Origin of the sequence: Siphonobacter sp. BAB-5385, assembly GCF_002261125.1 — a bacterium.
Taxonomy (GTDB): domain Bacteria; phylum Bacteroidota; class Bacteroidia; order Cytophagales; family Spirosomataceae; genus Siphonobacter.
The window spans coordinates 1-57,671 of record NZ_NMPS01000031.1 but is presented as its reverse complement, the minus strand read 5'-3'; the positions used below and the strand labels follow the sequence as shown (position 1 = coordinate 57,671).

The 57,671-nt window shown below is 49.9% G+C and carries 41 protein-coding genes (1 of these 41 running past the window's edge); 29 read left to right on the top strand and 12 right to left on the bottom strand.

What is annotated here, in order from left to right:
* The 11 genes from BWI93_RS02165 to BWI93_RS02120 all read left to right on the top strand — a co-directional run.
* Positions 1-4,039: the 3' portion of a two-component regulator propeller domain-containing protein gene (locus BWI93_RS02165; protein WP_094808526.1), read on the top strand. The gene continues 155 nt to the left of window position 1, outside the view; only the last 4,039 of its 4,194 coding nucleotides appear in the window; its start codon lies off the left edge, out of view; its stop codon occupies positions 4,037-4,039.
* A gap of 809 nt (positions 4,040-4,848) precedes the next feature.
* The gene (locus BWI93_RS02160) at positions 4,849-5,589 is read left to right on the top strand and encodes an SDR family oxidoreductase (protein WP_094808525.1); all 741 of its coding nucleotides are present in this window, start codon (positions 4,849-4,851) and stop codon (positions 5,587-5,589) included.
* A 47-nt stretch (positions 5,590-5,636) separates the two neighbouring features.
* Positions 5,637-6,191 (top strand): AraC family ligand binding domain-containing protein, encoded by a 555-nt coding sequence (locus tag BWI93_RS28435; RefSeq protein ID WP_255157682.1) that lies wholly within the window; start codon positions 5,637-5,639, stop codon positions 6,189-6,191.
* Between the two features lie 35 nt (positions 6,192-6,226).
* Positions 6,227-6,541, top strand: a complete 315-nt coding sequence (locus BWI93_RS28430) for an AraC family transcriptional regulator (protein WP_255157681.1) — start codon at positions 6,227-6,229, stop codon at positions 6,539-6,541.
* Between the two features lie 330 nt (positions 6,542-6,871).
* Positions 6,872-8,410 (top strand): glycoside hydrolase family 43 protein, encoded by a 1,539-nt coding sequence (locus BWI93_RS02150; protein WP_094808524.1) that lies wholly within the window; start codon positions 6,872-6,874, stop codon positions 8,408-8,410.
* 214 nt (positions 8,411-8,624) lie between these two features.
* Complete coding sequence (locus BWI93_RS02145) at positions 8,625-9,266, top strand: RNA polymerase sigma-70 factor (RefSeq protein WP_255157680.1); 642 nt, start codon at positions 8,625-8,627, stop codon at positions 9,264-9,266.
* 42 nt (positions 9,267-9,308) lie between these two features.
* A complete protein-coding gene (locus BWI93_RS02140; RefSeq protein ID WP_094808523.1) occupies positions 9,309-10,307 on the top strand; it encodes a FecR family protein in 999 nt (332 codons plus the stop codon).
* A 27-nt stretch (positions 10,308-10,334) separates the two neighbouring features.
* A complete protein-coding gene (locus tag BWI93_RS02135) occupies positions 10,335-13,754 on the top strand; it encodes a TonB-dependent receptor (RefSeq protein WP_094808522.1) in 3,420 nt (1,139 codons plus the stop codon).
* An 11-nt stretch (positions 13,755-13,765) separates the two neighbouring features.
* A complete protein-coding gene (locus BWI93_RS02130; RefSeq protein WP_094808521.1) occupies positions 13,766-15,613 on the top strand; it encodes a RagB/SusD family nutrient uptake outer membrane protein in 1,848 nt (615 codons plus the stop codon).
* A 232-nt stretch (positions 15,614-15,845) separates the two neighbouring features.
* Positions 15,846-17,216: a chloride channel protein gene (locus tag BWI93_RS02125; protein ID WP_158242809.1), complete on the top strand. Its 1,371-nt coding sequence runs from the start codon at positions 15,846-15,848 to the stop codon at positions 17,214-17,216.
* Between the two features lie 119 nt (positions 17,217-17,335).
* Positions 17,336-18,997: an ATP-binding protein gene (locus tag BWI93_RS02120; protein ID WP_094808519.1), complete on the top strand. Its 1,662-nt coding sequence runs from the start codon at positions 17,336-17,338 to the stop codon at positions 18,995-18,997.
* A 227-nt stretch (positions 18,998-19,224) separates the two neighbouring features.
* Here BWI93_RS02120 and BWI93_RS02115 read toward each other — a convergent pair whose 3' ends face one another.
* Positions 19,225-20,451, bottom strand: a complete 1,227-nt coding sequence (locus BWI93_RS02115; RefSeq protein WP_094808518.1) for a lipase family protein — start codon at positions 20,449-20,451, stop codon at positions 19,225-19,227.
* A 451-nt stretch (positions 20,452-20,902) separates the two neighbouring features.
* Here BWI93_RS02115 and BWI93_RS02110 point away from each other — a divergent pair, with 451 nt between their 5' ends.
* Positions 20,903-21,163, top strand: coding sequence for a hypothetical protein (locus tag BWI93_RS02110; RefSeq protein ID WP_094808517.1), 261 nt, complete (start codon positions 20,903-20,905; stop codon positions 21,161-21,163).
* Positions 21,164-21,464: 301 nt separating this feature from the next.
* On the top strand, positions 21,465-22,601 hold the full coding sequence (locus BWI93_RS02105; protein WP_094808516.1) for a hypothetical protein: 1,137 nt from the start codon (positions 21,465-21,467) through the stop codon (positions 22,599-22,601).
* A 107-nt stretch (positions 22,602-22,708) separates the two neighbouring features.
* On the opposite strand, the gene BWI93_RS02100 is transcribed toward BWI93_RS02105, so the two are convergent.
* Complete coding sequence (locus tag BWI93_RS02100; RefSeq protein ID WP_094808515.1) at positions 22,709-23,062, bottom strand: WD40 repeat domain-containing protein; 354 nt, start codon at positions 23,060-23,062, stop codon at positions 22,709-22,711.
* Positions 23,063-23,382: 320 nt separating this feature from the next.
* Between BWI93_RS02100 and BWI93_RS02095 the strand changes: the two genes are divergently transcribed.
* From BWI93_RS02095 to BWI93_RS27370, 3 genes are all read left to right on the top strand, one after another.
* Positions 23,383-24,762, top strand: coding sequence for a PAS domain-containing protein (locus BWI93_RS02095; RefSeq protein ID WP_094808514.1), 1,380 nt, complete (start codon positions 23,383-23,385; stop codon positions 24,760-24,762).
* Positions 24,759-26,531, top strand: coding sequence for an ATP-binding protein (locus BWI93_RS02090; RefSeq protein WP_094808513.1), 1,773 nt, complete (start codon positions 24,759-24,761; stop codon positions 26,529-26,531). The genes BWI93_RS02095 and BWI93_RS02090 overlap by 4 nt, the downstream gene beginning before the upstream one ends.
* 610 nt (positions 26,532-27,141) lie before the next feature.
* A complete protein-coding gene (locus BWI93_RS27370) occupies positions 27,142-27,456 on the top strand; it encodes a GH32 C-terminal domain-containing protein (protein WP_141217322.1) in 315 nt (104 codons plus the stop codon).
* Positions 27,457-27,621: 165 nt separating this feature from the next.
* On the opposite strand, the gene BWI93_RS27605 is transcribed toward BWI93_RS27370, so the two are convergent.
* Positions 27,622-27,759 carry a hypothetical protein gene (locus tag BWI93_RS27605; protein WP_158242810.1) on the bottom strand — a complete coding sequence of 46 codons (138 nt, stop codon included), beginning with the start codon at positions 27,757-27,759 and terminating at the stop codon, positions 27,622-27,624.
* Between the two features lie 387 nt (positions 27,760-28,146).
* On the opposite strand from BWI93_RS27605, the gene BWI93_RS02085 reads away from it, so the two are divergent.
* Complete coding sequence (locus BWI93_RS02085) at positions 28,147-28,542, top strand: barstar family protein (RefSeq protein ID WP_094808627.1); 396 nt, start codon at positions 28,147-28,149, stop codon at positions 28,540-28,542.
* A gap of 200 nt (positions 28,543-28,742) precedes the next feature.
* On the opposite strand, the gene BWI93_RS02080 is transcribed toward BWI93_RS02085, so the two are convergent.
* The gene (locus tag BWI93_RS02080) at positions 28,743-32,183 is read right to left on the bottom strand and encodes a ThuA domain-containing protein (RefSeq protein WP_094808512.1); all 3,441 of its coding nucleotides are present in this window, start codon (positions 32,181-32,183) and stop codon (positions 28,743-28,745) included.
* 309 nt (positions 32,184-32,492) lie between these two features.
* Here BWI93_RS02080 and BWI93_RS02075 point away from each other — a divergent pair, with 309 nt between their 5' ends.
* The 3 genes from BWI93_RS02075 (at position 32,493) to BWI93_RS02065 (ending at position 37,022) form a co-directional block, all read left to right on the top strand.
* Positions 32,493-33,212 carry an NUDIX domain-containing protein gene (locus BWI93_RS02075; protein WP_094808511.1) on the top strand — a complete coding sequence of 240 codons (720 nt, stop codon included), beginning with the start codon at positions 32,493-32,495 and terminating at the stop codon, positions 33,210-33,212.
* A gap of 225 nt (positions 33,213-33,437) precedes the next feature.
* The gene (locus BWI93_RS02070) at positions 33,438-34,232 is read left to right on the top strand and encodes an SDR family NAD(P)-dependent oxidoreductase (protein ID WP_094808510.1); all 795 of its coding nucleotides are present in this window, start codon (positions 33,438-33,440) and stop codon (positions 34,230-34,232) included.
* Between the two features lie 261 nt (positions 34,233-34,493).
* Positions 34,494-37,022 carry a PAS domain-containing protein gene (locus BWI93_RS02065; RefSeq protein ID WP_094808509.1) on the top strand — a complete coding sequence of 843 codons (2,529 nt, stop codon included), beginning with the start codon at positions 34,494-34,496 and terminating at the stop codon, positions 37,020-37,022.
* 60 nt (positions 37,023-37,082) lie between these two features.
* Here BWI93_RS02065 and BWI93_RS02060 read toward each other — a convergent pair whose 3' ends face one another.
* From BWI93_RS02060 to BWI93_RS02030, 7 genes are all read right to left on the bottom strand, one after another.
* Complete coding sequence (locus BWI93_RS02060; protein WP_094808508.1) at positions 37,083-37,457, bottom strand: hypothetical protein; 375 nt, start codon at positions 37,455-37,457, stop codon at positions 37,083-37,085.
* A 128-nt stretch (positions 37,458-37,585) separates the two neighbouring features.
* Entirely contained in the window at positions 37,586-37,858 is a 273-nt protein-coding gene (locus BWI93_RS02055) for a hypothetical protein (RefSeq protein ID WP_094808507.1), read from the bottom strand.
* A 35-nt stretch (positions 37,859-37,893) separates the two neighbouring features.
* The gene (locus BWI93_RS02050) at positions 37,894-39,222 is read right to left on the bottom strand and encodes a hemolysin family protein (RefSeq protein WP_094808506.1); all 1,329 of its coding nucleotides are present in this window, start codon (positions 39,220-39,222) and stop codon (positions 37,894-37,896) included.
* A 190-nt stretch (positions 39,223-39,412) separates the two neighbouring features.
* Positions 39,413-40,870: a TolC family protein gene (locus BWI93_RS02045; protein WP_094808505.1), complete on the bottom strand. Its 1,458-nt coding sequence runs from the start codon at positions 40,868-40,870 to the stop codon at positions 39,413-39,415.
* Positions 40,860-44,030 (bottom strand): efflux RND transporter permease subunit, encoded by a 3,171-nt coding sequence (locus BWI93_RS02040; protein ID WP_094808504.1) that lies wholly within the window; start codon positions 44,028-44,030, stop codon positions 40,860-40,862. The genes BWI93_RS02045 and BWI93_RS02040 overlap by 11 nt, the downstream gene beginning before the upstream one ends.
* 209 nt (positions 44,031-44,239) lie before the next feature.
* Positions 44,240-45,388 carry an efflux RND transporter periplasmic adaptor subunit gene (locus BWI93_RS02035; RefSeq protein WP_094808503.1) on the bottom strand — a complete coding sequence of 383 codons (1,149 nt, stop codon included), beginning with the start codon at positions 45,386-45,388 and terminating at the stop codon, positions 44,240-44,242.
* Between the two features lie 150 nt (positions 45,389-45,538).
* A complete protein-coding gene (locus BWI93_RS02030) occupies positions 45,539-45,943 on the bottom strand; it encodes a hypothetical protein (protein ID WP_133163380.1) in 405 nt (134 codons plus the stop codon).
* 277 nt (positions 45,944-46,220) lie between these two features.
* Between BWI93_RS02030 and BWI93_RS02025 the strand changes: the two genes are divergently transcribed.
* Together BWI93_RS02025 and BWI93_RS02020 are read left to right on the top strand one after the other, a co-directional pair.
* Positions 46,221-46,727, top strand: a complete 507-nt coding sequence (locus tag BWI93_RS02025; RefSeq protein ID WP_094808501.1) for a DUF4269 domain-containing protein — start codon at positions 46,221-46,223, stop codon at positions 46,725-46,727.
* A gap of 99 nt (positions 46,728-46,826) precedes the next feature.
* Positions 46,827-47,252: a response regulator gene (locus BWI93_RS02020; RefSeq protein ID WP_094808500.1), complete on the top strand. Its 426-nt coding sequence runs from the start codon at positions 46,827-46,829 to the stop codon at positions 47,250-47,252.
* 280 nt (positions 47,253-47,532) lie between these two features.
* On the opposite strand, the gene BWI93_RS02015 is transcribed toward BWI93_RS02020, so the two are convergent.
* Positions 47,533-48,810, bottom strand: coding sequence for a sensor histidine kinase (locus tag BWI93_RS02015; protein WP_094808499.1), 1,278 nt, complete (start codon positions 48,808-48,810; stop codon positions 47,533-47,535).
* A gap of 419 nt (positions 48,811-49,229) precedes the next feature.
* Here BWI93_RS02015 and BWI93_RS28080 point away from each other — a divergent pair, with 419 nt between their 5' ends.
* From BWI93_RS28080 to BWI93_RS01990, 7 genes are all read left to right on the top strand, one after another.
* On the top strand, positions 49,230-49,721 hold the full coding sequence (locus BWI93_RS28080; RefSeq protein ID WP_217902215.1) for an ATP-binding cassette domain-containing protein: 492 nt from the start codon (positions 49,230-49,232) through the stop codon (positions 49,719-49,721).
* On the top strand, positions 49,679-50,374 hold the full coding sequence (locus BWI93_RS28075; protein WP_217902214.1) for a hypothetical protein: 696 nt from the start codon (positions 49,679-49,681) through the stop codon (positions 50,372-50,374). Before BWI93_RS28080 ends, BWI93_RS28075 begins: the two co-directional genes overlap by 43 nt.
* On the top strand, positions 50,287-50,820 hold the full coding sequence (locus tag BWI93_RS28070; RefSeq protein WP_217902213.1) for an ATP-binding cassette domain-containing protein: 534 nt from the start codon (positions 50,287-50,289) through the stop codon (positions 50,818-50,820). The genes BWI93_RS28075 and BWI93_RS28070 overlap by 88 nt, the downstream gene beginning before the upstream one ends.
* A 516-nt stretch (positions 50,821-51,336) precedes the next feature.
* Positions 51,337-51,750, top strand: coding sequence for a hypothetical protein (locus BWI93_RS02005; protein ID WP_094808498.1), 414 nt, complete (start codon positions 51,337-51,339; stop codon positions 51,748-51,750).
* 157 nt (positions 51,751-51,907) lie between these two features.
* The gene (locus BWI93_RS02000; protein ID WP_094808497.1) at positions 51,908-52,990 is read left to right on the top strand and encodes an efflux RND transporter periplasmic adaptor subunit; all 1,083 of its coding nucleotides are present in this window, start codon (positions 51,908-51,910) and stop codon (positions 52,988-52,990) included.
* 25 nt (positions 52,991-53,015) lie between these two features.
* Positions 53,016-56,183 (top strand): efflux RND transporter permease subunit, encoded by a 3,168-nt coding sequence (locus BWI93_RS01995; RefSeq protein ID WP_094808496.1) that lies wholly within the window; start codon positions 53,016-53,018, stop codon positions 56,181-56,183.
* Positions 56,176-57,612 carry a TolC family protein gene (locus BWI93_RS01990; protein ID WP_094808495.1) on the top strand — a complete coding sequence of 479 codons (1,437 nt, stop codon included), beginning with the start codon at positions 56,176-56,178 and terminating at the stop codon, positions 57,610-57,612. Before BWI93_RS01995 ends, BWI93_RS01990 begins: the two co-directional genes overlap by 8 nt.
* Positions 57,613-57,671: the final 59 nt, after the last annotated feature.

Below are 57,671 nucleotides of genomic sequence, written 5' to 3'. Positions count from 1 at the left end.
TACCTGGGTTGGAACCAATAAGGGGCTGGATCGGTACGACGGGCATACCCTGAAGACGTACGACTTGCCCCTGAATGACCGCCTGGGGACGACGGCCAACCGCGTCCGAACGCTGCATGTGGACCCCAGCGGACGCTTGTGGGTGGGTGTGGAACGAGCCGGATTATATCTGTACGACGCTTCAAAAGACCGCTTTTCCAGTATTCAGGAATGTGCAGGAGCCGCTGCTTTTCAGGCTCTGGCTCAACAATTATCCGAAGTAAACATCAATGCCATTACCTCCGACGCCCCGCATCGCCTCTGGATTGCCACCCACCAGGCCGGATTGTTTGTCGTAGAGCTGGCTCCTTCGGGAAGCATTCAAAAGATTGCCCAGATTCCGATCTTCGGTCAGCCCAGCATTTCCCGACTTGCGGTAGATCGTACCGGACAGGTCTGGGTGGGAACGCTTAATCATGGGCTATGGGTCATCAAGCCCCATTCCCGCACGGCTTTACAGGTACAGGCTCTGGGACAGACACCGATTCGGGCTCTTCACCGGGATTACCGGGGTGATTTGTGGATTGGTACGGGAAATCAGGTATTCTGGGCTCCAAACGCTACACTCGCTCAGGCGGGACAGTTACAGCCCCAAGCCCTACCCTTGCAGTTTGCAACGATTGAAAGCCTGTTTCTCGATTCATTTCAACGACTATGGATTGGTACCAGCTATGGCCTGATGCTCATGCGGCCTGCCCAGCGTAACGGACTGCCGCTGGATGTGACCGACGTACAAACCTTCCTGCCCCAGGATACGGATTTACGCAGCATCAATTCCGTACGGGTGCACGATATTCTGGAAGATCGGTTTAATAACCTCTGGCTGGCAACTTCGGCCGGGGGCCTCAACTTGCTGAAACTCCGCTCGAAACCATTCGGGCTCATCCGGCGGCAGATGCTGGGCTCCACGACTCCGGCTCACAACTACATCAATACCATTTTTAAAGACGAAAAAGCCCAGCAGATCTGGATGGGTACCCGTAACGGATTTGCCAGCTACGACCTCCGCCAAAAAACCTTCAAAAATTACCTCAGCAGTACGGTATTTGGCCGGGATAATGGCATGGACGTATCGGCTATCTATCAGGATACCCAGGGTACTTTATGGATCGGTACGCGTTACAAAGGCCTCTTGCGGATGGCTCCCGGCGGAAGCTCACCACCCCGCCTGCAAGCTCCCGTCCCGAACGGACCGGACTGGCGAAACATCTGCATCGAACACATCACGCAGGACCGCCACGGTATGCTGTGGGTTGCCACCAGCAGTGCCGGTATTCTTGCGTACGATGAGCAGGGAAAATACCGGGGTACCTACTCGCCCGATCAGCGTAATTTGCCCACGCGACAGATTACCTCGCTTCTGTACGACGCCAGTCAGGATTGTTTATGGGCCAGTACACGGGATCAGGGCGTACTTAAGCTCCAGATCCGGCAGGGTAAATTGTCTTTGCTGAAAGCCTTTACGCACCAACCGGGTAATCCGAATAGTCTGCAAACGAATTACGCCTGGCCACTGGCCAAAGATTCCGCCGGAAACCTCTGGATCGGTACCATCGGGGGTGGTCTGCACCGACTCACACCCGGTACGGAACGCATCGAACGCTACCGCCGCTGGGTACCCGAAAACGATATTGAAAGTTTACAGTTTGACGAATCGGGAAATCTCTGGATTGGCGGAACGGGTCTGTATCAGTTCACCCCCCGTACTCGTCAGCTCTGGCATTATGATGTAACGGACGGCCTCCAGAGTAATTCCTTTAAAGTCGGAGCCTCCTACCGCTCCAGCGACGGGACGCTTTACTTCGGCGGTATCAACGGTATTACGTCTTTCAAACCCGCCGCAATCCGTCCGAACCCGTATCCGCCGCTGGTACAGATCACCGAATTTCGCGTACACAATCAACCCGTAGCTACGGGTGATACGTTAAATGGTCGGGTACTGCTGGAAAAGCCGTTTTCGGCAAATCCGGATGTTCGGCTGGAGGCCTCTGAAAACGATTTTTCGCTGGCTTTTGTCGCCCTGAACTATGCCAACCCGAAGAAGCAACGGTACGCGTATCGTCTGGCAGGATACAATACGAATTGGGTGGAATTGCCCAGCGGACAACGGATGGCCAGTTTTTCAAACCTGGCTGCCGGTACATATACGTTTCTGGTGAAAGCAACCAACGGCGACGGCATCTGGTCGAGCCAGTCCGCTCAGATGCAGGTAACGATTTTACCGCCCTGGTGGAAAAGCTGGTGGGCCTACGTGCTTTATGGCTGTATCCTGACGGGGGCTCTGCTGTTGTACCGCCGCATCGCTACGGCCCAGCAGGCTCTGAAAAATACGCTGGCTTTTGAAAAATTCCAGCATGAAAAAGAAAAGGAACTGACCGATTTGAAGCTGAGCTTTTTCACGAATGTCTCCCACGAACTCCGAACGCCCCTTACGCTAATTCTGGGACCGATGGAAGAACTGGTATCTTCCAAATACCAGCAAAGTGGCTTGCGGGAAAAAGTATTACTCATGCACAGCCAGACGCGTAAGCTACTTGATCTGGTGAATCAGTTACTCGATTTTCGCAAGGTGGAGTCGGGTCACTTGTCCCTGAAGGCCAGTCGGGAAAACATTAGCAGTTTTGTGGAGGAGCTGTATCTCATTTATCAGCTCAAAGCCGAAGAAATGCAACTGGATTACCGGCTGGAAAAACCGGCAGAGCCCATCTACCTGTATTTTGACCGGAACAAACTGGAAATCATTCTGACTAATCTCTTGTCAAATGCCTTCAAGTACACCCGCCCGCAGGACCGGATTCGCTTGTCCCTACAGGTCGTGGGAGATGCCGGGCAGTCGGCGGAGTACCAGAATGGCCGGCTTCTACAGCATTACCTGGAAATTCAGGTACGGGATTGGGGTGTAGGGATGCCCACCGAAGAACTCGAGCACATTTTCGATCCCTATTTCCAGGCTTCTCATACCCAAACGCTGAAGATTGTAGGTTCGGGCATTGGCCTTTCGTTGGTGAAACAGTGGGTGGAACGGCACCGGGGCGAAGTTTCGGTGACCAGTGCACCGGATCAGGGGACTACCTTTACGGTCCGCCTGCCTTTCGGAAATCGCCATTTGCAAGCCTCCGAAATTCACGTTCCCGAAACCTCCGTTCCCGCTACGCTGGAGCTACCCGAGGCCGATGCGGAACTCCTGGCGGCCACCAGTCAGTTACCGGTTTCGCTTCGCGTATTGGTGGTAGAAGACAACGAAGAAGTGCGGAAGTATCTGCACCAGCTATTGGTCGGTGAATTTGAAGTACTAACGGCCGTTGATGGGCTGGATGGCTGGAATCAGGCCCTGGCGAGTCTGCCCGATCTGATCATTAGTGACATCATGATGCCCCGAAGCGACGGTCTGGAACTCTGCCGAAAAATCAAGCAGCATCCCAAAACCAATCATATTCCCGTGTTACTGCTCACGGCCCGGGCCGCGGCGGTGTACGAACTGGAAGGTCTGGAACACGGAGCCGATGATTATATCGCCAAGCCCTTCCATCCTAAAATCCTGTACGCCAAGATCACGAGTATATTACTAAACCGGGTCAAACTACGGGAGTACTACCAGCGAAAAATCTTGCTGGAGCCCTCCGAAGTCGTCATCCCGGATGCCGATAAGTTCTTTCTGGAAAAGGCCATGCAGATTGTCGAAAGCCAGTTACAGGAACCTGAATTCAACGTTCAGATCCTGGTTCAGGAAATGGGCATGAGTCAGTCGGTATTCTATCGGCGGCTGAAAAGTATTACCGGGCAAACCGTTGTTGAATTCATTCGCGATGTACGCATGAAGCGGGCCGCCCAGCTTCTGGCCAGTACCCCGATGCGGGTATCGGATATTGCGTATCAGGTGGGGATTGAAGACGTGAAGTATTTCCGGAAAATGTTCCAGAAGCTGTACAACGTACCGCCCTCGGAATACGCCCGACAATTCCGAACGACGACTACGCCGCTGGAAGAAGACTACAGTTAAAACGTGTAAATCACAAACAGGGTTAATCCAATAATCACTACCATTAACGCATAGATGAGCCATGCAGGATAGTGACTTTTTCTGGGGTTGGAAGGCGATGCGTTCATAGCGTGTTTTCGGTAGGCAATACTAAGCCATCCGCTCGCCCGAACGGGGGTACAAATTCGGTAGTTAAGGGGGAAGAATTGGGCGACACTTCGATTCAGTCGTGTATTTCGCCTGATCGCGAGCCGATGGTCCTTGTTTGCCAGTTATCCAACAGAAACTATAAGGCATTCCTTACGTTCCCCAAGCAATAATAAAGGCTCTCTCCAATAATCGGAGAAAGCCTTTACCAGGATACATAGAGGTGGGTGGATATAAAATGCTACATGGACTCTTAGAAATCTTCCTTATACAGGAACTCCGTCAGTCATTTTGATAATCCCCATAAATCAGCCTGACTAACGGAGTAGGTTCCAACCAGAGAACCCGGCCCTGCAACAAGGAGCAGAGATCTTGTTTCAATCCCTCTGCATGAACGAGACGATACAAAAGTAACGGTTCATACTATACGAAAAAACGGCTTGATTTTACCATAAAGATGCCCTTACTATTAGGGTTGAGCGAATCCATCAGTTAATCCCATTTATTGATTCCGGATAGGATGTAGGGACCTTGGGCTGAATCTTAGCGGAGACATGCCGGGCTACCACTGTTTATACACCATTCATCCCTACCCCAACATTTTGGCTAAGTCTTCTGCATTTTAGGCTACGTTTAGCAAATGGGTGATTGTGAACTTTGTCGAAACATTCCACAGCACACGTATGTCAAGCACAAATCAGGGAAAAGTTATCGTCATCACGGGAGCCAGCAGTGGCATTGGCCAGGCTACCGCTCGCCTGTTAGCTCAGCAAGGGGCGATTGTGGTTCTGGGAGCCCGGCGGGAAGATCGTCTGATCGAACTCGTACATCAAATTAAAGAAGAGGGCGGACAGGCTACTTACGTTCTAACCGATGTTAGCCAGCAGGCAGATCTGACGCGTCTGGTTGCGTTGGCCCGTCAGCAGTACGGCAAGGTAGATGCTATCATCAACAATGCGGGCGTGAGTGAGCTTTCGCGAATGGATGAGTTACAAATTGAGGATTGGGAAAAGATGATCGATATTAACCTGAAAGGTGTTCTGTACGGTATCGCTGCGGGGCTGGCCGTATTCAAACAACAGGGTTTCGGGCACATCATTACCATTATTTCTACCTCGGGGATTAAAATTACGCCCAATCAGGGCGTCTACGCGGGAACCAAAAATGCCGTTCGCACCATTCATGAAGCCTTACGGCAGGAATCCAGAGGAAAGTATCGGGTCACGGGCATTTCACCGGGCATGGTAAAAACCGATTTTGTAGCTCAGTTGAAAAATGAAGCCTTAAAAGCAGCCATCACGGATCAAATGGACACGTTCGGCCTGCCGCCCGAAGCCGTGGCCCGAACGGTGGCCTTTGCTCTGGAACAACCGGATGACGTAGAAATTGGTGATATTGTCATTCGTCCGACCGCCCAGGACTAGTAGAGGGCATTCAGCCCTCAGCCCTTACGCTTATACAGATTGATCGCATGAAAGCACCGCAAACGCACGTTTTTAAAACGATTACCGAGCTGCTAGAGCACCTGAAGCAGCCGAAGCCCTTGCATCCGCTGATCGCTCTGGTTTCGTATCAGGCAACCGCTCCCGATTTAGAGCAGGCCGGAGCCGTTTTCATGCTTGATTTTTATAAAATCTCTTTTAAAACCCGCTTCAACGGTCACGTTCGGTACGGACCGGGCTACTATGATTTCCAGGAGGGTGGACTGGCTTTTCTAGCTCCGCATCAGTTGGTGACCATGACTGCTTCAACGGACAGTTATGAAGGGTTCGCTCTATACTTCCATCCGGATCTGATTCGACCCTATCCGCTCGGCAAGTCGATCCGGCAGTATCATTTTTTTCCTACGATGTCTCGGAAGCCCTGTTTTTATCGGCGAGTGAAAAGGAGGTCATTACCTCGCTATTTGATTCCATTCAGCGGGAGCTTCACACCAACATCGATGCCTTTAGTCAGGACGTACTGGTTTCGCAGATTGAACTGCTGCTGCATCACAGTAATCGCTATTACAACCGGCAATTTCTGACGCGTAAAGCAGTTCATCATGATTTGATAAACACCATGGATGCCTACCTGATCAGCCGATTTTCACAACCGCTGAACGGCATTCCCACGGTACAGGAAGTGGCGGATCACGTGAAAGTATCGCCCCGCTATTTAACGGATTTACTCAAAACGCTACACGGGGTCAGTACGCAGCAGTACATTCACAATCAGTTGATTGAAACGGCGAAAACCTACCTGAGTACGAGCGGCTTAACTGTGGCCGAAATTGCTTACCAGCTGGGTTTTGAGCATCCGCAATCGTTCAGCAAGCTGTTCAAAGCCAAAACCAGACTTTCTCCGGTGGCCTTTCGGCAATCCTTCAGGGATTAGATTTCAGCTGAGAACGTATAGATCAGAATGTCTCTTTCGATACCAATGTTCTGCAAATTGATAGGCTTAGACAGGAGGACTTTTAGGAAATAGGTTCTCCTGTATAGTTTATAAAAGCAGAATCGGTCTTGCCTGGCAATCGATTCTACTTTAGGCAACCAATAAGTTTTGCCCCACTCATTCGGTTAGTCTTTTCTGCCGCTTCCCGTCAGGCAAAGTCGATTCATACGTAAAAAACGGTCGATTTTACATTTCTTTGTGCTGGCAAGGCTGACTATACGTACACGCTTACGACAGCCGATTGCCGCATGTATTACCTCGACAAACCGTATGAAACTCCTTTTCTTCCTGCTTTTTACCCTTCCCTTTTTGACTTTCTCAAAGCCTGAAAGCATTTCCTCTGTCTCTGCCTTGGCTTTAGTCGATAGTAGCCAACGGCGGGAAAATCCGGTCATTCCCGGGGATTTCGCGGACCCTTCGATCATTCGCGTGGGTCAAACGTACTACGCGACCGGAACTTCTTCGGAATGGGCACCCCATTTTCCGTTGCTGCAGTCTACCGATTTATTGCACTGGCAACCTATTGGGTACGTGTTTCCCAAAACGCCCGCCTGGGCGGCGGCTTCATTCTGGGCTCCGGAGCTGTATTACCGAAAGGGCACCTACTTTGTGTATTACGTAGCCCGCAAAAAAAGCGATGGCATTTCCTGTATCGGTGTAGCGACCTCCAGTAACCCGGCGAAAGGATTTACCGATCGGGGCATTTTGCTGGAGTTTGGCAAAGAAGCCATTGATCCCTTTGTGATCGAAGATAAGGGGCAATTATACATCACCTGGAAAGCGTATGGTCTGGATCAGCGGCCCATTGAAATTTTGGGGAGCCAACTTTCTAATGACGGACTAAAGGTACAGGGGGAACCCTTTATGCTCCTGCGGGATGATAAAAAGGAAGGGCTGGAAGGGCAGGCCCTCATCAAGCGAGACAATGCATACTATCTGTTTTATTCCCCCGGCAATTGCTGCGGCAGGGATTGTAATTACAAAGTAGAAGTAGCCCGGTCGGCATCCCTGCAAGGCCCCTATACCCGCTTTGAAGGCAACCCCCTACTGGCCGAAACCGACGAGTGGAAATGCACAGGCCACGGCACGCTGGTTACTTCGCCAGCCGGAAAAACCTATTACCTGTACCATGCTTATAATAAGAAGGATCTGGTGTACACGGGCCGCCAAGGTATGCTGGGTGAAGTAGTATGGGATGCGGAATGGCCCCGAATCAAACCGCTGGGCAACGAGGCGGAACGCGTCAAGAATTTCCGGGATGATTTTTCCGCAACCACGGTATCCGGCCACTGGCAGTGGGATTTTCGTCATGCCACACCGGAAGTTAAAGTCAGTAAGGGTAATCTTTTCTTAACGGGGCAATCCCTTGCAAACAACCTTTCCGGTACGGCGTTGACGATTCGACCGCTGCTGGGTGATTATACCATGACCACCGAAGTCGTCAATCAAAACGCGGCCTTGAAAGGCTTGGTGCTCTACGGGGATGCCGGACAAGCCGTAGGCATCGGCATTCAGGGCAATCAGGTGCAGGTTTGGGAAGTGAAAAAAGATCAGCGGCAAGTTCTCCGGCAGGAGTCGATTGCTGCAGCAAAAGCAGTTCAACTTAAAATGGACGTGAAAGACGGCTCCCATATAAAGTTTTACTGGAGTCCGGACGGTAAAAAATGGAACGAACTCACCACTACCTCCGGCGTATATGATGGAAGCTTTCTGCCACCCTGGGACCGCAGTCCACGACCCGGCTTACTGCATCAGGGTACGACAACCGAACCTGCCGTATTTAGTTTCTTTGCCCTTTCCTACCAATAATTTAGATACAGATGAAACCCGTCTACCCCCCCCAAAGGAATGCCTGACTCCTTTGGGGGTTGCTTTTGATAGGTACCTAACTGATTTCCACGTAAATCACCTATACCAAATCAATTATATTACTTCACGAAGTTTTTATTAAAATATTTCGAGTTGAGTACTAAGGGTATGGGGGGTATTCTTTGTCACCCTAGTAAAGACTCATCTGTAGCTAATGGGATTGGTAGAAAAGCTTTCTAGTTCAGAAACTTCTTTGCGGGAAGAGCGTCTGCAACCGGAACCGTCCAAAGTGATTGATAACGAACATTTTATTCGAGCCGCCTTTACCGAGTCTACCGGGAAAGGTTTTGAAGCTCTGTTTCGTCTGTATTATCAGCCTTTGTTCAGCCATGCCTTACGCTTTGTGTATACTAGAGAAAAGGCGGAGGATATTGTATGTGATGTATTTCATGATTTCTGGAAGAGCAATACCTACGACTCCATGCAGGGTACGTTTCGTTCGTATTTGTACGCGGCGGTGCGAAATCGGGCGTATACCTACGTTCGTTATGAACTGAAAGAAGAGAAAAATACGACTTCCCCGGAATCTTCCGAACACCTCTCGGAGGCGAACAATCCCGAATCCCTGATCGAGTATGATGAGTTGTATCAGCGAATAGATCAGGCCATTTTGCAGCTTCCCGCCCAATGTCAGCGGGTCTTCATGTTGAGCCGGTTTGAGGGAAAGAAAAACAAGGAAATCGCTACCGAATTGAACCTGTCCCTGAAAACCGTAGAAGCTCACATGGCCAAAGCACTGAGTCAGCTTCGCAAGGCTATACTAACAATCACTATTCTGCTACAGTGGTTTAGCTAATCTCTTTCATCCCAACCACCTATTGAAAGCCAACCGATTACCATGGAAGACCAGGTCATTAAAAACACGGTGCACGATTATTTCGCGGGTCGGGCTACACCCCTTCAAAAGAAAGTCATTGAAGACTGGCTGAAGGATGCTGGCAACCACGAACAGTACTACCAGTGGCTGCACGAATGGGAGCTAAACCACCTACAGGGCCGAGCTTCGTGGGAGGATGCTTTTCAGCGTACGCAGCAAATGCTTCATCAGGAACCCGAGCCGGAATCGATCCTTCAAACCGATGATACGCCCACCCGCTGGTGGAACCGGACTTCGATTCGGCTGATTGCGGCCGTGCTGGTCGTTGCCTTCCTCGGCGTATCTTTTCCGGCCATTCGGAACCTGATTTATTACCAGACGAGTGAAACGGGATACGGTGAAACCCGGAAAATTTCCTTTGAAGACGGTTCAAGCGTTACCCTGAATGCCAACTCTTCCCTGCGTTATCCGCGATTTGGCTTCGGCGAAGGTACGCGTCGGGTCGAACTGCGGGGCGAAGCTGATTTTCAGATTGAACATACGCCGCAGCATCAGCCTTTCATCGTTTCCATTCCCAGTGGTCTGGAAGTGAACGTCTTAGGTACCCAGTTTACCGTTTTTGCCCGCAGCCGTCGCTCGCAGGTTACCCTCCGATCCGGAAAAGTGGCCTTACAGATGAAGCAGGCTCCGCAGGCTTCTCCGCTCGTGATGAAGCCCGGCGATCTGGTCGTCATGAATCCGTCGGGAAAACTCAGTCGCTCGCACACCGCCCATCCGGAGCAATACGCCTCCTGGAAAGACCATCACCTCACGCTCAACCGAACCTCCCTCCGGGAACTGGCGTCCATTCTCGAAGAAACCTATGGCTTCGAAGTGGAAATCAATGATCCGGAACTTGCCAGTCGAACGGCTACGGGCCTCTTACCCGCCGAAAACCCCGAAGCCACCCTGGAGCTTATCGCCGAACTATTCGCCATCAATTTCACCCGTCACGACAACCGGATTGTTTTCAAAGACTAGACGCTAACCCTAAACCTATTTTTGTGTATGAGACTGCTTTCCCGGCGAGCTCGAAGATCGCTATTGGTCTGTGTTTCCCTATCCGTCTGTTCGCAGGTGTCGGCCCACTCACAGACGGGGCCCGGATTTTCCTTTGTTACGAATCAGATGACCCGCCAACCCAACGCGACCCTGCGGGATGTGTTGATGCAGCTAAAGAGTACCTACCGGGTCAACATCATTTTTGAAGATCGACTGGTGCAGTTGCCCGTTGATCCGGCAATAGTGGATCGCAAACGTTCGCTCGAAGAAAACCTGACGCGACTGCTGCAACCCAATGCCCTCGGCTTCAAAAAAGTAAGCGACGGGGTATACATGATTGTACGCAGCCGCAAGCCGCAGGAACAGACCTCAACTTTCCCCGAAAAAACGACAGTTCCCATCAATACGCCCACACTCGCTACCGTAGCCGAGGTAGTAGAGTCACCCAAGGCTCCTCAGGATCGCCAGATTCAGGGAACGGTGAAGGACGAAAAAGGCGAAGCATTGCCGGGCGTCAGCATCATCGTGAAGGGCACGACGCGGGGTACCAACTCCGATGTACAGGGGGAGTTCAAGCTGAGTATTCCCGACGGCGAAGTCACGCTGATTCTATCTTTTGTGGGGTACAAAAGCCAGGAGTTGCTGGTGGGGAATCAAACCGCACTGAATGTTTCCCTGCAACCCGAACCTAGTGCTCTGGACGAAGTAGTGGTCATCGGTTACGGTACCACTCGCCGAAAAGACCTCACCGGTTCCGTTTCCAGCGTGAAAGCCGCCGACATCACCCTAAGTCCGGTAACGAATCCCGTCGAAGCCCTACAGGGCCGCGTGGCGGGTCTGGATATTGAACGGGGTAGCGGTCGGGCTGGCACTACGCCCAACATTCTCTTACGCGGGAACCGCTCCATTTCCGGGGGACAAACGCCGCTGTACCTGATCGACGGCGTACCGGGAAATATCAATGCCCTGAATCCCAATGATATTGAAAACATTGATGTCCTGAAAGACGCGGCGGCAACGTCCATTTACGGCGTGGCCGGAGCCAACGGGGTCATCATTGTTACTACCAAAAAGGCCAAAGCCGGAAAATTACAGATTGACGTTGATAGCTATTACGGCATCAACGGTTTCGCCCGTTTTCCCAAACCACTCACTGGCAACCGCTGGATTCAGTACCAGAAAGACCGCTATTTTACCGAACGGGGCACCTACACCGATAACCTCGTCGATCTGGTTTCGTCCGTGGAAGTGCGTAATCTGGTCGAACAGGGCCGCTGGGTAAACTGGGTGGATGAAACGCTTAAAACCGGGGTTCAGCAAAACCACTTCGTTTCCCTGCGGGGCGGCACGGATAAAGTACAGGCCTATTTGTCCATGGGTTACATCGGGGAAAAGGGGATTTACCAATTCGACGAAGCCAAGATTCTCAATCTGCGTACCGGCATGGATGTGAAGTTCAGCAAGCTGTTTAAAGCCGGGATTCAGACCGTACTGACGGCCCGTAATACCGATGCCACCGCCAGCCGGGTGAACAAAGCGTATAGTGTGGCTCCCGTAGGTGAAGCGTACAATGAAGACGGCACCGTTCGACTCCGGCCCCTGGGTGAAAGCAATTCTACCATCAGCCCCATTGCCAATTACGCTCCCGGCGTGTACGTAGACAATTCCAAAAGCCTGAATGTCAATATTTATCCCTACGTCGAATTAACGCCGCTCGATAACCTGACCATCCGGTCCAACCTGGGTCTGACGGCATCGGGTTCGCGGGATGGCTTTTTCCAGAGCGAACGAGCCTATAATCCAGCATCGGAAGGACGGGTAAACAAGGAAGCGAGTTACTCCAACGGTATTGGCTATTCGTACATCTGGGAAACCTACGCAACCTACAACCTGAATCTGCCCAAAGACCATCAGTTAACCGCCACGGCGATCACTTCGATGGCGAAGACGCAGACGGAAACGTCCAACATTTCAGTCAATGGTCTGGATTTTGATTACTACCAGTTTTACAACACCGGAGCCGCCAATACCGTCAGCAACCGTTCGACGGGGTATTCGGAAACCAGCCGGATGTCGTACGCCGGACGTTTGCACTATAGCTATCGGAGCAAGTATTTGCTGACTTTATCCAATCGCTGGGACGGGGCTTCGCAGTTGTACCGCAACTGGGCGTCTTTCCCTTCGGTATCGGTGGCCTGGCGGGCCAGTGATGAAAAATTCATGGAAGGTGTCAAGACCTGGATTGATGATTTGAAGGTTCGGTTCAGCTACGGGGTTACAGGGAATAACAACATTTCGCCGTACCAGAGCATTTCGGAAATGGTATCCAAAACGGCGGGGTCTAACCTGTCGCTGGGCGGTTCGAGTATTCTGCCCATCTACGTGCTGAAACAGGCTTTGGGCAACCCAGATCTTACCTGGGAAAAGTCGTATACTACCAACTTCGGCGTCGATTTCTCCCTATTCAACGGCAGAATTGACCTGACGGCCGACCTCTACCGGACGCGGACAGATGGGGTGTTGTACAAACGCAATCTGCCTTCGACGGCCGGTGGTTTCGACGCGAAAAACCTGTACACGAAAGTGCTGAACATTGCCAAAACACAGAACGAAGGGTTAGAACTGACCGCCTCTTTCCGCACCATGGCAAAGAAGGATTTTCAGTGGAACACCACCGTAACCTTTACGGCCGCCCGTGAAAAACTGGTTAGTATTGATTTGGGAAACGCTCAGAGTGCCACTTCGCTCATCTCGGAAAACCTCTTCGTTGGCTCGCCGCTTCGCACCTTTTACGATTACAAGAAAACGGGCATCTGGCAAACGGCAGACAGTGCTCAGGCTCGCCTGTACGGAGCTAAACCCGGCGATATTCGGCTGCAAACCGTCCCGCGAGTCAATGCCAATGGCGAATCCGACAACGGGGTACATGCCTATTCAGCAGCCGATCGGATGATTGTGGGCAGTGCGAACCCCCGGTGGCTCATGGGGATTCAGAATTCGTTTGCTTATAAAAACTTTGATCTGACCGTGTTCGTCAATATGCGTTTCGGCCATACGATCAATGCGACCGGACTGGGTTACTGGAATACGATTTCCCAGCCCGAAACCTACAACTACTGGACGCCTACGAATCCGACGAATGATTTCCCGCAACCGGGTTCGGCTTTTAGTAACACTTTCGTTTCGGCCCTCAATTACGTGGATGGCTCGTACGTAAAAGTCAAGAATATTACCCTGGGCTATACCCTGCCCAAGCCCCTGCAGAATACCCTGGGCTTATCACGGATGCGGTTCTACGGCACGATCTATAATCCACTGATTTTCACGAGAAGTCCTTTGTTGAAAGGGTTTGATCCGGAATCAGGCGGCTCGGATTCCTTTCCGCTCTTCAAACAAATCATTCTGGGGGTGAACCTCTCCTTTTAAAAACCATTCGTATGCGAGTATATACACTGATTTTCGTAGCCATCTGGACGCTCGCCTCCTGCCAGAAACTGGGCGAATACAACCCCGCCGGCTTACCCGTGGAAGGGGTACTGACGGACAAAGCGGGCCTGGAGGGGGCCATCAACGGCTGTTACACCGACCTGTACTTTTTTCACGGAAAAGTGGATCTGATCGGCCCCACCGAGGCGGGTACGGATAGCTGGGTGAACGTCGGTAACAATGACATCGGGCTTTTGCTGTATAACAACACCCTCAACACGACGACGGGTACCGTTCGGGTGATCTGGAACGGCCTGTATTCGCTGGTAAACTACTGTAACACAGCCATTAATTACTCGAAAAATGTAAAAGGCTACGCATCGCAGGCGGAGCTGGACGCCAAAATTGCCGAGGCGTACTTCATTCGGGCGTATGCCAATTTTAACCTCGTCGAGCAGTTTGGTAACGTAACCCTGTCAAAGACATCGGCGGCGGAAGGTAGCGTGGAGCTAAGTCCGGTGCGGAATCCCGAAGCGGAATTTTACGATTCCATCATTGCTGATTTGAAATTTGCCTGTGAGCATTTGCCCTACACGCAGTCCCTTCGCGGTCGGGTCAGCAAGAAAGCGGCCTACGGGTTACTGGCGAAAGTGTACCTGCAACGCACCCGTCTGGGCGAAAAAGAAGCCTACGCCCGTCTGGCCCTGGAAACGGCCGAACAACTCATCAACAATGCGGCAACCTTTCGCTGTGCCCTGTATCTGAGCGACGCCAGCCGTTCGGGTTTCAGCAAATTGTGGGACGGAGCCAATAACAAAACTAACACCGAGTCGCTGTTCCTCCAGGCCATTGATCCATCCTCAGGCCTGAATCCCGAGCAGTACAACCGGGGCCGTACGCGGCAGTACTACCTGCCGGAACTGGGTGGTCGGGGTGCCGAATGGGGTACCCGCGAAACCAGTGTCCTGTACGGACGGGCCAACTCCCGCTATTACAAACCCAGCAAGTACCTGCTCACCAGCATTTTCGAGCCGCAGGAAAACACGCCCGACACGCGGTTCAAAGAGACGTTTACGTATAAGTTTTACGCCAACGCGAACAAAACGATCACCGCCGCGATGGCTACGGCTTACCGGAAAGATCCGTCCGTGGTTGGGAAGGTTATTCTGGGTACTACGGCCCCCTACACCAGTCCCTTCCTGCCCATTACGACGCAACTCGAAGAAGAAACCAACATGGCCAACGATCAGGGACTGGCCGTCTTTACGCCCAACTGGACGATTGATGAAGCCACCAAAAGTAAATTACCTTATCTGGTAGCCGACCCGAGCGATCTGTTTGATCCCCTTACGGGCAATTACAAAACGACCGCTCAGATTCCGGCGAACTACCCGAACCTGATCAACATTTATCCGGCGATGCGGAAGTTTTCGAGCAAGCCATTTGCCTATACGAATCAGTACTGGATGGGCGATATTCCCATTATTCGTTTGGGCGACATTTATCTGATTGCCGCAGAAGCGGCTCTGTATCTCAACAATCAGGCGAAAGCGACGGATTACGTCAACACCATTCGCAAACGGGCTGCCCTGGCCAGTCGCGAAAGTGAAATCACGGTAACGCCTAATCAGGTCACGCTGGATTTTCTGGTGAACGAACGGGCCCGCGAACTAACCGGCGAGCACTGGCGATGGTATGATCTGAAACGGATGGGTAAACTGACCAAGTCGTACCTGCAATCGACGAACCCCATCGTGAGCGTTGATTTCAACGAATCCAGACATACCGTACGACCTATTCCCCAAAGCTTTCTGGATGCCATCAGTAACGCAGCGGATTACGGATCAAATGGATACTGAGAAAAAGGAGCTGGTAAGTACTGGCTCCTTTTTCTTTTAAGGAATTTTGACGGTATGACCTGATCGGTATTTCGAAAGGCATTGGGAAGTTTCTAGAATCGGATTTCTTCTGGAGCAGAATCGATCGTTTACCTATACTTTTCACTTAAAAACAATTCTATTTGTTCCCTCCCATTAAACCTTAGTACCTTCGAGCCATCATGTATCTATGATGATGAGGGGCAAATATCACTTGAATGAATGGGAGATACGCTTACGAAAGTATCTCAAACGCGTCAGCCGAAGTACGGGTGTACAAAAAATTAACCACTGGCTGATTACACATAATCTATCCACGGCACCTTTGCGAGCCGCTCCTTTGTGGATCGCTTCGGTTTTAGTCGGATTAATGGCGGTAGGGTACGAAAAAGTGTTTGCTTTCGTCGAGCACACGGGGATGCACTGGTACCAAAACCATCCGTATCTGATCTTTTTGACGACGCCCCTCTGTTTTTGCGGAGCCTGGTTGCTCACCCATTACCTCGCTCCAACGGCTTCGGGCAGTGGCATTCCACAACTCATGGCCGCGGTAGATTTGGCCGAGACGAAGGCTCACTGGAAAGTAGATAAATTGCTCAGCATCCGCATTGCACTGGTAAAAGTGGCGAGTAATCTGGTCTTGCTCCTCGGCGGGGGTGCTACTGGACGGGAAGGCCCAACGCTTCAGATTGCCGGGTCCATCTTTGAAACCATTTACCGGCTTGTACCCGAAACCTGGAATAAAGTCTCGCAACGGGTCATGATCGTGACGGGAGGAGCGGCCGGACTAGCGGCGGCGTTTAACACGCCACTCGGCGGTATCGTGTATGTAGTCGAAGAGTTAACCAAAGCTCATCTCGCCGTTTTCCGGACGGCCGTACTCAGTTCCGTAATTATTGCGGGGATAACGAGTCAGTTTTTGCTGGGTCCGTATCTGTTTCTGGGCTTTCCAAAAATTACTCGGCTGCCGTTGGAGTCGATCTGGCTGGTCATCGGCATTGCCTTTGTTACGGGGTTGGCGGGTTCGGCCTTTACCAAACTATTACTGCTGATTTCTTCGCTGCGGAAACGTTTTCCGGGCCTGACTAAACAACTCGTATTCGTAACCGGACTGGGCCTGCTGTTTGCAACGATTGTTTTTTTCTCGGGCGTACAGGCCATGGGTTCCGGAAAAGAATTGATTAATCAGGCATTATTCGAAGGCACGGAACACATTGCGTGGTACGCTTTTCCGGTTCGATTTATTGGCAATGCCCTGTCGTTTTCGGCAGGTGGAGCGGCGGGGATTTTTGCCACGTCTTTGTCTTCCGGAGCAATGCTCAGCTCGCTGTTGCTGGAATATGTCATTCCCGTTCAGGTCCAACACCATAATCTGCTCATTCTGGTGGGTATGATTGGTTTCCTCACGGGCGTGACGCGTACGCCTTTTACGTCGGCCATTTTGGTACTGGAAATGACGGACCGGCATTCTGCCATTTTCTATTTCCTGCTGGCGGGCATCATTGCCAATGTGGCGGCTAGCTTAATTTTGCGTCATTCGTTTTATGAGATCCGCAAGGAGGAATTTTTAAGTCAGCCTGCTTAATCACTCATGAGACAGCAACTTGTTTACGAAAATAAAACATTAACCAGGGATACTACCTCTCCAGGCCTAGTGCTGTCTCAATCTTTTTGAAACTTTAAAGTGCCTAGTTCGTTATCAATATGCAACACTTTGTTGCTTCTTTTTCCTGCATGAATAATGATCAGCGACTAGACGCTTTTTCCGGGGATCGTTTAGACCCCACTTTAGCTTTACAGGCAGCTGGTCTGGGAGTCTGGCGAATAAACCCCCTCACCGAAGCATTACAAACGGACCCGCTGGGCCACCAATTACTGGGCTTACCCGGTGATGCTGATTCCTTCACTATTCAGCAACTGCTTGAGCGTATTCATCCGGAAGATCAACGTATTTTAAGCGAGGCCTGGGAAAGCCTTTTGCATAGATCAGAACCGGTTGACGAGACCTTTCGAATCATCCATTCCTCTAATCAGATCAAATGGATTCGATGGTGGGGACAGCGGTATTTCGCTAAAAATGAGCAACATTCTATTTTAACAGGTCTTTGTCAGGAAGTAAAACCCAGGGTTGAACATCAAAATCAGCCCGTCGATCAATGGTTATCGCTTTTCTTTGAACAGGCTCCCCTGGGCATTGCCCTGCTGGAAGGTCCTACGCACCAGCTTCGCTTTGCGAATACTCCCTTTCAGGAACTATGGAAATTGAGTAGACCTGTGGAAGAGGTATTGAATCGCCCGGTGTTTGAAGCTTTTCCGGGCATTGCGGGACTGGGTCTGGAAGAATTGCTCGAGCAGGTCCGGACAACGCATCAGCCGGTGAGTGGCCAGGAACAACCTGCTTATTTTGACCGAAATGGTCAGTTGGAACTCGCCTACATCAGTTTCGTTTACGCACCCTTGCGAGGTAGGCTGGGTCAGGAATATATTGTAGTTGTGGCCACGGATGTTACCGAAATAGTAATCAGTCGTCAGGAGATTGAAAGTCGCCGGAAAGAATCGCAGGTTATGGCCGAGGTATTGACCCGGAATAACGAACAACTCAGTCAGGCTAACATTCAACTCAGCCGTTCGAACGAACTACTCCAGAGTTTCGCTTACGTAGCCAGTCACGATTTGCAGGAACCCCTGCGTAAAATTCAGCAATTTGTCGATTTACTTCGTCCGCAACTACCCGATGAAAATCTGGTAGCCGAAAACTATTTGAACCGCGTACAGGCCTCTGCCCGGCGGATGTCGGAGCTTATGCAGGCTTTGCTGGAATTCTCACAGGTTCCCTCCAAAGTGAGCACGCCCAAACCCGTACCCCTGGACGAGGTACTGCAGGAAGTCGTTCAGTTACTGGAATTAGGGCTAAAGGAATCCCAGGCTAAACTTTCCATTGAACCATTGCCCATCGTTTGGGGACAACGGCAATTGCTGATTCGGCTCTTTCAGAACCTTTTATCCAACGCCCTCAAATTCAGCCGGGTCGATCGGGCGGGCATCGCGACTATTCCTCATATCCAGCTTACTTCAACCCTAGTTGCTGCGAGTGACCTTTCGCTAAAGATTCATCCTGCTCAAAAAGCCCATCAGTACCTACGCGTTGATGTGATCGATAACGGCATTGGTTTCGATCCCGAATATTTGTCCCGAATGTTTCAGATTTTTCAGCGTCTGCACAGTAAGAGTGCGTACAGTGGGAATGGCATTGGTCTGGCCATTAGTGAAAAGATTGTAACCAGCATGGGCGGGGCTATTACGGCCCATAGTCAGCCGGGCCAGGGAGCTACCTTTCAGGTTTTCTTCCCCTACTTACAGAAATAAAACGAAAGCGAGTGACGGTCAACGCCTGCCTGGCTCGATCTGTCTATACTGCTTTCATCCCGCATAAATCGGTCAGGATCTCATCCAGCCAGGTCAGGAAACTGTTTCAGGAAAAGTCATTTCAGACACATAAGCCTCTGACAGTAAGGGCTAGCAAAAAGTTTGCTAGCCCTTACTATTTCGTTTAAAATATGAATACAATCAAATGGGTGTATTCAATGGCAGTTTTAGGGAGTGGTCAGTAGACGTACCATGGCTGCCAGATACAGTTGTGCTCCTTCCCGATGGGTTGTGCCAGCCGTGCCCAAGGCCTGAAAAGCCACGGTAGCTCCTTTGGCCTGCATGGCCTTCACCGCTAGTTCCGTATTCAACACCGGAACAATATCGTCCCCCGTGGCGTGCAGAAAGAGTACGGGAGCCTTCGGTTTCCAGTCGTAAACGTTGTTTGCCTGTAAGGCTTTAATCAACGGCTGATTGGTTTTATTTTTAATCCCCGCAATGAAGGAACTTGAGAATAGTTTCGTAGGATTTAAATCCACATCAGCCGCCAGAGGATTACCCGTAGCTATCGCAGCCGCTACTTTCGTTGCGTTGCCGGGCGTAAGAAAATCCGTCAAAGGAGTATTGATGCCGTAAAGCTGATTATAAGTAAGCAGCACCCACATGTAGTAAGCCGAGGCAAATATGGGTAGATCTTTGTCCTGACTCACCACCCATTCGGCCGTTGCCAGCATGTCGTAAGCTCCCGCCCCCGGGTAGCTTCCCAACACCGTGAGTTCACTCGACGTCTGTTGTTCGAGAGCCTGGTGCAGGGCCAGTGTCGCGTATCCTCCTTCGGAATAACCCGCCAGGCGTACACCTTTCTGAAGTTTGATTCCTTTACTGTTCGCAAACTCACGGGCCGCCTGAAGCATATCCAGCGTAGACGAAGCCAGACTGGCCTTATGCTGGTACGGATGCGGCAGTGCCTTGCTCTCCCCAAAACCCAGATAATCGGCCATAACGACCAGATAACCCTGACCCAGCGAGGCTGCCAGCGTACCCGCTCCGTAGGCCTCCATGTTGCCGACGGGTAGATATGACGATGGAGCTTCCTCCTGAGTAGTGATGGTACCGTGCTGGAAACTAAGGACGCGAAGGTCGCCCGTATAGCCAACGGGTAGCAGGATTAAGCCCGAGGCCTGGACTGGTTTCTGGTCAACGCCTAGAGTTTGATACGTAATGCGATAAGCAGTAACGCCGTACTGCACGATGGGAGCCAGAATAGACGCTCGTTGTTTGACTTCATTGACGGAAACCTGAGCGATGGCGTCGGCTTTGACCAGATACTGAAACTCCGGTTTGGGGTTGTGGTCTTTGACACAGCCCGAAACGGTAACAATCAACAGGATAACCAGAGCCGGAATGGTCTGGAATCGGGCCTTTTCGTACCCGCGTTTAAATGTGGTGAGCATAGGGTTACATGTTAAGATAGGAGAATGCTGTAAAACGCGTACTGGAAGGGCGGAGACTCGAAAAGCGTACTTAAAAAGGCAAGAACTAGTACTGTTTCGTAAGAAGACCTGGCACTGAAGCCGCTTTGCCTGGGCAGACTAGCCATTACTCAGCCTGAGTTTGCTCCAAAGCACTGCTTTGAATGAGAATTCTAAAGTACTGAAAAACAATGAATATACTATTGATTCGATCTTATTTGTAAGCATTGACCGGAAGAAAGGGGACTAATTTTAACTTTCCGCACCACATCTATCCGCCCTATATGATTTTGTTTACATTACCCGCCCTTTTTGGCCTTGGTTTTGAGGTCCATGTAACACTGTTCGTATTGGGAATAAGCCATTATTTCTTTTTTCGGTGGCCAGGTACGGCGGCTATTAAAGTGGACGCCGTTACCCGTCAGGGAGTCATATGGATTTCACGATTGCGGCCACACCCATACTCTACGTAACCCTAGTCCTTTTCTTTTTTAAGGCTATCAGCTACACGCCAAATCTGGATTTTGAGGCTGAACTTTGGGCAACCCAAACCGCCAAACGGTTTCAAATGGCTGAGGATCTAATTGACAGCGAGATTTTACTGGGAAAAGATACCACTCAGATTAAAGCCCTGCTGGGCGAGCCGGATCACTACGGCCGATGCGTTTGGAAAAAAGATGCTGTTAATACCTAGGCCTATTCGATGGGAGTAAGTGACGGCGGATTCGGTTTTTTGCTTCACCAGTTGGCTCTAGGGTTTGATCAGGATAACGTAACTCAGACGGATCACGTCAAACTCAAAGATTAAGTAAAAATGTGATCAGGAATGATTTCGCTACCCTTAGTTATTTCAGGTACCTTCGAAAACATCCAGATCATGAGATCCGCCCTACAAGGGCTCCCATGCAATCTCCAATTATGTAACGACCATGCAGACTGTACCGACTGTTTTAGCGAGCATCTGTACCTTTGCCGGGTAACCTCAACGATTGCCCATGAGATACGTACTGTTTTTTGTTCTGTTGATTCAGATTTGTGTGGGTCAAACGCCTCCTTCGGGATGGTCGAGCCGTCAGCACGGGACCACCCTTGAAATGAGCCCGCCTGATTTACCTGCTAACCGAATGTTTCTGTACGCCCTGTACCCGCCGGAGACTCGTACTCAATCCACGCAAAGCTGGCTCAGGAACAAAGCGGAGAAGGATATTTCTACGCTAGGTAAACAGGTTCGGCCCCTGCAGTATAACCATACCGGGCCCGTTCAGAATGTTACGGGGGCAATCATGAATCAGGGCCGGGCTCAGGTGGTTGCGTATATGGCGACTGAACAGGCAGGACAAATGCACTGGGCCCGTATCATTACCGATGCGGATGCCAAATTTTTCAAACCTTATCTGAGCGAAGCGATTAAGCACTTCACAGCGGTTAGTAAGGTATCCCATTCCTCGGCTGCTTCAAAGAATAAACCCGAAAAGAGAAGCCGTGCCAAACGGCCTGAAACGCCGCTGACTGCACCGGGAAAGGGACTTACCCCGGCTCAGATTCAAGGTATTTACATGCACCTGGAAACGGGTTTTGGCGTAGGCGGATTCGTTACGCAGAATTACGAAGCGTATTTGTTTCTCAGGGACGGAACAGTCTACGAATACCCCGACGTGCCCCCCTACGATCTGGACGTACCCGCCTCCCGTCAGACTGAACCGAAAAGATGGGGCCGCTGGAAAAAGCAGGGCTCCAAAATCGTAATTCAGGAGAGCGATGGCAAGACCAGTGACTGGAACCACTGGCACGTGGCCGTAGCCGCGAAACCCGGCGAGAAACTCTCGGGGAGTTTTAAGTCGATTAGCGGTGGCGGAAATGTAGCTTTCGGCGGCAGCTCCGTAGTGGTTTCCATGAAACGGATCACTTTTCTGCCTACTGGTCAGTTTCGGCTGGCGTCCACTGGCGGTGGTTCCGATGCTAATGTTTCTGCGTATAGCAACAAAGATCTGGCGGGTACGTATCAACTGGATCAACACGTCATTACCCTGAAATTCAACAATGGACAGGTAGAACGTCGTTTTTTTTACTTTTACCCGGATTCTAGGGATACCTTTGGGATGGGTGGCAGTGTATTCGTTCCGGCTGATTAGGACTTGAATGAGAAGGGAGGTATGAATAGGCCACGCCTCCGTTCCCCAACAGAAAAGGCCGTAGCGGGCTCGTTGCCAAGGCCTGTTACTGGTTACCTTTCGTTGTACTATCGGGTAAAGACCACACTATTATACCCCCCCAAAGCAGCCGTAGCAAAGGTTCGGCCATCCGGTGAAAAATGAACCCGTCGCGGGGTAGCGTTTCCTAAAGACAAGTCATAATCATGGTGCGATTTTGGGTGTACACTCCAAACCCGTACTCCTCTGAACGTACCCACGGCCATCCAGCGGCCATCGGGCGAAAAACTTACCCATCGAGGTGTATCGTTTTTTACTTTGGTCGGATAATCGGTGGCCTGCCGGGTTTCCAGGTCCCAAAGGCGTACAGCCCCCCATACGCCGGCAGCAGTGGATTTACCATCTGGAGCATACGTTAATTCATACAGCGTTTCATTGCTCATTTTTGCCTTTAAAGTAGGTTGAGACGATTTGGAACATGAAAACAGGCTGATGGAAAGTAAGCCAGCGAGAGCAAGAAATGGTTTCCTAGCAAAGGATCTTGTCAAACGATGGGAAGCTAGGTAATTCCTCCCATTTCCGCCCCACTGCACCCGGCTTCATCGCTACTGAACAAATTATTTTAACAAATTTTGAGCTTTTGCCCCAGGCCTCTTAAAACTTCCCCCCTGCCCTAATCGTTTATAGTCACTGCTTAAGGTGGAACTGAAAAGGTTTGACTGTTTGGGATAGCCGTTCTTCCTTTAATGCATCACCTCCATGTATGAATCCTTCAAATCAATCTCAGTCGGCTGCTCTTCCTAGTGCGGAGGAATGTCAGCTCTTACTGGCATCCCTGACCCAGACGTTCTGGGAAACGGACGCTCAGGGCAGGGTACTTGCTGATTCGCCCAGTTGGCGAGCATATACGGGTCAAACGTATCAGGATTGGTTGGGGAAAGGCTGGACCAGCACCGTCCATCCGGATGATCGGTCGGAAGCTCATCGGCAATGGCAGGAGGCTCTGCTTGAGCAGAAACCCATGGATGGGGAGTTCCGGTTACAGCATCCCGAAGGAGGCTGGCGATGGACCAACCTACGGGCTACTCCGATTCTTAATCCAGACGGGACGCTTAAAAAATGGCTGGGACTTACGATAGATCTCAGTCAGAAAAAACAGGCCGAAGAAGAATTACTGGAAGCTCATCAATCGTACCAGTTACGCCTGGAACAACAGGTCAGTGAACGAACCTTCGAGCTGGTCGAAAGCCGGGAACTCCTTCAGGCCACGCTGAATAGTACGCTGGAGATGATTCAGGTATTTAAAGCCGTTCGTGACGAAGCAGGAGAGATTATTGATTTTACCTGGGTACTTAACAATAAAGCCAGCGAGCGACGCTACGGCGATGTCATTGGTGAACGTCTGCTGACCTTGCAACCGGGAGTTCGACAAGCGGGCATATTCGATACGTTCAAACGGGTCTGTGAAACGGGTATACCGGACCAATCCGAACGCCATTATGTCTATGAGCAATTCGATGGGTGGTTTTACCAATCTACGGTTAAGGTAGACGATGGTGTAGCCACGACCACTACCGATATTACTGCCCGCAAAAAGGCCGAACTGGAATTAGCTACGACCAAGGAACACTTACAGACGATCCTCGACAGCTGTTTGTACAGCATTCAGGCCTTTGAAGCCGTTCGGGATTCGTCTGGAAAGATTGTTGATTTTGTCTGGATCATGAATAACCAGCTGGCCGTACAACAAAATGGCGACGTGATCGGAAAAAGTTTGCTGGAAATGAACCCCGGCGTACACGAAGCTGGTTTGTTTGAGAAGTTCGTTCAGGTAACCGAAACCGGTATTACCATCGACGATGAACAGTTTTATGACTTTGAACAATTGAAAGACTGGTTTCATCTGACCCTGGTCAAAATGGGCGATGGGTTCGTCATGAACACTGACAATATTACCCAGCGGAAACGGGCGGAACTGGAAAACCTTCGGTTAAAAGATGAGGTCACGCAGCGGGCGGAATCGGCTTTACGCGTGAACGAAGAGCGGTACCGGGTACTTATTCAGAACTTGCCCGATTACGCCATTTTCGCATTGACCCGAACGGCATCATTGCTGAATGGACCGAAGGAGCCCAACGGGTGAAAGGCTTTTCGGCGGCAGAAATACTCGGTCAGCCGATCGCGATCTTCTACACGCCGGAAGGACTGGCCGCTGGCGATCTGGAGCAGGAATTAGTCGAAGCAAGCCGCATCGGGCATACCGAAAAGGAAACCCAGCGAATACGAAAAAACGGCGAACGATTCTGGGTCAATGAAATCACGGTTGTCATTCGTGATGAACAGGGTCATCTTCAGGGTTTCACCAAAATTAGCCGGGATATTACCTTACGTAAACAGGAAGAAGCGGCTCGGCTGCAACTCGAAACCCGAACCCGGCTGGCCGTTGAAGCCGCTGAAATGGCTACCTGGGAGTGGCATTTACCGACGGATCGCGTCTACTGGAATGAACAGCACTTTCTATTGTTGGGACTAGAGGTGCAAACCGGGGAACAAAAATCCGGGCTGTTTTTAAATCACATTCACCCCGACGATCGGAACCGTATTATTGCCCAGCTTAATCAAACCATCGAACAGCGAGTTCCTTACGATGAGCAGTTTCGAATTATTCGGGAGGATGAACAGGTTCGCTGGATGAGTGGTTACGGCAAAGTTACGGCCGAAGAAGACGGCATTCCCGTACAGCTTAGCGGCGTGATGTTTGATATCACCGACCGGAAAGTAGCAGAAGAGGCCCTTCGCGAAGCCGCTCGGCGGAAAGATGAATTTCTAGCCATGCTGGCTCACGAGCTACGAAATCCCATGGCCACCATCCGCAACGGCCTTCAGGTACTATCGCTCACCACCCCCACCGATGCCAAAGCCCAAAGTATACTGGGAATGATGAATCGACAGACGGATCATCTGGTACGGCTGGTCGATGATTTGCTGGATGTAAGCCGGATCAGTCAGGGCAAGATTGACTTACGAAAGGAACGCGTAAACCTGGTGGAACTGGTTCAACAGGCGGTGGAAGCCGCAAATCCGCTGTACCAGTCCAGACAACGTCGTCTGTACGTGAGCCTTCCGGTCACGGAAATTTTGATGGAAGGTGATGATACCCGTCTGATTCAACTGGTAACCAATCTTTTAACTAATGGCGTACGGTACACCGTTGATGAAGGACAGGTATGGCTGAGTCTGGAACACAAGGAACAGCAGGCTATTCTCCAGGTGCGGGATAACGGTATTGGACTCACGCAGGAGCAGCAGGCATCGATTTTTGATCTGTTTGTGCAGGTAGATCATTCGCTGGCCCGCTCACAGGGAGGTTTGGGCGTGGGGTTAACCGTTGTTAAACGCCTGGCGGAAATGCACGGGGGTCGAATTGAAGTCCAGAGTCCGGGCCTGGGTCAGGGCAGTACCTTCACCGTTTGCTTACCAACGCTCGACCTGCCGCACGTCAATGAAATCGTTACGGATCCGGAGGAAACTGTCACGCCTTTTCGGATTCTGGTCGTTGATGATAATCCGGATGCCTGTCTGACCCTGCGTATCTATCTGGAGCTGAAAGGGTATGAAGTGTACTCCGAAAACAGCGGATACGCGGGAATCAAGGCCGCTGAACGGCTTAACCCGGAGGTTATCCTGCTGGACATTGGCATGCCCGGTCTGGATGGCTACGAAACCTGCCGACGCATTCGGCAACAACCCTGGGGCGACTCTATCCTGCTTATTGCGTTAACCGGTTACGGACAGTATCAGGACAAACAGCGTACGCAGGAAGCCGGATTTGATCAGCATCTGATCAAGCCCGTCAAGCTCGAACCACTTACGCAACTGATTAAGGACTGGATGAATCAAAAGAAGAAGTAAGCAGTACCGAAGAAGACACGGATACGTTCCGGGGACTGTTGAAATAACCCTCTTTGGGTGGAATCTGAATCCATACATCCCTCCAGGCAGGAACTCCGCTGATTTGATTAGTTATCCCCTTATGAACCAATTCAAACCAACGAAGGAGGTCCCCAACCGCCATTAAGGTGCCTCAACCTGCCTAAAGGAGCAGAAGACGTACACGTACTCCCCTGCTGTACAAGTACTTTACAAAGGTAACTAACAGATTTTTAGAACATTTAGGGAAATAGTAACTACACTGTGACCCCTAAATTTGAGGTCTTCCGTTCAAGCAGATGAGTACCGAAAAGGTCGGGTTTGTGCTCTTGTTTAACTCTGCTACCGGTTTTAACAATACTGCCTGCCATCAGAACGAGTACAGGGACGGTCTGAGTCCGGATTGCCCTGCCAATACGTTCAGCCTGCCTCGAAAATAGATGCACAAACGAGGTTACCCCAGTGCGTGAAATCCCTTCAAGCTACATACGCCGGAACCTCGTCAATACCCCGTTTGTCAATAGTCACCCACCCCCTTTTAAACCGCACCAGCTATGATTACTCATGAACCGGATCCCAATTTCCCGCAACCTTGAAATCTTACTGGATTGTGCACCGAAAGCGTAGGTTCTTCTCTACATTCGGCTCGCCTATTCAGCAGGGCCGCTATACAGCTGGTGCCAGATCAGGCCCATACGCAGGCATTACGCTTGTTCAGAAACGGAAACGAGGAAATGGTACTTTCTATCAGGACGGCTCGGTTCGCCTGGATCGCCGTCGCTCCGGAAAAGTCGATTTCAACGCCCGCTTTCACAGCGTCGAGCAGGTCCCGGTAAAACTTCAAAAAGGAGTCGTTAAGCTACAGATCATTGCCGACGCCCCGGTGCTGGCGGTATACGTCAACTAAGGCGAAGTCATGCTCACGGATCGGGTTTTCACAACCTAGCAGTACGGGGTCGCTCGAACTGTTTACCGAGGGAGGCCCGGGAACGTTTCACAACCTGAAAGTTTCAGCATTAAAGCCTTGATACTTATCGCCGAAAATGGTACGGTTTATTGCGAAACACTCCGTTTACAGATAAGGCCCAATCAGCGTAACCAGAATACGGGCTAGTCCGACCGCAATCCACAGGCTACAGCCAATGATTACCCGGAGCGGATACGGTTTGCAGCGATGGTTGAGTCGCGATACTTTTCCCAACCGTTTCATAGTAAGCGAACGAGTGGTTGAAAAAGCTGGTTTTTGCATTGGTCTAAACAGTTCATCTTCTGTAAGGTTCATACCTCATGTTCATTGATTTAGGTTTGGTTGAAAAGGGCATACTGTTCGTTAATCGAATTTTATATAATTGATAGTCAAATATTTACTTCCATATGTTGTTCACTTACCTTTTCAGAATGAAAAATCAATTTTCACTTTGAAAGGCTCCTTTTCTAAATCCTCTGTGATTCCAACAGTCTATTCAAGGGTGTCTACCCTGCAACGTACATTGACCGTAGAAATGGGGTTTATACTGGGCGACATTTACTGCTTCACCCTAACCTGGAGCCGGATACTTTGCTGGACGACTACACCCGCGTACAAAACGTAGATTTTATGAAAAAACAAATCGTCCTTAATGGTCAGGCAATCAATGACCTCCCTTCTTTTTACCAGGAAATCAATCGGGTCTTCATGGCGGAAGAAGACTGGGAAATTGGTCCGAGTCTGGATGCCCTAAATGATTTGTTGTACGGTGGGTTCGGTGCCCTCAAGGATCAGGACGAAATCCAGCTGGTCTGGCAGCATAGCTCGCACAGCCAGAAAGCCCTGGGCTATGAAACGACGAAAGCCTATTATGAAGCCAAACTACAGCCGGGATCTCCGTTTAATGTTTCCTTATTTCAAGAAAAGCTAAGGGAGCTGGAAAGTGGCTCGGGACCGACCTATTTCGATCTGATCCTGGAAATCATTGCCGAGCACCCTACGATTGAACTTGTAGCCCTGAATTAATTCTTTGTACTCACCAATTCTGGAATTTCCACGATTGCAAAGCTTTGCGTATAACTAAAAACGGAGAAGGCACTATCCGTAGACAGTCCCTTCTCCGTTTTTAGCAAACGCCTAGACTCACTTTACTCTATAGCTATACGCGTTTAGATGGGTAAGTACATGGATCACATTGGAAACCCTAGAACTATCCTGCTTTCATCCTATTCCGTACCCATCAGAAACTCCGTACCCATCACCACCATCAAACTGCCCGTAACATTACTGGGACTGACAAATACCAAGTACACATCCTGTGGTTTGGTTTCCGTAGCCATCGGACCTTTCAACGGAATGGTCAGGGCTTTGGGTTGAAAATCGAGTTTATCCGAAGCTTCCAGCATCGCCGACTCTCCGAGTAAGGGACCCGTGGGACTATTCAGACGGAGTTGTATTTTTCCACCCACGGCATTAAGCTGCGGTTTCGGAGCTACCGCCAAAACCCGGATTCCGGATACCCCATTCAGATGCACCTGTTTAAGGGCCATGTACGCACCGGACTTAGCGGGAATGGCCAGGTTATTTCCACCATAAGCCATTTTATTGACATTGTCGTAATCGTCGAAATTGTGCACATCCACCTTGGCATTTCTGAGTACGTAGCTTTGTTCAGAGCGTAAGGCAGGCAATCCTTTGGCTCCTTTATCTTCGTAGGAAGCCCGGACGATATAAACCCCTTTTCCTTTATCTCCCGTGGGCAAATTCGCCGTATAACTTCCCTTCAGCGGTAGCGTCTTCGCTCCGGCCGTCTGATCGGATACGCTCAGAATGTATTTTACCATTTCGGCCGCATCGGACGTAGACAGCTGCGGATGAGCCGCCATTGCCGTTTCTCCCCAGACACCGCCACCGCCAGCAATCACTTTCTTCGTCAGCCGTTCTACCGCCGAAGGGTCACCTTTGTATTTTTTGGCCACGTCCAGATAAGCAGGTCCGATGGACTTTTTGTTCAGACTATGGCAAGCCTTGCAATCACTCGATTCGATGAGCTTTTTACCCGTTGCCAGCAAAGCCCCCGCATCTGCCGAGCGGTGCCCCTGAGCAATGGCAACTTTGTCGTAGCCTTCAGCGAGGTAATCAATGTTTACGGCTACTCGCTCCGGGTTGATGCCCTTGCCTAATGTTCCATCTTCCTTATCGCTTACCTTTACCTGGTACTGAATGGGCTGGTTGGGCGTGAAAAAGGACTTCTGGGGTAATTCAACCGTGAGTACGGGAGCTTCATTGCCTACGGTGATGTCCAGAGACTGCGAAGCAACGCCGCCCTTGCCATCGTTCACCGTCAGCGTAGCTTTGTATAGTCCCGTCTGAGCTAAGGTCAGAGCCGCTTCGGGTTGAATTACGGTTTTACTGAAACCATTTTTAGAAGTGATCTTCCAGGCGTATTTGAGTTCATCACCATCTGCATCCGTAGTGCCTTTGGCGGTGAGTTTTACAGCCAGGGGAGCGGCTCCCCCCAGCTTGTTGGCAGCGATCTGTACCTGTGGCTTACGGTTGCCGCCGTTAAATTCAATCCGAATCAGACGGGCGTCGTCGTTCGCCGTAAACCAGCCGGAACCGTATTCCAACATGTACAAATCCCCATTGTCAGCGAATTCCATATCCATCGGATTACTGAATTTGTAGCTGGGCATGAAGCGATCCATTGACACATAGTTGCCCACCGAATCCATGGTTACGGCCATAATCCAGCCTCGCATCCAGTCATATGTGAACAGTTTTTTGTCGTAATAACCAGGAAAGGCCCGCTCTGCTTTCGCAAAATCTTCGGTGTAGAAAACGGGTCCTGCCATGGCGTTTCGCCCACCCGCTCCCACGAGTGGGAACTCCGAAGAGGCCTCATACGGATACCAGATAAATGCTTTCTGAGCGGGTGGTAAGACTTTCAGTCCCGTATTGTTCGGGGAGTTATTCGTTGGTGCACTGACCTGCCATTTTTCACCGGATTTGCTGGCGGCGAAGTCGTACTTGTGATACGCTTTGTTATCACCTACAAAATGCGGCCAGCCGAAGTTTCCGGCTTTACGAGCCTGCCCTACCTCATCGTGGCCCGCCGGACCACGACTGGAATCCGCCTTAGCAGCATCCGGACCCACTTCGCCCCAGTACAGGAAGCCCGTTTTCTGATCGACCGAAATCCGGAAGGGGTTGCGGTGGCCCATGGTATAAATTTCGGGTCGGGTCTGAGCGGTTCCTTTCGCAAATAAATTTCCCTCGGGAATGCTGTAACTGCCATCAGATTGCGGCTTGATCCGCAGAATCTTACCCCGTAAATCGTTGGTATTCGCCGATGATTTCTGAGCATCCCAGGCCGAACGACCTTCCCGCTCATCGCTGGGACTAAATCCGTTCGAACCGTGCGGGTTGGTGTTATCGCCCGTTGACAGGTACAAATTGCCTACTTTATCCCAGGCAATGGAGCCGCCCGTGTGGCAGCATTCCTCCCGCTGGGTGGGGATTTCCAGCAATATCTTTTTCGAATCCATTACGAGTTCATCGCCTTTCAACTCAAAGCGACTCAGTACATTCTTCGATTCGCTGGGATCCGAATAATACAGATAAATCCAGTGGTTCTGGGCAAAGTTGGGATCTTTACTCAAGCCCAGCAAGCCATCTTCACCCATCGATTCCTTGCCTTCCTTACTCACGTATTTAATGCTTACGGGCAGTTTGGCAATGGTTTTCAGTTCCTTGGTTTTGGTGTTATACAGCCGGACTTCGCCCTTGCGTTGGATAAAAAGTACCCGACCATCGCCCAATACGCTCAGTTCCATCGGCTCGTCGAGTTTCTCTTCCAGGATCACTTTGGTAAAGCGGTTTTCTTCGGGCCGGGCCTTCGAAAAGTCCAGGGACCGGGGCGTATCGCCACCCGCCGTATACTGAATACCTGCCCAGAGATGATTCAGAAACAAAGGTTCCGAAAAGGTTTCATCGGTATGCCCCATAGCGGTGTAAAAGGCTCGTCCACCGTCGAAGGGCTGGTACCAGCTCATGGGATGAAAATCGGGATTCTTGCCGCCGATGTAACTCTTTTCGTCAATTTTCAGGACGACGTTGATCTGGGGTGAAATATTCTTAAAGCTATAAAATTCATCCGTACGCTCGAATTCATCCGGCATGCCCCGGGTTGCCCAGTGGTTTTTCAGGGTTACGATGAATTTGCCTTTCTGCACATTACTCGGCGTCATGGGGTGATCCAGAAAGTACGCTCCCGCCAATCGGCCGTACCAGGGCCATTCGTATTCGGTATCCGTAGCCGCGTGAACGCCCACCCAGCCACCACCCGCCTGAATGTAGCGTTCGAAGGCCGTCTGCTGCTGCTCATTCACTACATCACCCGTCGTATTCAGAAAAACTACCGTGCTGTACTTCTTCAGGTTGGATTCGGTAAACTGACTGGCATCTTCCGTAAAAGCGACGGCAAAACCTTTTTCGCCGGCCAGTTTGGTCAGAGCCGTTTTTCCGGCGTCAATGGAAGCGTGACGAAATCCGGCCGTTTTACTAAAAACGAGAACGTTAAAGGTCGGTTTCTGAGCGAAAGCGGCTTGTTGGAGGAGGCAGATTCCCAGCCACAGCGAGGTAATTCGAAGAAATATAGCTTGCATAGGTAAGTAAACGAGTGCTTGAATGCAGCAAAGCTAGAGAAATACTTTTATTGTCTAATTTTTAGACAATAAATTTTACACAATTATTTATCTGGTTAATACAAATTAATAACTCCGAAGATAGCTAAGTTATTCTACTGATTTCCTGTAATTTACACGCTGTCTTTTCGCTTTAGACGAAGCCATTTTACTTACACTGCGTTTACGTTCACCAAGACTATTTTTTGATTTGTAATTTTAGCTATTTCAGGAAAATCAGGGATTGAAGCTATTTTTAGGTCTTTCTTCTAAACTTTATAGTATTCTCCTATGCAACCGCTACGTGAGCAAGATTATATTCAACAACTCTCTATCGATTGCGTCATTTTTGGGTATGAAGCGGGTGAGCTTAAAGTGCTGGTACCTAAAATGGATTTTCGGGGAGACTTCTGGGCTTTACCCGGGGGTCATATCTTACAGAAAGAAAGTATTGATGAAGCCGCGTACCGGATTCTTAAGTTCAGAACCGGCATCAGCGACATCTATCTGGAACAATTCTGGGTTTTCGGGGATCAGTCGCGAAGCAGTCAGGATTTTATTGACCGCTTACTAGCCCTCAATACTGACAAACTCGAACACCAAGATCTCCGGGCCTACGCCTGGTTGAGCCGACGTTTTGTATCGATTGGTTATTATGCTCTGGTTGACATGCATCAGGTAAAACCTCAAACCAGTGAGTTGGACGCATCGATTGAGTGGATGAATGTCAGGGAGTTACCACCGTTGATTATGGACCATAACGCCATCGTAGTCAAAGCCCTGGAAACGTTGCGTACCAATCTGGATCAGAAATTGATTGGGTTTAACCTGCTGCCCGAAACCTTTACCATGAAGGAAGTACAGCAGCTTTACGAAGCCATCTTTGACAAACCATTGGCCCGTAACAATTTTCAGAAAAAGATGCTGGATCTTCAGGTACTCGAACGTCTGGAAAAGAAATTCACGGGTGCCGCTAACAAAGCTCCGTATCTCTATCGGCTCGTTCGGTGACCTGGCAAGCGTAGAATGTATGCCTCTTTTTCATTGCGAAGCATTGCTTTATCATCGACTTTGTTTTCTGGAATCCTGCTGACCCGCTGGCTATTGCACGGTTGAGAAACTAAACCACCCTGTATTCGTTATTCCATCGATTTCAGATCTCGTCAAGCCTTCCCGTAATTCAACAACGAATTGGAGTGAAGCAGGCGAGTGGTCCATCTTCAAAAATCAAGCATTATGGATTTGCAATTAGCAGGAAAAACAGCGTTTGTGAGTGGTTCAACGGCGGGCATCGGCTATGCCATTGCCCTTGGTCTGGCTAAAGAAGGCGTCACGGTCATCCTAAACGGCCGTACCTCCGAAAACGTAGCCGCTGCCGTGAAGCAGTTACAATCCGAAGTTCCGGATGCCCAGGTCAGCGGTTTTCCCGCCGATTTTGCTCAGGCGGCTGACGTGGAGGCTTTGCTGGCCAATCTGCCTCCCGTGGATATTCTGGTTAATAACATTGGCGTGTTTGAGCCCAAAGCGTTTACGGAGATCCCCGACGAAGACTGGTTCCGTTTTTTTGAAATCAACGTCATGAGTGGCATCCGGCTTTCCCGTCACTTCTTCCCGAAAATGCTGGAGAGAAACTGGGGACGTATTCTTTTTATTTCCAGTGAATCAGCCGTATTCATTCCCAGTGAAATGATTCACTATGGGATGACCAAAACCGCCCAGCTAGCCGTTGCCCGGGGACTGGCTGAACTTACCAAAGGCACGGGGGTGACCGTGAATACCGTTTTACCCGGTCCGACCAAGTCCCGCGGTGTGGGCGAATTCATTGCCAATCTGGCGAAGCAGGAGAATAAAACGGAAGAAGAAATGGAAAAGGTATTTTTTCAGGACTTCCGCCCCACCTCGCTGATCCAGCGGTTTGCCAGTCCGGATGAAATTGCTCACATGGTTACGTACCTCTCCAGCCCCCTGGCTTCGGCTACGAACGGGGCTACCTTACGCGTAGAAGGAGGGCTATTGAAAACTGCTTTTTAGCTTTCATGGCTGGACTAGCAGACTAATTAAAGGCTTTGCTAGTTCAGCCCAGCCATAAACGTATACACATATACGTCAATCCATTTCGCTCATTCAGTTCATTGATTGTCAGGTTAGCAATGTCCTAATCGCTTTTTGAATCTGTTTTATAAATCATTATACCCAACGACCCGCCGTAAGTTTTTCCCCCAATTGATAACATTTCTCGTCCGCTTCAAGTTTTCCCATAACTTTACCCATACATTGGATTGAAACGTACGAATGGCTATCCCTCCTGTATCACCCGAGGAAAACAATCGGATCACTGCCCTTAAAAGCTATGACATTCTCGACTCCTTACCCGAAGAGGATTATGAGGATATTACCCGACTGGCTTCAGATATCTGCGAAACGCCCATTGCGTTAATCAGTCTGGTTGATAAAGACCGCCAGTGGTTTAAATCGCATCGCGGTCTTGACCTGCAGGAGACTTCGCTGGAACATTCCTTCTGCGTACACAACCTCATCAGCCCACAAAAGCCGCTGGTAGTGGAAGATGCCCGGCAAGATCCCCGCTTTGTCAACAACGCCTTTGTCACGGGCTACCCCAATATCGTTTTTTACGCGGGATCACCTCTGGTCGATCCCAATGGCTACGTACTCGGATCGCTTTGCGTGATTGATCACCAGCCGAAACAGCTCACTGAAAAACAGTTATCTGCTCTTAAAATTCTTGCGAAACAGGTCATTAAACTCCTGGAATTACGTAAACAAAATCAGGCCCTGAAAGAAAGCGAAGAACGGTATCGACTCGAAAACATAGCCCTGGCAACCAGCCGTAAGCGATTCGAAACGGTTCTGAAACACGCCCCCATTGGCCTGGGCCTGCTCCGTGGCGATGACCATGTATTTGAGTTGGTTAACGACCGTATTGCTGAAATGGCCGGTCGACGCGTCGAGGATATGCAGGGAAAAACCTTGCTGGATGCCCTCCCCGAGTTGAGCCGTCAGGGTCTCAAAGAAATATTTGATTCTGTTCGTACTACCGGACAGCGATTCGTAGCACCGGAGATTCCCCTTCAACTCCAGCGAAATAATCAACTGGAAACGGCCTATTTCTACGCCAGTTTTGAACCCGTCCAGGAGCCCGACGGCACGGTAAGCATCGTGGATTTCAGTATGGAAATTACCGAGCAGCTTAAAGCCCAGCGGGATTTACAGGAAAGTGAAGCCCGTTTCCGAGCCATTTTTGAGCAGGCTCCCATGGCGATAGGTCAATTGAAAGGCCGGGATCTGGTGATTGAACTGGGTAATAAGCAGCTTTTTGAAGTCTGGGGAAAAGATCCGTCCATTAGGGGAATGCGGCTCATCGATGCCTTACCAGAAATGCAGGGCCAGCCCTTTATAAACATTCTGGAAGGCGTGTTTGATAGCGGTAAACCCTTTTACGGGAATGGCGTCTTAGCCCAGCTTTTCCGAAACGGTCACCTGGAAGATTTGTACTTCGATTTCAGTTATACGCCGCTCCGCTCCGCCGAAGGCGAAGTAACCGGAATTATGATTATGGCTGTCGAGGTTACGGAACAGGTATTATCCCGGCGAAAACTTGAAAAAAGTGAAGCTCGATTCCGGGGTTTGATTAAAGAGGCTCCTTTCGCCATTGGAGTCTACGAAACCAATGATCTGATCATTTCCATTGCCAATGATGCGATGCTTCAATTCTGGGGCAGAACACCAGAGGTCATTGGTCAGAAGTTACCCGAAGCTCTGCCCGAGCTGGAAGGACAACCCTTTATTCCGCTCTTGCATGAGATCCTGCGTACGGGCGAAACGTACCGGGCGACTGAAGAACCCGCTGACCTCCTAACGAATGGTCGTTTGCAACGGTACTGGTTCAATTACGTTTACCAGCCCATTTTTGATAATGAAGGCAAGGTATTTGCGATTCTGAATTCAGCGGTCAACGTTACGGATAAATACCTGGCTCGGCAGGAATTGCAACAGAGCGAACAGCGGTATCGCGATTTGGCGGCTGAGCTGGATCAGCATGTACAGGAACGCACCCAGGAACTGTTACAGACGAATCAGGAATTGCAACGTTCGAATGAAAACCTGCAGCAATTTGCTTACGTAGCCAGCCACGATTTGCAGGAGCCTTTACGGAAGATTCAAACCTTTAGTACGCTACTTTCCAAACGCTTTGCGGGCCAACTCGATGAGCAGGCCTCAAATCTGCTTGAACGCATCAACACGGCCGGGTATCGCATGTCCTCGCTGGTTAGCGATCTGCTGACCTACTCCCGGTTTGCAACGCGACAGCAAAGTTTTGACGATGTTTCGCTGGATGCCGTACTGGCGGGTGTTCTGGATGCCCTCTCACTAACCATTCGTGAACGCAAGGCCCGTATTCAAACCAATACATTGGGTTCGGTTAAAGGGGATGCGGTGCAGTTGCATCAGCTCTTTCAGAATCTGGTTTCGAATGCCATTAAATTTACCCCGGCTGAAGACCAGCCCCTGGTGCGTATTCAGTATGATGTGATCAAACGTCAGGAGTTACCTCCCCAAAGCAAACTTACCGGACATCTCTTTCACCGCATCAGCGTAACCGATCAGGGGGTAGGATTCGATGAGCAGTACCTCGACCGAATCTTTATGGTATTCCAGCGTCTGCACAACAAAAATGAATTTCCGGGTACGGGTATTGGACTGTCGATCTGTCAACAGGTAGTAGAAAACCACGGTGGATGGATTACGGCAAAAAGTCAACCCGAGGCAGGTACTACTTTCCTGGTGTACCTGCCCGCCTAAGAATAGGCTACTAACAAAAGGGATCTGGAAGGTTTCACGCCTGATCATTAGGCGTCCCACTTATTTACGCATCGCCGCCTTAAAGGCCGCCAGATCCTGAGCGGTGGGAGGAAGAATTTCGGCTACTTCAGCTCCCCGATTCATCGTTGAATGCTTAAAAACTTTCGCCCGTACAGGTGTACTTTTCTGCTCCGCGGACCGGATCGCTTTTATAAACTCTTCACTGTTTTTAAGTTTCATATCCAGGAAAAATACCTGAGCGAGCGGATAAAGTGCGAGCCATGCCGTGTCATTTTTAATGCTCCGCAGTTCGGGTAGTACGGCTCCGGTTTCGTAGGTGTCACCCTGTTTAACCACCTTTCCATCGGAGTACTCGTTTTTGTGACAAGCCGAGCAAACCGTTACAAAAGTCAGGAGTAGGAGTAAGCGATTCATGGCTTCAAGGTTGATAGGTTTCTTTCGTTTTATACTGTAACGTCAATCGTGTATACCAGCGTCTACGAACAAGTCATCGATTTTACAGAAACTATATTTTCCAACTCGCCTATCTGCTGCAAATCCCTTTACCTCCGTCTCAAGGCGTTATAAGCCAGCAGAATCAGCAGTTCTAGGGCATAAATAACAATCACTGGAAGTAGGTACGCTTCATCCGTCATATCCAGAAAATGATACAATCCCCACGTAACGAGAAAACCGAAAATCAGCATCAAAAACGTGGAAACTGTCACTTTCTGACCATGACGGAATTTATTAATGATGTGTACTAACAGCAGTCCCTGAATGAGCAGAAAGAAAAACAGACAGACAACCGTACCAAACTGATGAACAAACATCATACTTTTACTTTTTTCCAGTGAGCTTCCAAACGCAGTTATTCCTCACTGGTAAGGGGCTCTTCACCCAGATCTTTGAGCAGTACCAGTCCAATTGCATTATTTTCAATACTTTCAATTTTGATTTCATAGCGATCCACTGTTGCCATTTGTCCTACGGCAGGCAGGCGACCAAATCGCTCAACCAGAATTCCCGCCAGGGTTTCATAACCAGCCCGCTTCTGAATGGGCCGGGGTAACAGTGCGTTTAGATCCAGGAGCGAACTGGTAGCCCGGAGCCGATAGCGATGTTCGTCCACCTGTTCTACAATCGGCCGTTCTTCGTCGGATTCGTCCTGGATTTCACCCACCAGTTCTTCCAGAATATCTTCCATCGTAATAAGCCCTTCCGTACCGCCGTATTCATTGATTACGATGGCCATTTGCTGACGACTTTGTTGAAACTCCCGTAACAAAGGACGGATTCGCTTCGTGGAAGGTACGAAAAACGTGGGCTTAATCAGCGAACGAATGTCAATACCAGGCCCTTCCTGAAGCTTCAACAGGATTTCCTTTAAATACACAACGCCCAATACATGATCCAGGTTTTCTTCGTAACAGGGAATGCGGGAATAATTTTCTGCGATGATTTCGTCCAGAATGGCCTGATTGAACTCCAGTACATCGATACCAAAAATCTGCGTCCGGGGCGTCATAATCTGGCGTACGCTTCGCTCAGAAAACTGAAAAGCTTTTTCTACCAGGGTCAAATCCGAACCCTCGGTATGATCTTCCTTGGCCTGATAATCCTGCTGGCTCTGATGCACCAGATACTTCAACTCATCCGCACTGTGTACTTCCGTGCTGTGGCTCACCGTAATGCCAAAAAGTCGGAGCACTACCGCCGCAATGCCATTCAACAGCCAGATTACGGGACGGAAAATGAGAAAGAAAAATTGCAACGGGTACGAAACAGCCAATGTTGTTTTTTCGGCCTGCTGGATGGCCAGCGATTTGGGAGCTAACTCCCCAAAAACAATGTGTAGAATAGTAATAACCACGAAAGCGACGGGCAGGGCAATCTGGTGAGCCAGTTTTTCGTCTAATTCCAGGCCCACAGCGTGCATACCAGCGATTAGAATTTTGGATACAACCGGCTCGCCGATCCAGCCCAGCCCTAAACTGGCCAGGGTGATGCCTAACTGTGTAGCCGCCAGATAGCCATCCAGATTTCCTAAAATTCGGGTGGACAGGCGGGCGGCGGCGTTTCCGGCCTGAGCTTTCATTTCCAACTGCGAGGCTCGTACTTTGACAATCGCAAACTCAGCCGCCACAAAGAAACCATTGAGTAAAACTAGAAGCAGCGTGATTAAAAAGTTGAGTAACATGGTTTGGTTGAATTAATAAACATAAAGAGGGAAAGTCTGGGGATTAAAAACCTAGGATACACCCTCCTTGGACTTGCTGCAAAAATCCATTGCCAGCCCCAATCCGGAAATCTGGAGATGCCCTTAAACAGCTTGCATGCAAAGCGTTTGAATATACGCACGTTTCTTTGCATACAAGCTGTTTATAGGTTTATTGCCAGCCGCCGCCCAAGGCCCGGTACAAATCTACCAGGGATAAAAACTGGGAACGTTTGGTATTAATTAGGGACAATTCCGATTCCAGAACCGATCGCTGGGCCGTAATTACTTCCAGATAGGTGGCGTAGCCCGTAGCAAAAAGATTATCCGAAGTCGTAGCTGCCTGCTTCAATACATTCACCTGTTGCGTCTGGTAGTCAGCTACGTTACGAAAGTTTTCCAGGCCTTTCAAACTTTGTACCACTTCCGAAACGCCCCGTAAAATGACCTGCTGATACGCCAGGAAGGAGCGATTTCGTTCGGCCTCGGTCACCCGTAAATTACCTTTGATGAACCGACGATTCAGTACAGGGGCTGATAGACCGCCTAAAATACCCGCCGTCATGGACTCCACACTTCCCAGTACACCCAGCCGGAATGCGTTTAAACCGACATAGGGCGTCAGGTTCAGCGAAGGCAGAAATTCGGCCCGGGCCACGGCTACGTCGATGTTGGCGGCTTCCAGCTCCCGCTCCACCTGACGAATATCGGGACGGCGGCTCATGAGCTGAGCCGGTACCCCCGCCGCGACCGTCGCGGGGAGTTGTTGCTCACGAATCGAGATGCCCCGCTGGATGGGTTGCGGATACCGGCCCAGTAAGACGTTGATCTGGTTTTCGGCCTGAAGAATTTGCTGGCGTACGCCGCCTTCCAGGCTTTTTGTATTCAGCAACTGAGCGTTAAACTGCTGCACGGCCAGTTCGGTAACCCGCCCCGCCGCCTTCTGTACTTCAACCAGCGACAGGGCCTGCTGCTGTAATTCAACGTTATCCCGAATGATTTCCAGTTCCGCATCCAGCGATAGCAGCGTGAAATACAGGCGAGCCACCTCAGCCACCAGATCCGTTACGATGACATTACGACCTTCCTGACTGGCCAGTACTCGGTTGTACGCGGCCCGTTTGCGGTTACGCAGTTTTCCCCAGAGGTCAATTTCCCAGGAACTCCGAAAGCCTACAAAGTAATCCGGTACGGGATTCGGGATGATGCTGGAACCCGTTACGTACTCCGAAAAATTGGTATCGTAATTTCCTACGCCATTGAGGGTGTAGCGGCCGAAGCGGTCCACCCCCGCCGAAACGACGGCATCTACCTGGGGCCGTAAGGCGGCCTGACTGATGCCGTACTGGGCCCGGGTTACTTCCAGGCGTTGTAGAGCCATTTTTACGTCCAGATTCCGGGCCAGAGCCGTATCAATCAACGCCACCAGATTGGCATCGGTAAACAGTCGATTGTAGGGATCGTTCCCAATACTCAGGGAATCCGTATTGGGGTCGTTTAAACTACCCGCGTAGGCCGAGGGCACGGGCACCGGAGCGAGGGTCGCAGGGGTATGCCTGACCCGACAACTGCTTAAACTCAATAGCCAGGCTCCGGCTAGTATAGAAAAAATTTGACGTTTACGATTCATGCACATACGTAGATTCAGTGGGGGAAGAAACCGAATCGGCCTCTGATTTAGAGCCCATTCGCTCCGCAAGTTTGGCGAAGATGACGTACAGACCGGGTACAACGACCAGTCCGAAAATGGTACCAATCAGCATACCACCCGCGGCAGCCGTACCGATCGAGCGGTTGCCCAACGCTCCGGCACCCGTAGCAATACACAGCGGAATCAGACCCGCGATGAAGGCAAAGGACGTCATCAGAATCGGGCGTAAGCGGGTCACGGCACCTTCCATGGCTGCTTTCACAATACTCAGACCTTCGCGTTGCCGCTGACTGGCAAACTCCACAATCAAAATGGCGTTTTTACCCAACAATCCAATCAACATGACCAGGGCTACCTGAGCATAAATGTTGTTCTGTAAACCGGCCAATTGCAAACACAGGAATGAACCAAAAATCCCCGTAGGTAAGGAAAGTAGTACGGGTAGTGGCAACAGCAAACTTTCGTACTGGGCAACCAGCAACAGGTAGACAAACAGCAGACACAGCATGAAAATATAAATGGCCTGATTGCCCGAGAGTACTTCCTCCCGCGACATGCCCGACCAGGCAAACGAGTACCCGCGTGGTAATTCCTTGGCCGCTACTTCCTCGACGGCTTTCAGGGCGTCGCCACTACTGTAGCCAGTGCCCGCATCCCCATTGATCAGAGCCGAGGTGTACATATTATAACGGGTGAGCTGCTCGGGACCGTAGACGCGTTCCAGCCGAACGAAATTGGAATAGGGCACCATTTCGCCTTTTTCATTTTTCACGTGCATAGTGAGTACGTCTTCGGGCTTGGTCCGGTATTCGGGCGAGGCCTGTACCATCACCTTGTACATTTGTCCGAAACGAATGAAGTTGGAAGCGTAGAAACTCCCCATCAGGGTTTGCAGCGTACTCATGGCATTGTCTACCGAAATACCCTTTTGGGCCGCTTTATCGTAATCCACATGCAGCATGTACTGCGGGAAAGTGGGGTCGAAACTCGTAAAGACCTCACCCAATTCCGGCCGTTTCCGCAGGGCGTCCATGAAGGCTTCGGTAACTTTTTTGGTGGCTTGCAAGTCCCCTTTCCCCGTTCGATCGAGCAATCGAAGCTCAAAACCACTGGAGTTACCAAATCCGGGTACGGTTGGGGGTGGGAAATACTGAATGCTGGCTCCCTGAATATGCCGGGTTTGTTTGGTCAACGCCGCAATGACGTCGTCTACCGTTTCCTTCCGTTCCTCCCAGCTTTTGAGGTTGACCATTGCCATTCCGTAGGAAGAACCCGAGCCATCGGTCATCAAACTAAAACCAGCCAGAGTCGATACGTTTTCAACGGCGGGCATTTTCGCCGCCACTCCCTGAATCTGATCGAGTACTTCTTCGGTTCGTTTCACCGTAGCTCCCGCGGGGGTCGTCACGTTCACGTAAATCATACCTTGATCTTCCGTAGGAATAAAACCGCTGGGCAGAATGGTATTGATTCCCCAGGTACCCGCTACGAAAATCAGTAATATACCCACCGTTACGACCCGTCGGTTGATGATGCGTTTCAGCAAGCTCTGGTAACGACCCGTCAGACGGTCGAAGCCTCGGTTAAAAGCATCAAAAAAGCGATCTAATACATTCTTCTTCGCACCTGCCGCGTGTGGACGCAGCAGCAAGGCACACAAAGCAGGCGTGAGCGTCAGGGCGTTCAAACCCGAAATCAAAATCGCTACGGCCAGCGTCAGCGAGAACTGTCGATAGAAAATCCCCACGGGGCCGGACAAGAACGCCACGGGAACGAATACGGCAGACATCACCAGCGTAATGGCAATCAAAGCCCCGCTGATTTCCCGCATGGCGGCAAACGTTGCCTGGCGGGGTGATAAATGTTCCTGCGTAATTTTAGCGTGGACGGCTTCTACGACAACAATCCCATCATCCACAACAATACCGATGGCCAGTACCAAAGCGAACAAGGTCAGCAGGTTAATCGAAAAACCGATAACGCTCATGAAAGCAAAAGACCCTACCAACGCAACGGGTACCACCAGGGCACAAATCAACGTCGATCGCCAGTCCTGTAGGAAGAGAAATACAACGATGAACACCAGTACGAACGCTTCAAACAGGGTCCGTACCACTTCGTGAATGGACGCATCAAGAAAGCGGGAAACATCGTAGGCAAAATTATAAGTCATGCCCGGCGGAAACGTCTCTTTCTTGAGTTCAGCCATCCGCTGTTTAACGTTGGCGATAATCTCGCGAGCATTCGAGCCGGGACGTTGTTTGAGCATGATCGCCGCGGAAGGACGTCCATCGGTTTTGGAAAGCACATCGTAGTCCAGTGAGCCAAATTCTACATCGGCTACGTCTTTCAGCCGCAAAATCGAACCACTAGGATCGGCCCGCAGGACAATGTTTTCGTACTGTTTGGGTTCAAAAAACTTGCCCGTGTAGCGAAGGACGTATTGCAAAACCTGCGGAGCCCGGTCGGCACTCTCCCCGGCTTTTCCCGGAGCGGCCTCCACGTTCTGTTCCCGAATCGCTTCGATGACTTCTTCGGGGGAAAGGTTATAAGCCGTAAGCCGGTCGGGTTTAAGCCAGACCCGCATGGAGTACTCCCGGGAACCCATAATATCGGCAAAGCCTACGCCGTCGATGCGTTTCAGCTCGGCCAGAATGTTAATATCCGCGAAATTGTAAATGAACTTTTCATCGACCGTAGAATCGTCACTGAAGATGTTCAGGTACAACAGCATACTGTTGACTTCCTTCTCGGTAATTACTCCGGCTTTGATTACTTCCTCGGGCAACTCATCCAACACGGCCGTTACGCGGTTCTGCACGTTCATGGCGGCCAGATCAGGGTCAGTACCTACTTCAAAAAAGACCTGAATCAGTGTAGTACCATCGTTCCCGGATACGGAGTTCATGTACACCATACCGGGTACGCCGTTAATCGCCCGTTCGAGGGGCGTGGCGACGGCCTTGGTACAAACTTCGGCGTTGGCACCCGTATATTTCGTGGTAACGGTAACCGATGGGGGAACAATATCGGGAAACTGCGTCACGGGTAAACCCGTCAGAGCCAGTACCCCCAGTAGCGTAATGACTACGGAGATAACCGACGACAGCAGCGGCCGTTTAATGAATATATCAAACATGAGTTCATTTATTTTTTTATGATCGTTACATGGACAGGTATTACGTCCCTTAGCAAAGCTGGCTTTCACTTCCTTGATAGGATTGTCAGCGTCGCATGCGATAGGGCACCGTTTGGCTTGTTGTTCTTTCGGCAACAACTTCTTTGAACCAATCCCTACCAGCCATCCACTCTCCATTCATTAGTCATCAGCGTACGAAAACCATACGTTTACATCACCTTGAGGGCGTTTTCCTGCGAAATACCGAGGCTATCGCTGGAAATGGGTTTGGGGGTAATTTCTTCACCATCCCGAACATTCTGAATGCCTTCAAAGACGATGCGTTCGCCGGGCTGTAACCCCGAGCTAACAATGTAATGCTTGCCGACCCGGCCCCGGGGGACGAAACTGCGGGATTTCACTTTCCCTCCCTGATCTACCACAAAGACGTAGTTCTTATCCTGTACTTCAAAAACGGATTTTTGCGGGACGAGCAGGGCATTGGAAACCTGTGTACTGATTCGGATTTTACCGGAAGAGCCGTGCTTCAACAGTTGCTTGGGATTGGAAAACCGGGCCCGGAAGGCAATCGTACCGGAGCCGCCTTCAAACGTACTTTCCATCACTTCGATGTGACCTTTGTAAGGGTACAGGGATTCGTCGGCCAGCAGCATTTCTACTTCTTTGCCTCCTTTGCCCAGCAAATTCCGGTTGTTTTTGATGAAGCCCAGGTACTCGCGTTCTGATACGTCGAAATAGGCAAATACCTCGTGAATGTCCGAAACAGTCGTTAGCAGAGCCCCCTCCTCAATCAGACTACCGATTTTAAACGGAATCCGGTTGATGACGCCATCGAACGGAGCCCGGATCTGAGCCTGCGTCAGTTTCAGGGCCGCCGCCTGATGCGAGGCCCGGGCCTCGTCGATTTCGGCCCGTGCCGCTTCCAGTTTGGCCTGAGCCAACTCCATCTCCGAGGGCGATACCACTTTGCTAGCCAACAGCAACTTTACTCGCCCTACTTCTACTTCGGCGGTTTTGGCTTGTGCCTGGGCAATTTTCAGGGCGGCCTTTGCTTTGTCGGCTTCTACCTGATATTCGGCGGCGTTCAGACTAAAGAGTACCTGTCCTTTCTGAACCCGCTGTCCTTCATCCACGTGAATTTTTTCGAGAAAACCTCCTACACGAGCCCGAATCTCTACGTTACGAACCGCCTCAAGCGTACTCACATATTCGCGTTGCAATTCCGTAGATTGCTGAGTAAGCTTTACGACGGGCAAGGTCAGTTTTTCGTCCGTTTGATCGGACTGCTCCTGCTTGGTCTGACAACCCGTCAACCACGCACCGAGCAGCATGGCCCCAAAGCCTATGCTCTTTTTCATAATAACAAGCGGTAAATCGTCCGTAGACTGCACTCGTTGAGTCAGCATCCTACGAAACCAGTGAAGAAAGAATGGAAAAGAAACGCAGCCCGTCCAGACAGCACGGTATAAACGTACTGCCTCAACGTTCGCTGAGTGAAGGAAAAGAATTTATGCAGTCGCCTGGGGGGGAGGCAAAGAAATTTCCATCATGCAGTGCAGCAACTCAATGGAAGGTTCGGGGGTACGAACTTGGGGTAAGGTTACTACCGTAGGAACCGGCGGTACTAATCGAAAGACCGGAACAAAACAGTAGTCTTGCTGGAATTTAGCGAGGTCGCTATCCTCATCGGGATCATCGTGTTCGGGAATGACATCTTCGAGTCCGAGGCCTTTTTCAAGCACAAACTCAATGAGACTTTCCATGTCGTTGATCGTCGGATCTTCGTGCGTTTCACCGCTTTCCGAATGGATTACGATATGGTCGGGCGTGTCAATGCTCAGGTTGATGACGTGTAACGCCATCACCAGACAAAACATCTGATACAACCACCAACTTCGTTTTCTTTTTTTCATTCGGTCCAATCAACCCCATACAAAACTAAATCTAAACTAGCCCTAATGCTCAAAAAGTGGATAAATCTTAAAACAAATTGTTTATATCCTACTATTACTTGTTGATTTAATGATATTCTAATGCTACTCACTAGGGAAAGCTATGTTTTGGTGTATAGAAAATGTGGGGCGATTTTTGCCGATTGCGTTAACGATTCATAGCCTTTTCAGCGAAAAACAGGATTCGCATGGCTCAAAAATCGCTTACTTTTGTTGCCAGAGCTTCTCTCTTAACGTCATGCATTTTGAAACTCTTGCGTACTTACAAACCGGTACGCCTCGCCAACAGGAAGCGTATCGCGTACTTACGCAGTATCAGGTTTTAGAAAAACTCAGCGGGTACGATCCACTGCTGATCGGAACGATCCCCCTGAATATCGATATCGAAAGCAGCGATCTAGACGTGATCTGTTACTGGCAGGATCAGCAGGAGTTTATCGATACAGTACGAGATTCGTTTAGCAGTTTGAAGGATTTCCGAATTCGTGAAAAGCGGGAAATCGTGGTCGCGACGTTCAGGCTGAATACGTTTGACATTGAAGTTTTTGGACAGAATCTTCCTACTCGCCAACAATTGGGCTACCGCCATATGCTCGTGGAAGACCAGTTACTACGGCAATACGGCGAAGACTTCCGCCAACAGGTCATTGCTTTGAAACGCCAGGGTTACAAAACGGAACCTGCGTTTGGTAAACTACTCAAACTTACCGGCGATCCCTACGAGCAGTTACTACGCTTTGAATGATCTACGCTTGCATCGCGACGTTAACATGATTGATCAATACCTTAAAAATTAACATGTGGTATACTTCTTTAGCGTAAATTTTACTCACATGTATACCCTATGAATCAAGCTATGATATGCCCGTTGATCCTGGTTGTGGAAGACGATAAAGAGTACCAGGAGTTACTGGAAAGAGGCCACAAGAGAAGCCAAATTTCTTGTGAGTTTAAGATAGTAGATTCGGCGGAAGAGGCATTTCAGTATCTGGAAAATCATCATACGATTCCCAATCTTATTTTGCTGGATTATGATTTGCCCGGCATGGACGGCCTGCAAATGGTAGAAGAACTGAAAAAGTCGTCTTATCGGGCTCTGCCCATTCTTATGTTTTCCGTGCACAATCGTCCTCAACTTATTGAGCAGGCCTACGAAAAAGGAGTGAGTTCGTTCATTCCTAAACCCGATGGTTACACCTCGATTATCGAACTTTGGCATAGCATCTGTACCTTTTGGGGTGAGTATGCCAGTTTGCCTACGCTTACTTAACTTACAAGTATAGATTTACAATACTTTCTGCCGTATCCCGCGTGATGTAAAAAGCGTATTCTGTAGTGAATCGTTTGATTCTCTCCAGATTTACATACCTAGATTTGGGTGAGCCTGAAAAGATTACATCGCTAGTAGCTCAACCCATACTAAGGGCTTGAGTGAAGTACAGACTTCTTCTAATCGTCTATCTTCTTCCATGAGGCATCAAAAGCGGACAGTTCATGAGTGAGCAGTAACCGTTAACTCTGACTATTCATACCCATACAAAAGGCCTGATTCAGGAATGGCTTTCCTGTTTCTGATTGATTAACAGACGAATACGAATCAGAGTACCTTTTTCGCTGGTTTCAATTTCCATGTTCGCTTTTAATAGCTCACATAGACGTTTGACAATAAACAAGCCAATCCCTTCCCCGCTGTTTTCACTGCTTTGTTTGTTACTCAATCGGGTTGCAGGAACTTCCGGATCCAGAATTTCTACCTGTCTATGCGAGCTGGTTGAGTGTACGTAAGGCTGTAGCTGCTGGGCTAACAGAGAAACGACTCCTTCTTTGAGGCCAGGACCTGTATCCTGCACACTTACCTGCCAGCGGGAGTCCGTTTCCTGTATCCAGGTCACGTTTACCCATCCTTTTTCCGTATACTTGAGGGCATTGAGTAAGAGATTCTGAATGATCCGTTCTATCTTCATGGGATCGCCCACTACTAATAATTTCGGTGGACCATCAACATTTAGCTTCAGCTTTTTGGTTTTTGCCAGCCCTTCAAACCTTTTAATGATTTTCTGTAATAATTCACTAGCATCGAAAGGCTGGTTCTCAATTACTTCCTGACCAGCTTCCAGGCGAGCGTAATTCATCAACTGCGTAAGCATATCTTCGGCCGCCCGTATATTCTTCGCCAGCATTTCCAGAAATTTCTGCCGATCCGATTCCTTCTTGGGTAGCTGCAAGGAAGCGGTAGCTCCCGACATTAGGCCCAGGTTACCGCGTAAATCATGGGAAACCTGACGCAGGTGTTCTCCGCGTTGTTTCGTAATTTCCTCCAGGTTTTTCAGGGCATTTTCCAAGGTTCGTACTTGTTCAGCGGCGGCCGTTTGGCGAAGCTGATCAAAGTACAGGATGCTTCCCAGATTCAAGTCTTTGGCTAACTCAAGCAACTGGCGGTGAGCATGTGTCATCACCTGAGCCTGCGTATCGGGATACAAGTCCAGAAAGGCCTGGAATCGCTCCTGAATGACTTCGTATAAATGACTCAATTCCCGAGACAATTCACTGAGTGAGTATCCACTTTGCCAGCGATGAAGCCCGTGCTCTTCGGAAAACTCAAGAACGTTGTTGTTTTTTTTCTCGCCTTTGATGCGTTGCGATAGATAGTTAAGCAGACTCGGAATTTGATCGTTGAATTCTTCCCGTGAGAAGTTGGTATGCTTAGGAGAGGCCGGATCACTGGCACACCGCATCCGCCAAGCGTTCAAAATAGTTTCCCGATTAGCAAAGAGATAATCTGTTAATAAATCGAGCTGGGTACTGTATTCCGAGTTCTGTTTAGCCATTGGCTGGAAGATCTGATGGATCCCTTGATTTGCTTAATAAACCTTGAATGGACGAAAGAGTTTTGCATTCACGGATTTGAATCATGGCTAGCGGAACGGATTAAACCCCAGTCCTTGATTTTTTACGCCTATCTTTAGCATTAATCGAATGCTCATGCCTATCTTTGCCACATCTTAAAAACTCTCTTGATGTTATAGCTAAGTAAATCGGACGGGTACTCCCCCTTTATCACTTCTTTCTCGAAGTTTAGATAGTAGTCCAATTCACCCCTACGCCTTGGTAGTGGGTTCTTCCTTAGCCTTTATGTGATTCATCGTTTTTCTTCTTAGGCCGTAACCGAGCCATCTCTCTCCAACGTTTCCGCCCTACAGCCGGGCCCGGATCGTCAATTCTTTTTATTTTTTTAAGCCTTACCTTCATGAGTATAATCGGGAACGCACTTTCCTATGTGCATGCCAACGGTGACGCCCTACTGGACTCGATCAGTCTTTCTGTGGCTACGGGGGAAAAAGCCGCTCTTGTCGGCAATAATGGCGTAGGAAAATCTACTCTACTACAAATCATTGCGGGCCAGCGGCAAGCCGCTTCGGGAGAAATAGTCCTTTCCGAAAAACCCTATTACGTCCCTCAACATTTAGGTCAATATGATTCATATACCGTTGCCGAAGTACTGGGCGTGGCAGAAAAGCTGAAAGCCCTGCGGGCCATCCTTTCGGGCGACGCAGCTGAAGCACATTTTACGACACTGGCCGATGACTGGGAACTGGAAGAACGCCTACAGGCGGCCTTTGAATCCTGGCACATCAAAACCCTCGATCTCAACCAAACCCTTGAAGGGCTGAGCGGTGGTGAAAAAACCAAGGTTTTTTGGCGGGCCTGTTTCTGCATTCGCCCGGTATTGTGCTATTAGACGAACCGACAAACCACCTGGATGGTACGAGTCGTCAACGACTGTACCATTGGCTTAGTCAAAGTAAAGCTACCGTACTCATCGTCAGTCACGATCGGGCTTTGTTGAATCAGCTGGATACTACTCTGGAATTGGGCAAGGGCCATCTGGAGGTATACGGAGGGAATTACGATTTTTACCAGGAACAGAAACGAACCCAGCGGGAAGCGTTAAAAGCACAGGCTGATGAACATGAAAAAACCCTTAAACAGGCACAGCAAAAGGCTCGTGACCTAGCTGAGCAACGCCAAAAACAGGAAATCCGGGGTAAAGCCCAGGGGCAGAAACAGGCACTGCCCCGCATCATTGCCGGTGGTCGAAAAACTCAGGCCGAACAAAGCACGGCCAAGCTCAAAGAGGTCCATCAGGAAAAGCTACAGGACTTATCCGGTCAGCTTCGCTCGGTACGTACACAATTGCATCAGACTCAGCCCTTACATTTAGTACTGGAATCTTCTGATTTGCACCATGGAAAGCTGCTCATCGAAGCTCAGCATCTCAACCAGCATTTGGGGGAATCCAGTCTTTGGCCAGAGCCTTACAGTTCCAGATTTGTTCCGGCGACCGTATTCGAATTCAAGGGCCCAATGGGTCGGGTAAAACAACACTTTTGAAACTGGCAACGGGTCAGCTAACGCCTTCCCAAGGAGAAGTAACACGAGCGGATTTTTCGTACGTCTACCTTGATCAGGAATATTCACTACTGGCCAGTGAACTGACGGTTTTTGAGCAGGTTCAACGGTTCAACAACCGACAATTACTGGAACATGATTTGAAGAATCTCCTACACCAGCATCAATTGCCGCGGGCAAGTTGGGATCGTACGTGTGATAGCTTGAGTGGCGGGGAGAAAATGAAACTGGCCCTCTGCTGTTTGCAGGTTAGTCAAAACCGACCCGATTTGCTGTTACTGGACGAGCCTACCAATAACCTGGACTTAACCAGTCAACAGATTTTCACGCGGGCTGTAAAAGATTTTAAGGGCTCCTTACTCGTGATTTCGCACGATGAATATTTTATTGAAGAAATCCAGGTGAATCGTACGCTTTTGTTATCTTGAACAAAAAGCTCAGGTGGTTACATAACTACCTGAGCTTTTATTGACTATAAATCATCCCTGGCTATTTATTCCTCTACTCGCAGGAGAGAAGTCCATGTCATACCCTCATCATTCGTTAGCCCTCCACATCCGCTTAGGTAGGTACGTTAGCAAAGCTCTGTCATTTGCTTAAATCTTACTAAAACCTGATAAATATTAAAAAAAGTCAATTCATTCTTCTGTATAAACTAAAAAACAGGCTTAAAAGGGATTTTAAGCCCTTTTTAATACAATATGCAGGGTCTTATTTCTTAAATGAATCTAATTTTGGTCAACCAAGCAGACGGTATTCCCCAGTATCTCTGATGTATAGCCCACTAGGATAGACTTTCGATCGAAACTTCCGAACTGCTTCCTGCATCTCAAACTTCGTAAAACGCCTGATCGGTACTCATTACAACGAGTAAAATGGCTGAATAGCCTAAAGTTAGCCGGTTAGCCAACAAACGTGAGCCGGTGTGATTTTAACCAACGAGGATGAAGATTCGATTTTTCATATCGCTTTGTTTTCTCCTGTGGACAGGATGTAGCTCCTTATATGCGGCAACGTGTAAGGATGCTCTCCGCTATTCATCCCTTTCCATCGCTGGTTTCTGTGAAACGGCTCAGCCCGACACACCTGCCAATCTTCAAACGCTCCAATCAACCTCTTCCGAGGCTCGACACGGTAAAGCCAATCTGGAAGCAACCGAACTGAAAGAAGAGAAAGAAGATGAAAAAGGGCCCTTATCTCCTCAGCAACTTGACGTTGATCGTGCGTTCATTACGATAGCGTATCTTCCTTTATTTCACTGGCTTGTTCATTTTCAGCCGCTGCAACACCCACAGGGTCAGCAGGTTTCCTATGGTTCTCAGGACCGTTACCTTTTCCTTCGCGTACTTCGCTTATGAGCTTAATCGGGTTTTGTAACTGAACCTGACCTTACATATCCATTACCCTCCATTACAATTAGCATCCCGCTCAGGGGATGTTGCTGGATTGTCTTGTTTACACCTTCCATAATAACTACTTAGTAACCCGTATTCCGCTTTAAAAAGCAATACCCCTATGAATCGAATGCTCCTGCTGATGAGCTTGTGTGGCCTATTGTGCCTCGCAAGCTGTGAATCCAAACACGAAGAAAAGGAAGAGGAAACCAAATATTTGGTGACCAGTCCCGCCCAAATGGATACGCTGATTACGCAAAATTACGTATGCCAAATCCACTCCATCAGCCACATTGAACTTCGGGCTCAGGAAAAAGGCTATCTGCAGAACATCTACGTGGACGAAGGAAAGTTCGTTAAGAAAGGACAGCTTCTGTTCCGCATCATGCCGAACCTGTATCAGGCCGAATTCCAGAAAGCTCAGGCCGAAGCCAAAGCGGCCCAGATTGAAGTAGACAACGTTAAGCCCCTGGCTGATAAAAACGTAGTCGCCAAAAATGAACTGGCAATGGCGATGGCAAAACTCGAAAAAGCCAAAGCCGAACTTTCCCTCGCTCATACGCATCTTGATTTTACTGAAATCCGGGCTCCTTTTGATGGCATCATCGACCGTTTTCAGGTACGGTTGGGGAGTCTGGTGGATGAAGGCCAATTGTTAACCACGCTCTCCGATAATCGCCAGTTGTGGGTGTACTTCAACGTACCGGAAGCCGAATACCTCAATTTCAGGGCTCACAACCAAAACCAGGACAAAATTAAGGTGAACCTCTTAATGGCAAACAATGAATTGTTTGATCATCCCGGCGTGGTCGAAACCATTGAAGCAGACTTCAACAACGAGACGGGTAATATTGCTTTCCGGGCCACCTTCCCCAACCCCAAAGGTCTGCTTCGCCACGGCGAAACGGGTAATATTCAAATGGCCGTCCCGCTGAAAAACGCCCTCATCATTCCGCAGAAAGCCACGTTCGAGGTACTGGAAAAACGATACGTATACGTGGTGGGTAAAGACAACAAAGTACACTCGCGTGAAATTACCGTCGGAGCCGAGATGCCCGACCTCTACGTAGTCAAAGAAGGTTTAACGGCTAATGACAAGATTCTTCTCGAAGGTATCCGTAAGGTACACGACAATGATAAAATCGCTTATAACTACGAGGACCCCAAATCGGTGATCCCGAAATTAAAAGTGTATACCGAGTAGTAGAAGCATTTAAAATATTCAGCGTATGTTTCGTCAATTCATTCATCGACCCGTACTGGCAATTGTCATTTCACTGGTCATTATATTAACGGGTATACTGGCCATCAACAGTCTGCCCATCTCCCAGTTCCCGGAAATTTCTCCCCCAATGGTTATCGTACGGGCGTCGTATCCCGGAGCGAGTGCCAAGGTACTGACCGAATCGGTGCTGATTCCGATCGAGCAGGCCATCAACGGGGTTCCAGGCATGAAGTACATGACTTCCGATGCTACGAGTGCCGGGGAAGCCAACGTTCAGGTTGTCTTTAACCTGGGTACGAACCCCGATCAGGCGGTCGTCAACATCAATACCCGGATTGCTCAGGTACTCAACCGGCTGCCCGTTCTGGTCCAACGTGAAGGGATCATTGTGAACCGGATCGTGCCGAACATGTTGATGTACGTCAACTTGTATAGTAAGGACCCGCACGCCGACATGAAGTTCCTCTTCAACTTTGCCGGGGTCAACATGTTACCCGAATTGCAGCGTCTGGGCGGGATTGGTCAGGCGAGTATCCTCGGTAGCCGTCAGTATGCCATGCGGATCTGGCTGAAACCCGACCGGATGCGGGCCTACAACATTTCGGCGGACGACGTGATGGAAGCACTTAACGAGCAAAGCGTCATCGGATCGCCGGGTCGTTTGGGTCGAAGCGACGGAAAGCGGGCCGAAGCTCTGGAGTACGTACTGACCTATCAGGGCCGCTACAATGATGTAGAGCAGTACAAAAATGTGATCGTCAAGTCGAATCCGAACGGAGAAATTCTGTACCTGAAAGATGTAGCCAGCGTAGAGCTGGGCAGTGAGTACTACGATATTTACTCCAACCTCAACGGCTATCCTTCGGCGGCTATTGTCCTGAAACAAACGTACGGTAGTAACGCTTCGGACGTAATTAAAGAAGTAAAAGACAAACTGGAGGAGCTGAAGAAAACGTCCTTCCCGCCGGGCATGGATTACAAAATCAGCTACGACGTTTCCAACTTCCTCGATGCTTCCATTGAGGGAGTAATTCACACCCTGCGGGATGCGTTTATTCTGGTGGCTCTGGTGGTATTCATCTTCCTGGGCGACTGGCGTTCAACGCTGATTCCGACCATTGCCGTACCCGTATCGTTGATCGGAGCCTTTACCTTCATGCAAATGTTTGGGCTGACCATCAACATGATTACGCTGTTCGCTCTGGTACTCGCCATTGGTATCGTAGTCGATGATGCCATTGTAGTCGTCGAGGCCGTGCACGCCAAGATGGAAGAAAAGCATTTATCGCCTTACAAAGCGGTAAAAGAAGTACTGCACGAGATTAGCGGAGCCGTAATCGCCATTACGCTGTTAATGACGGCGGTATTCGTTCCAGTTGCCTTCATGACGGGTCCCGTAGGGATTTTCTACCGGCAATTCTCAATTACCATGGCTACGTCCATTGTACTTTCGGGTCTGGTTGCTCTAACGCTTACGCCGGTACTCTGTGCCATGATTTTGAAGAATAACCACGGCAAGCCCCGCAAGAAAACGGTACTGAACCGGGCTCTGGACAGCTTCAACCGCGGTTTTGATAAACTAACGGGTAAGTACACTGGCCTGTTACGTATGATCGTGAATCGTCGGGTGATCACCTGGGGTATTCTGCTGGTCTTTGGGTTGGGCATCTTTGGTATTTCCAGTACCCTGCCTTCAGGCTTTATTCCCAGCGAAGATCAGGGGATGATTTACGCCATCATTCAGACGCCTCCGGGTTCTACCCTGGAACGTACCAATGACATTGGCCGTAAGCTTCAGTCTATTGCCGAAAAAGTAGAAGGGATTGAGTCGGTTTCTGCTTTGGCCGGTTACGAGGTATTGACGGAAGGTCGGGGTTCCAACGCCGGTACCTGTTTGATTAACCTCAAGCCCTGGTCAGAACGCCACCAGACCGTGAACGAGATCATCTACGAACTGGAAGAAAAAGCCAAGGCCATTCCCGGAGCGACGATCGAATTTTTCGATCCCCCAGCCGTACCGGGTTACGGTGCTGCGGGTGGTTTCTCGCTCCAGTTGCTGGACAAAACCAACAGCGGGGATTACAACCAGTTGCAGAAAGTCACGAACGATTTCATGGCTGAGCTGAAAAAGCGGAAAGAACTGATGGGTCTGTTCACGTTCTACAGTGCAAACTACCCGCAGTACGAACTGGAAATTGATAACAAACTGGCCATGCAGAAGGGCGTTTCTATTGGCAATGCCATGAACACGCTGTCCATTCTGATCGGTAGTACCTACGAGCTGGGCTTTATCAAATTCCAACGCTTCTTTAAAGTATTCGTACAGGCCGCTCCCGAGTACCGTCGCTTACCAGACGATCTGCTGCAACTGTATGTGAAGAACGATAAAGGTGAAATGGTACCTTTCTCAGCCTTCATGAAAATCAAGAAGACGCAGGGAGCCAACGAGATCAACCGCTACAACATGTATACGACGGCGGCCTTCCGGGGTGCTCCGGCTAAAGGATACAGTAGTGGTGAGGCCATCAAAGTTATCAAGGAAGTAGCGGCCAAAACGCTGCCGAAAGGATATGACATTGACTGGGCCGGTCTTTCGAAAGATGAGGTAATGCGGGGGAACGAAGCCATTTACATCTTCCTCATCGTACTGGTATTCGTTTACATGGTACTCGCTGCTCAGTACGAAAGCTTTATTCTGCCGCTGGCGGTTATTTTCTCACTGCCCGCCGGTATTTTCGGCTCCTTTGCTCTGATTAAAATGATGGGTCTGGCCAACGACATCTACGCTCAGGTGGGTCTGGTCATGCTGGTGGGTCTGCTCGGTAAAAACGCCGTATTGATTGTGGAGTTTGCCGTACAGAAACACCGTGAAGGGATGTCGGTTTTCAATGCTGCCATCGAGGGAGCCAAGGCTCGTTTCCGCCCCATTTTGATGACTTCTTTCGCCTTTATTGCGGGATTGATTCCGCTGGTGATTGCTACGGGTCCCGGTGCCATTGGTAACCGTACCATTGGTTCATCCGCTCTGGGCGGGATGCTTTTCGGAACGGTCTTCGGCGTGATTGTCGTACCGGGTCTGTACTACATCTTCGGCAGTATTGCGGCCAAGCGTAAACTCATCAAGCACGAAGAGGAAAATCCCTTAACTGAAGAAATTGAGCATCATGTTTAGAAATCGAATCATTCAGTACGCGGGCCTGATTCTTTTTTGCCTGCTGTACACCACGGCGTGTAAGGTACCTTCGCTGGTGCCGAAAACCGAAAATAAAAAGTTACCGGGCAGCTACGGCTCTTCCGAGGATTCCACCAACACCGCTCAGCTTAAGTGGCGGGAGTTTTACAACGACCCCAATCTGGTAGCCCTGATTGACACGGCCCTGAAGAATAATCAGGAATTGAATGTGGTCTTGCAGGAGATTGAGATTTCTCGGAATGAAATCAGTGTCCGTCGGGGGGAATACCTCCCCTTCGTGGGCCTGAGAGCCGGAGCGGGTTTCGATAAAGTACCCCGGTATACCAACATCGGAGCCATGGAAGCCACTACGGATATTAAACCGGGCAAACCCATGCCCGAACCCGTACCCGACCTTGGCTTAGGGGCCTATGCTCGCTGGGAAGTGGATATCTGGCATAAACTGCGGAATGCCCAGAAGTCAGCCGTGAAACGATATCTGGCTTCCAGCGAAGGTCGGAACTTCGTCATTACGAACCTGATTGCCGAAGTAGCCAATAACTACTTCGAACTGTTGGCTCTGGATAATCAGTTGGCCATTCTGAAACAGAACATCGAGATTCAGACCAATGCGTTGGAAATCGTGCGACTGCAGAAGCAGGCTACCCGGGTAACCGAACTGGCCGTACGTCGATTTGAAGCTCAGGTACTGAATACCCGAAGCCTTCAGTACGACATCCAGCAGCGGATTACGGAAACGGAAAACCGGATCAACTTCCTGCTGGCTCGCTATCCGCAGCCCATTGCCCGGAATGACGATGCCTTTAATACCATGATTCCCAAAACGATTCAGGCGGGCTTACCCTCTCAGTTGCTTACCAATCGTCCGGACATACGCCGGGCGGAGTTTGAGTTGGCCGCAGCTAAGCTGGATGTACAGGTAGCCCGGGCTCAGTTCTATCCTTCGCTGGGTATTTCGGCTTCCTTGGGATACCGGGCCTTTAGTCCCGCGTATTTGTTCAGCACGCCTGAGTCGATTCTGTACTCGCTGGCGGGCGAATTGGTGGGACCCCTGGTCAACCGACGGGCCATTACGGCTACTTACGCCAACGCTAATGCTCGTCAGACGCAAACGGTGTACAACTACGAGCGGGTCGTTTTGAATGCGTATTTTGAAGTTGCTAATCAACTGGCCAAGATCAGTAACCTGGAAAGAAGTTACGATCTGAAATCGCAGGAAGTACAGGCCCTGACTCAGTCGATTGACATCTCTAATGATTTGTTCCAATCGACCCGGGCGGATTACATGGAGGTACTGCTCACCCAACGGGATGCTCTGGAATCACGATTTGAACTGATCGAAACCAAGAAGCAGCAACTTAATGCCATGGTGAATATCTATCAGGCCTTAGGAGGCGGCTGGAATTAATACATTCGTCAAGCGAGTACGCTGACAAAAAAGCCCGGATTCAATTGAATCCGGGCTTT

Coding starts and splice junctions, on each gene's coding strand:
- BWI93_RS02160 (WP_094808525.1), top strand. CDS start 4,849: ATGTCAAGCACAAATCAGGGAAAAGTTATCGTCATCACGGGAGCCAGC.
- BWI93_RS28435 (WP_255157682.1), top strand. CDS start 5,637: ATGAAAGCACCGCAAACGCACGTTTTTAAAACGATTACCGAGCTGCTA.
- BWI93_RS28430 (WP_255157681.1), top strand. CDS start 6,227: ATGGATGCCTACCTGATCAGCCGATTTTCACAACCGCTGAACGGCATT.
- BWI93_RS02150 (WP_094808524.1), top strand. CDS start 6,872: ATGAAACTCCTTTTCTTCCTGCTTTTTACCCTTCCCTTTTTGACTTTC.
- BWI93_RS02145 (WP_255157680.1), top strand. CDS start 8,625: ATGGGATTGGTAGAAAAGCTTTCTAGTTCAGAAACTTCTTTGCGGGAA.
- BWI93_RS02140 (WP_094808523.1), top strand. CDS start 9,309: ATGGAAGACCAGGTCATTAAAAACACGGTGCACGATTATTTCGCGGGT.
- BWI93_RS02135 (WP_094808522.1), top strand. CDS start 10,335: ATGAGACTGCTTTCCCGGCGAGCTCGAAGATCGCTATTGGTCTGTGTT.
- BWI93_RS02130 (WP_094808521.1), top strand. CDS start 13,766: ATGCGAGTATATACACTGATTTTCGTAGCCATCTGGACGCTCGCCTCC.
- BWI93_RS02120 (WP_094808519.1), top strand. CDS start 17,336: ATGCAACACTTTGTTGCTTCTTTTTCCTGCATGAATAATGATCAGCGA.
- BWI93_RS02115 (WP_094808518.1), bottom strand. CDS start 20,451: ATGCTCACCACATTTAAACGCGGGTACGAAAAGGCCCGATTCCAGACC.
- BWI93_RS02110 (WP_094808517.1), top strand. CDS start 20,903: ATGGATTTCACGATTGCGGCCACACCCATACTCTACGTAACCCTAGTC.
- BWI93_RS02105 (WP_094808516.1), top strand. CDS start 21,465: ATGAGATACGTACTGTTTTTTGTTCTGTTGATTCAGATTTGTGTGGGT.
- BWI93_RS02100 (WP_094808515.1), bottom strand. CDS start 23,062: ATGAGCAATGAAACGCTGTATGAATTAACGTATGCTCCAGATGGTAAA.
- BWI93_RS02095 (WP_094808514.1), top strand. CDS start 23,383: ATGAATCCTTCAAATCAATCTCAGTCGGCTGCTCTTCCTAGTGCGGAG.
- BWI93_RS27605 (WP_158242810.1), bottom strand. CDS start 27,759: ATGAAACGGTTGGGAAAAGTATCGCGACTCAACCATCGCTGCAAACCG.
- BWI93_RS02085 (WP_094808627.1), top strand. CDS start 28,147: ATGAAAAAACAAATCGTCCTTAATGGTCAGGCAATCAATGACCTCCCT.
- BWI93_RS02080 (WP_094808512.1), bottom strand. CDS start 32,183: ATGCAAGCTATATTTCTTCGAATTACCTCGCTGTGGCTGGGAATCTGC.
- BWI93_RS02075 (WP_094808511.1), top strand. CDS start 32,493: ATGCAACCGCTACGTGAGCAAGATTATATTCAACAACTCTCTATCGAT.
- BWI93_RS02070 (WP_094808510.1), top strand. CDS start 33,438: ATGGATTTGCAATTAGCAGGAAAAACAGCGTTTGTGAGTGGTTCAACG.
- BWI93_RS02065 (WP_094808509.1), top strand. CDS start 34,494: ATGGCTATCCCTCCTGTATCACCCGAGGAAAACAATCGGATCACTGCC.
- BWI93_RS02060 (WP_094808508.1), bottom strand. CDS start 37,457: ATGAATCGCTTACTCCTACTCCTGACTTTTGTAACGGTTTGCTCGGCT.
- BWI93_RS02055 (WP_094808507.1), bottom strand. CDS start 37,858: ATGATGTTTGTTCATCAGTTTGGTACGGTTGTCTGTCTGTTTTTCTTT.
- BWI93_RS02050 (WP_094808506.1), bottom strand. CDS start 39,222: ATGTTACTCAACTTTTTAATCACGCTGCTTCTAGTTTTACTCAATGGT.
- BWI93_RS02045 (WP_094808505.1), bottom strand. CDS start 40,870: ATGAATCGTAAACGTCAAATTTTTTCTATACTAGCCGGAGCCTGGCTA.
- BWI93_RS02040 (WP_094808504.1), bottom strand. CDS start 44,030: ATGTTTGATATATTCATTAAACGGCCGCTGCTGTCGTCGGTTATCTCC.
- BWI93_RS02035 (WP_094808503.1), bottom strand. CDS start 45,388: ATGAAAAAGAGCATAGGCTTTGGGGCCATGCTGCTCGGTGCGTGGTTG.
- BWI93_RS02030 (WP_133163380.1), bottom strand. CDS start 45,943: ATGAAAAAAAGAAAACGAAGTTGGTGGTTGTATCAGATGTTTTGTCTG.
- BWI93_RS02025 (WP_094808501.1), top strand. CDS start 46,221: ATGCATTTTGAAACTCTTGCGTACTTACAAACCGGTACGCCTCGCCAA.
- BWI93_RS02020 (WP_094808500.1), top strand. CDS start 46,827: ATGAATCAAGCTATGATATGCCCGTTGATCCTGGTTGTGGAAGACGAT.
- BWI93_RS02015 (WP_094808499.1), bottom strand. CDS start 48,810: ATGGCTAAACAGAACTCGGAATACAGTACCCAGCTCGATTTATTAACA.
- BWI93_RS28080 (WP_217902215.1), top strand. CDS start 49,230: ATGAGTATAATCGGGAACGCACTTTCCTATGTGCATGCCAACGGTGAC.
- BWI93_RS02005 (WP_094808498.1), top strand. CDS start 51,337: ATGAAGATTCGATTTTTCATATCGCTTTGTTTTCTCCTGTGGACAGGA.
- BWI93_RS02000 (WP_094808497.1), top strand. CDS start 51,908: ATGAATCGAATGCTCCTGCTGATGAGCTTGTGTGGCCTATTGTGCCTC.
- BWI93_RS01995 (WP_094808496.1), top strand. CDS start 53,016: ATGTTTCGTCAATTCATTCATCGACCCGTACTGGCAATTGTCATTTCA.
- BWI93_RS01990 (WP_094808495.1), top strand. CDS start 56,176: ATGTTTAGAAATCGAATCATTCAGTACGCGGGCCTGATTCTTTTTTGC.